Source organism: Streptomyces sp. NPDC020996, assembly GCF_040641355.1.
Classification (GTDB): domain Bacteria; phylum Actinomycetota; class Actinomycetes; order Streptomycetales; family Streptomycetaceae; genus Streptomyces.
Map to the genome: position 1 here is coordinate 1 of NZ_JBFADM010000053.1, position 57,202 is coordinate 57,202.

A 57,202-nucleotide genomic window follows, 5' to 3' on the forward strand; every position below is an offset into this window, starting at 1 on the left:
GGGCCGAACAGCCGCTGCACCACGCCGCCACGCCGGAGGCGGAGGACCTCGGCGAGTTCCTGCTGGGCGAATGGGACGAAACGGCCGGGTGCGTTCGCGTGCGCCCGCGCGGTCCGTCGGGTCAGACGAGGTTCACCGACCGGGCGAACGTCGCCCCGATCTCCTCGGCGACCTCGGCCAGCACGGTCCCGGCCACCGTGTCGTCGACGGTCAGCACGGCCAGCGCCTCGCCGCCGACCGCCGCGCGGGCGACCTGCATGCCGGCGATGTTGATGCCCGCCTCGCCGAAGATCCGGCCCACCGTGCCGACGACGCCCGGACGGTCCTCGTAGCGCAGGACGACCATGTGGTCGGCGAGCGCGAGGTCGACGTCGTAGTCGCCGACGGCGACGATCTTCTGGAGGTGCTTCGGACCGGCCAGCGTGCCGGAGACCGACACCTCCTCGCCGCTGCCGAGCGTGCCGCGCACGGTCACCACGTTGCGGTGGTCGGCCGACTCGGAGCTGGTCGTCAGGCGCACCTCGACACCGCGCTCCTGCGCGAACAGCGGGGCGTTGACGTAGGAGACGGTCTCGTCGACGACGTCCTCGAAGACGCCCTTGAGGGCGCTGAGCTCCAGCACCTTCACGTCGTGCTGGGTGATCTCGCCGTACACCTCGACGTCGAGACGGACCGCGACCTCGCCCGCGAGCGCGGTAAAGATCCGGCCGAGGCGCTCGGCGAGCGGCAGGCCCGGCTTGACGTCCTCGGCGATGACGCCGCCCTGGACGTTCACCGCGTCGGGGACCAGCTCACCGGCGAGGGCGAGCCGCACCGACCTGGCGACGGCGATGCCGGCCTTCTCCTGCGCCTCGTCCGTCGACGCGCCGAGGTGCGGGGTGCACACCACCTGGTCGAACTCGAACAGCGGGGAGTCGGTGCACGGCTCCTTGGCGTACACGTCGAGGCCGGCGCCCGCGACGCGGCCCTCCTTCAGCGCCGAGTACAGCGCCTCCTCGTCGACGATCCCGCCGCGCGCGGCGTTGACGATGCGCACGCTCGGCTTGACCTTGCGCAGCGCCTCGTCGCCGATCAGGCCGAGGGTCTCGGGGGTCTTGGGCAGGTGGACGGTGATGAAGTCGGAGACCTCCAGCAGCTCGTCCAGCGACAGCACCTTGACGCCCATCTGCGCGGCCCGCGCGGGCTGGATGTAGGGGTCGTAGGCGACGACCTTCATCCCGAAGGCGGACATGCGCTGGGCGACCAGCGCGCCGATGCGGCCCAGGCCCACGACGCCGAGGGTCTTCTCGGCCAGCTCCACGCCCGTGTACTTGCTGCGCTTCCACTCGCCGTTCTTCAGCGCGGCGTTGGCCTGCGGAATGTGGCGGGCGGTGGCGACGAGCAGGCCGCAGGCGAGTTCGGCGGCCGTGACGATGTTGGAGGTGGGAGCGTTGACGACCATCACGCCGGCCTTGGTGGCGGCGGAGACGTCGACGTTGTCGAGGCCGACGCCGGCTCGTGCGACGACCTTCAGCTTGTTCGCGGCGGCGATCGCCTCGGCGTCCACCTTGGTGGCGGAGCGGATCAGGATCGCGTCGACGTCGGCGATGGCGGGGAGCAGCTCCGCTCGGTCCGCTCCGTTGCAGTGCCGGATCTCGAAGTCGGGTCCGAGTGCGTCCACGGTCGCGGGCGACAGCTCTTCAGCGATGAGTACGACGGGTTTCGAGCTCACGTGGTCCTCACATGTGCGATGCGGACGGCCGTCCCGACGGCCGCAGGCGGTGGAGGGGTGCTGGGGCCGGTCTGGCCATTCCCGTCGTCCGCCCGAGGAGACGCCGCGAGGCAGGCAGGAATGTCAGACAGGCCCTTGGGCCGCGTGGAAGACGCACGACGCTGTGGGCCTGACGCGTTTGTTGTGCAGCAGTCTAGTGGCGTCGCGAGCGTCGTCTCACGCCACCGCGGAAGGATCACCCGTCCGAGGCTGGACGGGTTGGACAACGGGGCCGGAGCGATCCGCTCCGGCCCCGTGGCCAGGAGGCTTACGCCTCCTCGTTCACCCAGCTCATCAGCTTGCGCAGCTGCTTGCCGGTGGTCTCCAGCAGGTGCTCGGAGTCCTGCTTCTTGTACTCGTTGTACTTCTTCAGGCCGCCGTGGTACTCGTCCATCCAGTTCTGGGCGAAGGAGCCGTCCTGGATCTCGGCGAGGACCTTCTTCATCTCGGCCTTGGTGGCGTCGGTGATGATCCGCGGGCCGGTGACGTAGTCGCCCCACTCGGCGGTCTCGGAGATCGACCAGCGCATCTTCTCCAGGCCGCCCTCGTACATGAGGTCCACGATCAGCTTCAGCTCGTGCAGGCACTCGAAGTAGGCGATCTCCGGCTGGTAGCCGGCCTCGGTCAGCGTCTCGAAGCCCGCCTTGACCAGCGCCGCGGTGCCACCGCAGAGGACGGCCTGCTCACCGAACAGGTCGGTCTCGGTCTCCTCGGTGAAGGTGGTCTTGATGACGCCGGCGCGGGTGCCGCCGATGCCCTTGGCGTACGACAGCGCCAGCGCGAAGGCGTTGCCCGAGGCGTCCTGCTCGACGGCGACGATGCAGGGAACGCCGCGGCCCTCCTCGTACTGGCGGCGCACCAGGTGGCCCGGGCCCTTCGGGGCGACCATGCAGACGTCGACGCCGGCCGGGGGCTTGATGAAGCCGAAGCGGATGTTGAAGCCGTGGCCGAAGAACAGGGCGTCGCCGTCGTTGAGGTTCGGGGCGATGGACTCCTCGTAGACCTGGGCCTGGATCGGGTCCGGGACCAGGATCATGATCACGTCGGCCTCGGCGGCGGCCTCCGCCGGGGTCACCACGCGCAGGCCCTGCTCCTCGGCCTTGGCCTTGGACTTGGAGCCCTCGTGCAGACCGACGCGGACGTCGACACCCGAGTCGCGCAGCGACAGCGCGTGGGCGTGGCCCTGGCTGCCGTAACCGATGACCGCGACCTTGCGGCCCTGGATGATGGACAGGTCGGCGTCGGCGTCGTAGAACAGCTCGGCCACTTTGGGTTCTCTCCTTGAGTGCTGGTGTTGCGTCCCACCGTATGACGGCGGGGGGAAGGGAAGTCTCGGGGTCTCGGTATGCGGGCGGCCGGTGTCACCCGGTCGCCCGCATCCGTGGTCATGCCGACCGGTCGAGAGCGCGCAGCGAGCGGTCCGTGATCGAACGTGCGCCGCGTCCGATCGCGATCGTGCCGGACTGCACCAGCTCCTTGATGCCGAACGGCTCGAGCATCTTGAGCATGGCGGACAGCTTCTCGGTGGAGCCGGTGGCCTCGACGGTGACGGCCTCCGGGGAGACGTCGACGGTCTTGGCGCGGAACAGCTGGACGATCTCGACGATCTGGGAGCGCGTCTCGTTGTCGGCGCGCACCTTCACCAGGACGAGTTCGCGCTGAACGGCCTGCGACGGCTCCAGCTCGACGATCTTCAGGACGTTGACGAGCTTGTTGAGCTGCTTGGTGACCTGCTCCAGCGGCAGCTCCTCCACCCCCACGACGATGGTGATGCGGGAGATGTCGGGGTGCTCGGTGACGCCGACCGCGAGGGAGTCGATGTTGAAGCCGCGGCGCGAGAAGAGGGCGGCGATCCGGGCCAGGATGCCCGGCTTGTTCTCCACCAGGACGGAGAGCGTGTGCTTGGACATGTCTTCGTTGGTCTCTCTCGCTCAGTCGTCTTCGTTGTCGCCGAAGTCGGGGCGGACGTCCCGGGCGGCCATGATCTCGTCGTTGGAGGTGCCGGCGGCGACCATCGGCCAGACCATCGCGTCCCCGTGGACGATGAAGTCCACGACGACCGGACGGTCGTTGATCGCGTTCGCCTCCTCGATGACCTTGTCGAGGTCGTCCGGGGACTCGCAGCGCAGCCCCACGCAGCCCATCGCCTCGGACAGCTTCACGAAGTCCGGCACGCGCGTGCCCTTGGCGTCCGGGTTGATGTCGTCGGGGCCGGAGTGCAGCACGGTGTTGGAGTAGCGCTGGTTGTAGAACAGCGTCTGCCACTGGCGGACCATCCCGAGGGCGCCGTTGTTGATGATGGCGACCTTGATCGGGATGTTGTTCAGCGCGCAGGTGGTGAGTTCCTGGTTGGTCATCTGGAAACAGCCGTCGCCGTCGATCGCCCAGACGGTCCGGTCCGGCATGCCGGCCTTGGCGCCCATCGCGGCCGGGACCGAGTAGCCCATCGTCCCCGCGCCGCCGGAGTTCAGCCAGGTGGCGGGCTGCTCGTACTGGATGAAGTGCGCGGCCCACATCTGGTGCTGGCCGACGCCCGCCGTGAAGATCGTGCCCTCGGGGGCGAGCCGGCCGATGCGCTCGATGACCTGCTGCGGGGAGAGCGAGCCGTTCTCGGGCAGGTCGTAGCCGAGCGGGTAGGTGTCGCGCCAGTGGGACAGGTCCTTCCACCAGGCGGTGTAGTCGCCCTTGTGGCCCTCGCTGTGCTCCTTCTGCACGGCTTGGACCAGGTCGGCGATGACCTCGCGGGCGTCCCCGACGATCGGCACGTCGACGGCGCGGTTCTTGCCGATCTCGGCGGGGTCGATGTCGGCGTGGACGATCTTGGCGTGCGGGGCGAAGCTGTCCAGCTTGCCGGTGACGCGGTCGTCGAAGCGGGCTCCGAGGGCGACGATCAGGTCGGCCTTCTGCAGCGCGGTGACGGCGGTGACCGCACCGTGCATGCCCGGCATTCCCACGTGCAGCGGGTGGCTGTCGGGGAATGCGCCGAGCGCCATCAGGGTGGTGGTGACGGGCGCTCCGGTGAGTTCTGCCAGGACCTTCAGCTCGGCGGTGGCGTGCGCCTTGAGCACACCGCCGCCGACGTAGAGGACGGGCCGCCGGGCAGAGGTGATCAGCTTGGCCGCCTCGCGGATCTGCTTGGCGTGCGGCTTGGTCACCGGGCGGTAGCCGGGCAGGTCCATGACGGGCGGCCAGGAGAAGGTGGTCCTCGCCTGGAGGGCGTCCTTGGCGATGTCGACCAGGACCGGGCCGGGGCGGCCGGTGGAGGCGATGTGGAACGCCTGCGCGATGATCCGCGGGATGTCCTCGGCCTTGGTGACCAGGAAGTTGTGCTTGGTGACCGGCATGGTGATGCCGACGATGTCCGCCTCCTGGAAGGAGTCGGTGCCGATCGCCGAGGAGGCGACCTGGCCGGTGATCGCCACCAGCGGCACCGAGTCCATGTGCGCGTCCATGATCGGCGTCACCAGGTTGGTGGCGCCCGGTCCGGAGGTGGCCATGCAGACGCCGACCTTGCCGGTGGCCTGCGCGTAGCCGGTGGCCGCGTGGCCGGCGCCCTGCTCGTGACGGACCAGGACGTGGCGCACCCGGGTCGAGTCCATCAGCGGGTCGTAGGCGGGAAGGATGGCACCTCCGGGAATGCCGAATACCGTGTCGGCGCCGACCTCCTCGAGAGAGCGGATGAGGGACTGCGCACCCGTGACGTGCTCGGGGGCGGAGTGCTGTCCTCCGGAACGGGGCCGCGGCTGCGGATGGTGGGCCCCGGTGGCCTGCTCGGTCATCGGCATTCTCTTCTCGATGCTGAGGGTTTTTGCGAGGTTTGGGCGGTATTGGGCTGCTGCACGACAGGCGCCTGTGCAACAAAAAACCCCTCGTGCCATAAGGCAAGCGAGGGGAGCGCGCCGGGTGTGTTCGCTGGGAGTTCCGGGTCCGTCCGGACGTCACCAGCGTCAGCCGACGCGCTTTCCAAGTACGAGAATTCGGGTGCGCATGGAACCGACCCTCCCCCCACCGCGTACCGCATGTCAAGCCGGTGGGACAGGAGTCTCATCATGTGAGCGGAGGGCGCTGGAGCCCCGCAGGACGGCCGTCACCCCACTGGAGTACACCCGCCCCGTCGTCTCCCTCACGCCGCCCGCGAACACCGGCTCGGCGGGTCCGTGCGGCACCGCGCAGTGGCCGGAACCGAGCGCCCTGCGCAGCCGGTACTCCTCCAGCGGACCGGAGAACGCCATGCCCTGTCCGTGCGTGCAGCCCATCGCGCGCAGGGCGACGGCCTGCTCGGGCTGGTCCACCCCGACGGCCACGGACTGCAGCCCGAGATCGACAGCGATCCGCAGCAGCCCACTGGTGATCTTGTGCAGCCGCGCGGACTCGACGACGCCCTCGACCAGGCAACGGTCGAGTTTCAGTACGTCGACGGGGAGTCTGCGCAGGGCCGTGATCGCTCCGTGGCCGCCGCCGAAGCCGTCCAGCGCGATCCGGACGCCGAGCCGCCGCAGGGACGACAGGCGCCGCTCCAGCTCGTCCGGCGAGACCCGGCAGTCGGCGTCGGCCAGCTCGATCACCAGCGCCCCGGACGGCAGTCCGTGCCGGGTCAGCAGCGCTTCTATCGAGCCGAGCGGCAGCGCGCGGTCCAGCAGCCGCCGGGCGCTGATCCGGACCGCCACCGGCACCGGCAGGCCGGCCGCGGCGCGCTCGGCGGCCTGGGCGACGGCCTCCTCGAGGATCCAGCGGTCCAGTTCCTGCGTCTTGTCGCTCTCCTCGGCCACGCGCAGGAACTCGGCCGGGGTGAACAGCACTCCCTGGGACGAGCGCCAGCGCGCCTGCGCCTCGACAGCCGTGATCCGGCCGTCCGACAGGCGCACCACCGGCTGGTGCAGCAGCGTGAACTCGCCGTCGTGCAGGGCCGCGCGCAGTCGCGTGGCAAGCTCCGCCTTCCGCACCACGTCCTGCTGCATCTGCGGCGCGTACAGCTCGACGCGGCCCTTGCCGCCCGCCTTGGCGCGGTACATGGCAAGGTCGGCGTTCCGCAGCAGTTCGCCCGCGCCGAGTCCCGGTTCGGCGAAGGCGACGCCGATGGAGGCGTTGACCCGGACATCGTTGCCGTCGATGAGGTACGGCTGGGAGAGCGTGACCCTGAGGCGCTCGGCGAGCTCCAGTATGTGGCGTTCGCGGGCGGAGCGGTCACGGCCGCCGTCCCCGACGATCAGGGCCGCGAACTCGTCGCCGCCGAGCCTGGAGGCCGTGTCTCCGTGCCGGACGGCGTCCTGGAGTCTGCGGGCGGCCTGGACCAGCAGCTCGTCCCCGGCCTGGTGCCCGATCGTGTCGTTGACGGCCTTGAAGCCGTCGAGGTCGATGAAGAGCACGGCCGTGCCGCGCAGCGCGGCCCCGCGGTCGGAGGAGCGACGGCCGGACAGGGCCTGCTGGACGCGCCTGGTGAACAGGGCGCGGTTGGGCAGGTCGGTGAGCGGGTCGTGTTCGGCGTTGTGCTGCAACTGCGCCTGCAGGCGCACTCTCTCGGTCACGTCCCGGCTGTTGAAGATGAGGCCCCCGTGGTGGCGGTTGACGGTGGACTCGACGTTGAGCCAGCCCCCGTCGCCGGAGCGGAACCGGCACTCGATGCGGGTGGTGGGCTCCTGGAGCGGGCTGGCGGCGAGGAAGCGGCGCGCCTCGTGCACCACGCGGCCCAGGTCCTCCGGGTGGATCAGGTTGGCCAGTTCGGTGCCCACCAGGTCCTCCGCGGGGCGTCCGTAGACCCCGGCGGCGGCCGGGGAGACGTAACGGAGGATGCCGTTGGGCGCGGCGATCATGATGACGTCGCTGGAGCCCTGCACCAGGGAGCGGAAGTGGTTCTCCTTCTGCGCCAGTTCCTGGGTGAGGGTGATGTTGTCCAGCAGCATGATGCCCTGGCGTACGACGAGGGCGAGCACGACCGTGCCGCCGGTCAGCAGCACCACGCGGTCCACGCTGCGGCCGCTGAGCACGTTGTAGAGGATGCCCAGCGTGCAGACGGCGGCGGCGAGATAGGGCGTGAGGGCGGCCAGTGAGCCGGCGATCGGCCGGGCGCCGGCGTACCGGCCGTGCTCGTCCGGCTGCGGGGGCGCGGGGTGCGGGTGCGGGGCGCCCCGACCGCCCCGTCCGCCCGGCGGGTGTTCGCGCACCACACGCGTGTGTCCGTCGCCCTGTCCCCCGCCCAGGAAGGACGCCCCGCCGCGCGAATGCCCACCGTGCTCGCCGTGCCGGTCGTGCCCGCCGTGCCGGTCGTGCCCGCCGTGCCAGTCGTGCCCGCCGTGCCAGTCGTGCCCGCCGTGCCAGTCGTGCCCGCCGTGCCAGCCGGTCTCCGGGCCTGCGGTCTCCACGCCACCGGACTCCTGGTCGCCGGACTCCTGGTCGCCGGACTCCTGCCGCGCGCGCCGGGACGCGACCCAGGGGGCGTAGGCGAGGAGCAGGGAGCCGGCGAACCAGCCCGCGTCGAGCAACTGGCCGGAGTGGTAGCTGTCGTGCAGCAGCGGCGAGGTGAACAGCGCGTCGCACATCACGGTCAGGGCGAGCGCGCCGATGGCGGTGTTGACCGCCGTGCGGTTGACCGCGGAGCGCCTGAAGTGCAGCGCCAGCACCATGCTGACCAGGGCGATGTCCAGCAGCGGGTAGGCCAGCGACAGGGCGGTGCAGGCGACGCTGGGGCCGTCGAACCGGGCGGCCTGGGCGAGCGCGAGGCTCCAGGAGAGCGTGAGCAGCGAGCCGCCGATCAGCCACGCGTCCAGCGCCAGGCACACCCAGCCCGCCTTCGTGACGGGCCGCTTGGCGAGCACCAGCAGCCCCACGATGGCGGGCGGCGCGAAGCACAGGAAGAACAGGTCGGCGTAACTGGGGCTGGGCACGGGCCGTTTCAGGACGACCTCGTACCACCCCCAGACCCCGTTGCCCAGGGCCGCCATGGCGGAGGACAGGGCGAACAGCGTCCAGGCGGGCCGGAAGCGGACGCGGCGGTCGCGGGCGTACAGCCCGCAGGACACGGCGGCGGTGGCCGCGGCGGCGCTGAGCCCGAAGTCGCCCATGATCAGCGCGACTTCGTCGGATCCCCAGCCGACGGCGGACCCGACGGCGTACGCCGCGCAGACCAGGGCCACCACGAGTTGGCGGACCAGGCCCGGTCCGCCGGCGGCCGGCCGGCGGGGCGGCGGCGCGCCCGGGGAGCACCGCGGCCGCGGCGCTCCGTGGACGGTGGTCGCGGGAGGCGGCGGCGAGGTCACCGGACCCTCCAGGTCCGCTCGGCTCCCGCGTCCCGGAGCTCCCGGGGTGCCGGATGCGCCTGCCGCCGACGGCTGTTGTGCCGGTGGTGGTGATGGCTGTGCGGGCAGCCGTGACCGGTGTGGTGACCGCGTCGGCGCGCGGCCGCACGCCAGGGTCGCCGTCGGCGGCTCCGCCGCGTCGGATCGTTCGTCCATAGGCCGTGCATCGCCCGTCGCCCCCCTCACAGTCTCAAGTCCGTCCCCGGCGCCGAACGGTGCGCGGCGCAGCCCCTGTCGGGACGATACACCAGGATCGTCACTCAGGGACATAGTTCCTCTACGCTCCGTGACGACCTGCGGCGATGCGGGCACGCACCGCTTCCGGGAGATTGCGGAGGGTACCGGAAGCGGATTACGCGCCTGTTGCGCCGGTGGCGCGCGGCGCCCGGGCCGCCCGCGTCACGCCTCGTTCGCGCCTGTCGTAAGGATCACGTTGCGCAGCGGCTCCTGGTTCACGAACCGGTTCAGCTGGTCCACCAGCAGGCGCTTGGCGCGGGGCAGGAAGGCGGAGGTGGGTCCGCCGACGTGCGGGCTGATCAGCACGCCCGGAGCGCGCCACAGGGGGTGGTCGCGGGGCAGCGGCTCGGGGTCGGTGACGTCGAGGGCCGCGGTGATGCGGCCGCTCTCCAGCTCCGTGAGCAGCGCCTTGGTGTCGACGACGGGGCCGCGGGCGACGTTGACGAGGAGCGCGCCGTCCTTCATCCGGGCCAGGAAACCGGCGTCGACCAGGTGGCGGGTGGTCTCGGTGAGCGGCGTGGACAGGACGACGACGTCCGCCTCGGGCAGCAGGGCGGGCAGGTCGGTGAGCGGATGCACCGGACCGCGCTCCGTGGTGCGTGCGGAGCGCGCGACGCGCACCACCCGCGCGACCTCGAAGGGAACGAGCCGGTCTTCGATCGCGGACCCGATCGAGCCGTACCCGACGATGAGGACGCTCCGGTCGGCCAGCGCGGGCCGGAACCCGCCGAGCCACTCCCCGCGGTCCTGCGCGCGCACGAAGTCGGGGATGCCGCGCAGCGACGCGAGGATGAGCGCGAGGGTGAGCTCGCCGGTGCTCGCCTCGTGCACGCCCTGCGCATTGCACAGCCGCACGCCTGGACGCAGGTGCCCAAGGCCGGGCACCACATGGTCGATGCCGGCCGACAGCGTCTGTACGACCCGCACACCGCTCATCGCGGGCAGCGGACGAACGCTGACCGGGCTGGGCTTCATATAAGGGACGACGTAGAAGACGCAGTCGGCGGGGTCCGCGGGGAACTCCTCGCCGCCGTCCCAGAAGCGGTATTCGGGCCCCTCGGGGAGCCCTTCGATGTCGTCCGGCGGGATGGGAAGCCACACGTCAGCAGTCATGCCAGGAGGCTATGTCAGGTTCCTGGCGGCGCAGAGGTTAGGTTGGGGGCCGGGAAAGGGAGGGTCACGAGCAGGTGGAGCGCAGGACGATCGGCGCGGGGCCACTCGCGGTGGGGGCCGTCGGCCTCGGGTGCATGCCGATGAGCTGGGCGTACAGCGGGTCGCGGCAGCGGGGCGACGAGTCGCTCAGGGCGGTGCACCGGGCGCTGGACCTGGGCTCGACGCTCCTGGACACCGCCGACATGTACGGCCCCTTCACCAACGAGCTGCTGCTGGGACGGGTGTTGAAGGAGCGCCGCCGGGACGCCTTCGTCTCGACGAAGGTGGGCCTGCTGGTCGGCGAGCAGCACATCGTGGCCAACGGCCGCCCCGGCTATGTGAAGCGGGCCTGCGACGCCTCCCTCAGACGCCTCCAGACGGACGTCATCGACCTCTACCAGCTGCACCGCGCGGACCCCGAGGTCCCGGTCGAGGAGACGTGGGGCGCGATGGCGGATCTCGTCCGGGCCGGGAAGGTGCGGGCGCTGGGGCTGTGCGCGGTGGGCGCGCGCGGCGGCCGGCGGTCCGGCGGCGGGCTGCACGACGCCACGCTCCGGCAGTTGCACCGGGTGCAGCAGGTCTTCCCGGTGAGCGCGGTCGAGGCCGAGCTGTCGGTCTGGTCGCCGGAGGCGCTGGAGTCGCTGCTGCCTTGGTGCGAGGCGCGCGGTGTGGGCTTCCTGGCGGCGATGCCGCTCGGCAACGGCTTCCTGACCGGAACGCTCACCCCGGGCGAGGGCTTCGAACCGGACGACATCCGCGCCCGCCACCCCCGCTTCACCGCGGAGATGATGGCGGCGAACCAGCCGATCGTGGTCGGCCTGCGCCGGATCGCGGCACGGCACGGCGACGACGTGACGCCGGCGCAGGTGGCGCTGGCGTGGGTGCTGGCGCAGGGCCGGCACGTGGTCCCGGTGCCGGGGACGAAGCAGGAGCGGTGGGCGGCCGAGAACGCGGCGGCGGCCGCGCTCCGGCTCACGGCCGAGGACCTCGCGGACCTGGCCCGGCTGCCGCCGGCGCAGGGGTCCTGGGACTGAACGCGGCACGGGCCCGGCGGGCGGCCGGGGCGGCGGCGGTACGGGTTCGGCCGACCGGGAACCTGTGCGGCGCGAACGGTGTATGACAAGGAGAACGGACTGCCGCTGCGCGCCGCCTCGAAGGGACCAAGAACGTGCGACGACGAGCTGTGCCGGCCATATGGGCCGCGACCGCGCTCCTGCTCACGGCCGGCTGCTCCGCCGGGTCGGGCGGGCTGCCGCCGGGCGCCGGCGGCACGGCCTCGGCCACGGCGACCGCGCCGTCCTCGCCCTCCTCGTCCTCGCGGCAGACGGCCGGCCAGGTCCCGCCCGCCAAGGGCTCGGTCAAGGTGCTGCGCACGGTCGCCGAGGGCCTGGACACGCCGTGGGGCCTGGCGCCCCTGCCCGAGGGCGGCGGCCTCCTCGTCTCCTCGCGCGACCAGGGGACGATCACCCGGGTCGACACCCGGACGGGCAGGAAGACCGAGCTGGGCAGGGTGTCCGGGGTCTCCCCGGCCGGAGAGGGCGGCCTCCTGGGCATCGCCCTGTCCCCCGACTACGCCTCCGACCACATGATCTACGCCTACTTCACCTCGGCCTCGGACAACCGCATCGTGCGCATGCTGTACGACGAGAAGAAGCCGTCCGGCGAGCAACTGGGCGCCCCCGACACGGTGTTCAGGGGCATCCCCAAGGGCATGATCCACAACGGCGGCCGGATCGCCTTCGGCCCGGACGGGATGCTGTACGCGGGCACGGGCGAGACCGGCGACCGGGGACTGGCCCAGGACACCAAGTCGCTGGGCGGCAAGATCCTGCGCCTGACGCCGGAGGGGGAGCCGGCGCCGGGCGACCCGTTCCCGGGCTCGCCGGTGTACTCCTACGGCCACCGCAACGTGCAGGGTCTCGCGTGGGACGCGAAACAGCGCCTGTTCGCCTCGGAGTTCGGCCAGGACACCTGGGACGAGCTGAACGCGATCAAGCCGGGCGGCGACTACGGCTGGCCGAAGGCCGAGGGCCGGTCGTCCGACCCGAAGTACCGCAACCCGATCGCGCAGTGGCACACCGACGACGCCTCCCCCAGCGGCATCGCCTGGGTCGACGGCGTGATCTGGATGGCGTCCCTGCGGGGCGAACGCCTGTGGCGCGTCCCCCTGAACGGCACCGCGGCGTCGGCGAAGCCGCAGTCGTTCCTCAAGGGCGAGTACGGCCGGCTGCGTACGGTGGCCCCGGCGGGCGACGGCAGGCTGTGGCTGGTGACGAGCGAGACGGACGGGCGCGGCACCCCCAGGAGCGGCGACGACCGGATCCTGGAACTGAAGGTGACGTAGGCCCTCAGGGTCCTTCCGACAGGCCTTCCGACGGACCTTCCGGCGGACCCTCCGACAGGCCTTCCGACGGGCCTTCCGGGGGATCCTGGTCCTCGCCCCGGTCCTCCCGGGCGGTCCGCCGCGCCGCGGGCCGCCGGACGACGACCTTCCCGGACGAGAGGTCTATCGGGCCGCGGCCGGGATCCTGGTCACCCACGTCCTCCCGGGTCAGCTCCAGCCGTTTCTGCTCGTCCCGGGTGTGTTTGCGGCCGGGCGCGAACAGTTCCTCGAACATGTTGAACACGGGGCCTCCCCCTGCCGGTCCTGACAGCGTACGCCCGGCCGGTCACCGCGGGGCGCCGAGCGGGTCGGCGGGGAACAGTCCCAGCCGGTGGGCCACGGCCGCCGCCTCCCCCCTTCCCGAGACGCCGAGCTTGGCCAGGATGTTCGACACGTGGACGCTGGCGGTCTTCGGGGAGATGAAGAGTTCCTCCGCTATCTGGCGGTTGGTGCGGCCGGCGGAGACCAGGCGCAGCACGTCCCGTTCCCGGCTGGTGAGGCCGAGCGCCTCGACCGGGTCGGCGGGCGCGGGACGCGGGTCCGGAACGTGGGTGAGGGGGAGCCGGGCGCGCTGGGCGAGCAGGGTGACGGCGTCGGCGAGCGGGCGGGCGCCGACGTGGCAGGCGACGGCGTGCGCGAGCCGGAGCAGTTCCGCGGCGCGCTCGCGCTCGTCGTCGCCGCCCGTCGCGAGCAGGGCCGCGGCCAGGCGGTGGCGGACGAGGGCCAGCTCGTAGGGGCGCTCCAGGCGTTCGAAGGCGGTGACGACGTCCGACCAGGCGTCGGCGGTGTCGCGGCCCGCGGCCCGGTGGAGTTCGGCGCGGACCCACTGCTCGTGGGCGAGCCGGACGGGGGCGTCGGCGGGGGTCTGCCTGGCGGCGTCGGCGATGCGCCCGAGGGCCTCGTCACGGCCCTGCCGCGCGGCGGGCAGCGTGCGGGCGTCGGCTTCGGCGGTGGCCGCTACGCGCAGCAGGGACCAGACGTAGCGCTGGGTGCCGGGCGGGATGCCGGCGGCGAGGGCGCGGTGCAGTGCGGCGCGGACGTCGAGGAGGCGGCCCTCGGCCGCGGCGACGCCGACGGTGAGCGCGGTGAGCGGCAGGGACTGCTGCGGCATGGGGTCGTGGGTGCCGAAGTATCCGTCGGCGGCGGCGAGCCGGCGGGCCGCCTCGGCCGTGTCGCCGCGGGCCAGGGCGACCTGGGCCAGGCTGAGGGCGCCCGCGCCCTGGGGCTTGGAGTTCTGTCCGCGCCGCAGCGCGTTGTGCGCGGCCTCGACGGTCTCGTCCCAGCGGCCCAGCGAGTACAGCGAGTCGGAGAGGTTGGCCCACACCCATGCCTCGGAGTTCAGCAGCCCGAACCGGCGGGTGTGGGCGACGCCCTCCTCCAGCAGGGCCACGGCCTCCGCGGAGCGTCCCACCGACTCCAGTTCCGAGGGCAGGTTGACGTACGCGCGGCCCGCGACCCGGGAGACGCCGTCCTCGACGGCCCGTTCCTTGACCTCGTACATCACGGCGAGGCCCGCCTCGGTGTCGCCCGCGTCGACCATCAGGCCGCCCAGCGTCAGGCGTGCGTTGATCTCGGTCTCCCGCGCGCCCACCATGCGCGCGTACTGCACCGCGCGTTCGGCCGCGGCGAAGGCCTGCGGGCCGGGTGCGCGCAGCATCGACCAGCCCGCCACCTGGGCCAGCACCTCGGCGTGCACCTCGGAGGGCGGCAGGCCGCGCACCAGTTCCTGGGCGGTGGCCAGTTCCTTCCAGCCGTCGCCGCGCCCCTGGCTCTGCACCAGGATCGCGCGCTGCGTCCAGAACCAGGCGGCGCGCAGCGGGTCGTGCTCCTCCTCCAGCAGGTGCAGCGCCCGCTTGGTGATCTTCAGGGCGCGTTCGCGTTCCCCGCACAGCCGTCCGGCGGCGGCGGCCTCGGCCATGAGGTCGAGGTAGCGCAGCGGTGTGGTGGCCGGGTCGCAGCCGCAGGGTGCGTAGACCTCGGTGTAGTCGCTCAGCAGCAGTGCCTCCCGGACGTCCTCGGGGGCGGTGTCCCACAGCTCCATGGCCCGCTCCAGCAGGCCCAGTTGCTCGCTGTAGGCGTGGCGGCAGCGGGCAACGACGGAGGCGTCCAGGACGGCGGGGAGGGCCTTGGCGGGGTCGTGGGCGTGGTACCAGTAGCTGGCCAGGCGGGTGGCGCGTTCGTCGGCGGGCACCAGCGTCGGGTCGGCCTGGAGGGCTTCGGCGTAGCGGCGGTTGAGGCGGGAGCGCTCGCCGGGCAGCAGGTCGTCGCCGACGGCCTCACGGACCAGGGAGTGGCGGAAGCGGTAGCCGTCGCCGGCCGGCGCGGCGATGAGGATGCTGGCGTTCACGGCCGCCCGCAGCGCCTCGATGAGGTCGTCCTCGGCGAGCCGGGCGACCGCGGCCAGCAGCCGGTACTCGACGGTGGAGCCGCCCTCGGCGACGATCCGGACGACGCGCTGGGCGGTCTCGGGCAGGCTCTCGACGCGGACCAGGAGCAGGTCGCGGAGGGTGTCGGTGAGGCCGGTGCAGCAGCCTTCGTGGGCGGCGACGGCGAGTTCCTCGACGAAGAAGGCGTTGCCGTCGGAGCGTTCGAAGATGGCGTCGACCCGCGCGGGATCGGGTTCCTGGGCCAGGATGCCGGCGATCTGGCGGCCGACCTCGGCGCGGTTGAAGCGGCGGAGTTCGATGCGGCGGACGGTGCGCAGCCGGTCGAGTTCGGCGAGCAGAGGGCGCAGGGGGTGGCGGCGGTGGATGTCGTCGGCGCGGTAGGTGGCGAGGACGACGAGGCGGCCGCTGCGCAGGGTGCGGAAGAGGTAGGTCAGCAGGTGGCGGGTGGAGGCGTCGGCCCAGTGGAGGTCCTCCAGGGCGACGACGACGGTGTGGCCGGCCGCGACGCGTTCCAGCAGCCGGGCGGTGAGCTCGAAGAGACGCGCCATGCCCTCCTCGTCGTGGCGCCCCGGGCTCGCCTCGCAGACCTCGGGCAGGAGCCTGGCGAGTTCCTCCTCCTGGCCGGCGGCCGCGGCGGCGACCTCGTCGGGCAGTTCCCGGCGCAGGGCGCGCAGGGCGCTGGAGAAGGGGGCGAAGGGCAGGCCGTCGGCGCCGATCTCGACGCAGCCGCCGAGCGCGACGACGGCTCCCTGCCGGCCGGCGGCGGTGGCGAACTCCTCGACGAGCCGGGTCTTGCCGACCCCGGCCTCGCCGCCGATCAGCAGCGCCTGCGGCTCGCCCGCGGACGCCCGGGCGAGCGCGTCGTTCAGCGCGTCCAGCTCTTCGGCGCGGCCGACGAACACCGGACTGACGGACCTGTTCTCCACGAGCCCGAGCATCGCACGGGGGTCCGACGGCGCGTCACCGGTTTTCCGGGCGCCGGCGCCCGCTGCGGAGGCCCCGGCCGCACGCCCGCCGGGGCCGTCCCCCGCGACGCCGGTCCTCCGCCCGGCCACACGGTCGACAGCCCCGGCACTCACCCCGGCCGCACGCTCCCCCGGGCCCCCCGTGCCACGGTCACCGGCGCCGTCCCCCGCGACGCCGGGTCCCCGCGCGGCCGCGGCGCCGGTCGCCCGGTCGGCCGGTGCCGTCCACTTCGTCCATCCGACGTCGGCCGTCGGCCGGGGCGCCCCGGATGCGGTCGGGCGGCCTCCCCCGGTACGGCCGCCCGGCCGGGCCCGCGTGCTCATGTGGCGGCGCGGGCGGAGCGGAGCCGGCGGGGGCCGGGACTATGCGCCGCGCCCCCGGCGGCTTCGCGCCGGGCGGCGCGGCGGCGGCGGACGGCCTCCCGGGCCAGCCGCTCGTTCTGGGCCTGCCGGATCAGCTCGGCGGTACGGATCTGCTGCAGTTCGTACTCGTACATGGTGTGTCCCTCGGAGATGTCGGTTCTCGGCTTCGCTCGGTGCGATGACTCAACCTTCGTCTCCCAGGGGGGTGCGCCACATCGGGAGAGTTCCGCATCTTCGGGTCCGTCCGGGGCCCCGGGCACGAGTAAGGGGTCTTAGGGCATCCGTAAGGCGCTCACGGATGTCCTAAGACCCCTCAGGATCTGCGGGTCAAAACGCCTAGCTCGCGGACGGCAGTCCGAGCAGGACGTCGGTGTACTTCAGGACGGCCAGCAGCAGGCCGATCACGCCGAGCGAGACGCCCGCCCAGGCGACCGACTTGATCCACGGCGCCTGCGGCTTCCCGGGGGCCCCGAAGGCCGGCCGGGCGAGGACGAAGACGCCGACGAGCAGCGCGGCCAGGGCGAAGAGGCCGCCCCACAGCGCGGTGGTCTGCCAGGCGTCGCCGTAGACCTCCTTGATCTGCTTGGCGACGCTCGCGTTCGACGCGGTGCCCAGCTGGCCGATGAGCGTCTCGCGCGCGGAGGCGACGGTTCCCACCCAGCTGCCGGTGAGCGAGACGACGCCCAGCGCGGCGGAGACGACGGCGCCCGCGCCCTGGCCGACGCCCGTGGGGCCCGCCTCCTGGCCGACGGAGCCGGCGGCGTCGCCCGCGCCGGACGTGCCGGCCGCGTCCTCACCGCCGGTCGTGTCGTCGGCGTCGGGGGCCCCGGTGAGGTCCTCCGTCTCGCCGCCGGGCTTCACTTCGTTGGCCTCGGGGCCGGTCTCGTCCACTGTCTTCGTTCCCATGCCTCGCACCGTACGGACGCTCTCTGAGAGGTACCTTAATGATCGTTGCCGGCGGCACGCGCGCGTGCCGCGCGCCATTCGGGGGCCAAAATCGACCACACCTCGAGATCGTGCCGCATTCCACGATAGGGGTGTGCCTCCCGGCGCACTCCGTCGCGGGTCATCCCCAGGCGCCGGGCGACGTTCAGGCTGGCCTGGTTGCCGGAGGCGGCGACCCACTCGACGCGGTGGATGCCGCGCCGTTCGACGGCGTGGTCGATGAGCACGCGCATCGCGCGCGTGACGAGGCCGCGGCCGGTGCCCGCGGGCTCCAGCCAGCAGCCGACCTCGCAGTTGCCGTTGGCGGCGTCGAAGTTGAGGAAGAGCACCCCGCCGACGAGCTTGTCCTCCAGCCACAGGCCGTGCAGGGAGGCGCTGTCGGCGGCGCGCAGGTCGGCGTACCGCTGGAGCATGGCCCGCGCGGAGGCCAGGTCCGTCTCCTTCGAGCCGAAGGAGATGAACTGCCCGATGAAGTCCCGGCCCCGGTCCAGGTGCGCCAGGAACTCCTCGGCGTGCCACGGCTCCAGGGGCCGCAGTTCGGCTCCGTCGTCACCCAGGGACATCGTGTACATCCAGCTCCCGCTCCTTCGCCAGTACCTCGGCCGCCTCGGCGTCCGTGCCCGTGCCCGTGCCCGCCGCGGCCAGCCTCTCATGGGCGGCGCGGCACCCGGGCGGCTCGATGCTGATGCGGGGCAGCCGGGCGTCGAGCCGGCGCGGCAGCCACCAGTTGGCGCTGCCGAGCAGGTGCATCAGGGCGGGGACGAGGAGGGTGCGCAGCACGAAGGCGTCGAGGGCGACGGCGGAGGCGAGCGCGATGCCGAACATGGCGATCACCCGGTCGCCGCTGAGCACGAAGGCGAGGAAGACGGAGATCATGATGACCGCGGCAGAGTTGATCACGCGGCCGGTCTCGGCGAGGCCGACGCGGACGGCACGCCGGTTGTCCTCGGTCTCCAGCCACTCCTCGTACATCCGGCTGACCAGGAAGACCTGGTAGTCCATGGACAGTCCGAACAGGACGGACACCATGATCACGGGGAGGAACGGCTCGACGGGTCCGGCGCGGCCCAGGCCCAGCAGGTCGCTCCCCCAGCCCCACTGGAAGATCGCCACGACGACGCCGAAGGCGGCGGCGACCGCGGCGACGTTCATCGCGGCGGCCTTGACCGGTATGGCGACGGACCGGAAGGCGAGGAGCAGGAGCAGGCAGCCCAGGCCGATGACCACGCCGACGAAGAGCGGCAGCTTGCCGACGATGACGCCGGCGAAGTCGTCGTAGCTCGCCGTGACGCCGCCTACCTGGAGGTCGAGCGAGGTGCCGGTCTCGGCGCGCGGCAGGACCTCGGTGCGCAGCCGGTGGACGAGGTCGCTGGTCCGCCGGGACTGCGGCGCCGACTCCGGGACGACGGTGACGTAGGCGGCGGTGCCGGCGGCGTCGTACGTCACCGGGGTCACCGACGCGATGCCCTCGGTGGCGCGCAGGGTGGCGTCGAGGCTGTCGAGGGCGAGCTTGTCCTCGGCGCCGCCGACCCGGGTGACGAGCGTCAGCGGGCCGTTGACGCCGGGGCCGAAGCCGGCGGCGAGGAGGTCGTAGGCCTGGCGGGTGGTGGACGACTTCGGGTCGTTGCCCTGGTCGGAGGTGCCCAGGCGGAGGGAGAGCGTCGGCAGCGCGAGGACGGTGATCACGGCCAGCGCGAGGGCGCCGAGCAGCTTGGGCCGGCGTTCGACCAACGCCGACCAGCGGGCGGCGAACCCGGTGGGCAGCTCGGGTTCGGGTCCGTACCGGGTGAGCCGCCGCCGTTCGCGCCGGCCGAGGGCGCGCATGCCGATGAGGGACAGCAGGGCGGGCAGCAGGGTGACGGAGGCGGCGACGGTGAGGACGACGGTCAGCGAGGCGGCGATCGCGACGCCGTTGAGGAAGTTCAGCCGGAGGATCAGCATGCCCAGCAGGGCGATGCAAACCGTGGCGCCCGCGAAGACCACGGCCCGTCCGGTGGTGGCCACGGCGTCCGTGACCGCCTCGGTGACGGTCAGTCCGCGTTTGAGTCCGCGCCGGTGCCGGGTGACGATGAACAGCGCGTAGTCGATGCCGACGCCGAGGCCGATCAGCACGCCGAGCATGGGCGCGAAGTCGGCCACCGTCATGACGTGCCCGAGCAGCACGATTCCCGCGTACGCGGTGCCGACGCCGACCAGCGCGGTGGCGACGGGCAGCACGGAGGCGGCGAGCGAGCCGAAGGCGAGGAACAGCACGACCGCGGCGACGAGCACCCCGACGGCCTCGGCGAGATGCCCGCCCGAGGGCTCGGTGAGCGCGACGGCGCTGCCGCCGAGCTCGACCTGGAGCCCCTCGGTCCGGGCGGCCTCGGCCGCGGCGACGACGGCCCGCGCCTGGCCGGCGTCGATGTCCTCGGCCCGGTCCGCGAAGGTGATCGTGGCGTACGCCGTGTGCCCGTCGGCGCTGATGCGACCCGCTCCCTGCGCGCCGTAGGGGCTGGTCACGGACGCGACGCCGGGCAGGCCGCCGATCCGGTCGAGGGTCCTGGTCATCGTCTGGACGACGTCGGCGGCGCGGACGGTGCCGGACGTGGTGTGCCAGACGACGGTGTCGCTGTCGCCGCCCAGGCCATGGAAGTTCTCCTGGAGCAGCCGGTTGGCGCGGCCCGACTCGGTGCCGGAGACCTCGTAGTCGTTGGAGTACGCGGAGCCGGCGACGGCGGCGGCCGCGACCGTGCCGCCGAGGGCGAGGAGCCAGATCAGCACCGCGACCAGGCGGTGCCGGACACACCAGCGTGCAAGGGCTGCCACGACGTGCTCCCAGGGTGACTGTCTGTGAGATCTTTGGCCGGGAACAGACGTTCATGACATGAACAGCCCGCAAAGAACGCATGTGCAATGTGTTAACCACTCTTGCAGGCGAAATTGATCGTTTGCGCCGCTCGTGGGACGAATCACAGGAGTGGGAGGAAGATCACAGGACAGTAACGGTCCCTCTGGTCGCCTCAGTCGAACTGGTCCCCCAGCGCCATCGCCGTCGTCCCGGCGATCAGCAGCCACAGCGCCCTCCGGGTACGCCCCCGGGAGCCGAGGACCGCTGCGGTGGCACAGACGGCGGCGCCGAGGGCGTAGGCGGCCGGGACCAGGGCCGGTACGGCGCCGGTGAGCCGGAGCAGCGACGCGGCCAGCCCGGCGAGGGCCAGCAGCGCCCCGGTCCCGGCCGCCGTCCAGCGGGCCCGCCGCGCCACCTCCGCGGGGTCCACGACGTCCTGGGTCTCGGAATCACCGCGTCCGCTCATGGCGGGCGAGCGTACCTCTTACGGGTGAGAAAGCAGGATGCGGGGCGAGATTTTGAGGAATCGGTCTGGCTCCGACGTATCCCTGTGCGCTGCGATGGACCACCCGGACCACCCGGACGCAAGGAGCCCGTTCACCGATGCCGGACACCGCACTCGAGACCTCGGCCGACGACCTCGCCGGCCGGCTGGCCCACCCCCGATTCCCGCGCAGCAGTCACTACGACGTCCGCTGGACCATCGACAACCAGATGGGGCCGCACGCCCTGTGGCTGCTCGAATGGCTGGCTCCCGCGCTCGGCCTGGACGCCCTGCGCCCGGGCGCGCGGGTGCTGGACCTGGGCTGCGGCCGGGCCATGACCTCGGTCTTCCTCGCCCGGGAGTACGGCGTCCAGGTCACCGCGGCCGATCTGTGGGTGGGCCCCGACGACAACGCGCGCCGGGTCGCCGAGGCGGGCTTCGCCGACCGGGTGCTGCCGGTGCGCGCCGAGGCGCACGAACTGCCGTTCAGCGAGGGCACCTTCGACGCGATCGTGAGCATCGACGCCTACCAGTACTTCGGCACCGACGACCTCTACCTGCCCACCCTGACCCGGCTGCTGAGGCCGGGCGGGCGGATCGGCGTCGTCGTGCCGGGGCTGCGGGAGGAGATCGAGGGGGCCGAGCCGCCCGGGCATCTCGCGCCGCACTGGGATCCGGGCTTCTGGGCGTTCCATTCGCCCGCCTGGTGGCGCCGGAACTGGACCCGCACGGGCGCGGTGACCGTCGAGACGGCCGACTGGCTGGCGGACGGCTGGCGCGACTGGCTGCTGTGGAGCGAGGTGTGCGCCGAGGAGAGCACCGACGAGGTCATGGCGCGGATGGCCCGCGACTCGGTGGACCTCCTGAAGGCCGACGCGGGACGCCTGCTCGGCTTCGCCCGCGTCGTGGGACGCCGCGACTGAGCGAACGGCCCCGCGAGACATCCCCGGTGCGCCGGTGCGCCGGCGGACCAATGCGCCGGCACGCCGGCGCGGATGAGTGAACGGCCCCTGCGGCAGCCCGGCTGAGCGGATGGTTGCGGGGACTCCCCGCATGAGCGGACGGCCCATGGGATGCCCAGGCGGGCGAACGCCCCGGACCGCCGTCGTGACGCCACGGCTGAGCGGACGGCTCATGAGGCACCGCGCTGAGCGGACGAGTCACGGGACTCCGCGCTGAGCGGACGAGTCGCGGGGCTCCGTGGGAAAGCCGCCCGGGACAACACAGGCGAGCGAAGGCCGGCGGGCGCCGTGGGAGACAGCACGGCCCCGGAGGACACCAGTGGTCCTCCGGGGCCCTGTGCGGCCGGCTCCCCGGTGCGGGTCCGCTCAGCCCTCGGCGACGCCCAGCTTCTCCAGGATCAGCTCCTTGACGCGGGCTGCGTCGGCCTGACCGCGCGTGGCCTTCATCACGGCGCCGACCAGGGCGCCGGCCGCGGCCACCTTGCCGCCGCGGATCTTGTCCGCGACGCCCGGGTTGCCGGCGATGGCCTCGTCGACGGCGGCGGTGAGCGCGCCCTCGTCGGAGACGACCTTCAGGCCGCGCTTGTCGACGACCTCGTCCGGGGTGCCCTCGCCCGCGAGGACGCCCTCGATGACCTGGCGGGCCAGCTTGTCGTTCAGGTCGCCGGAGGCCACCAGCTCGCTGACGCGGGCCACCTGCTCGGGCGTGATGGCCAGTTCGTCCAGCGTCTTGCCGGACTCGTTGGCGCTGCGCGCGAGTTCGCCCATCCACCACTTGCGCGCGGAGGCCGCGTCGGCGCCCGCGTCGATCGTGGCGACGATCGGCTCCAGGGCGCCGGCGTTGAGGATGGCCTGCATGTCGGTGGCGCTGACGCCCCACTCCCCGCGCAGCCGGTTGCGGCGCACCAGCGGCAGCTCCGGCAGCGCGGCGCGGATCTCCTCGACCCACTCGCGCGACGGCGCCACCGGCACCAGGTCCGGCTCGGGGAAGTACCGGTAGTCCTCGGCCTCCTCCTTCACCCGGCCGGAGGTGGTCGACCCGGTGTCCTCGTGGAAGTGCCGGGTCTCCTGGACGATGGTGCCGCCGGAGGACAGCACGGCCGCGTGCCGCTGGATCTCGTAACGCGCCGCCCGCTCCACGGAGCGCAGCGAGTTGACGTTCTTCGTCTCCGAGCGGGTGCCGAACTTCTCGGCGCCCTTCGGCATCAGCGACAGGTTCACGTCGCAGCGCATCTGGCCCATCTCCATACGGGCCTCGGAGACGCCCAGCGCCTTGATCAGCTCGCGCAGCTCACGGACGTAGGCCTTGGCCACCTCGGGAGCCCGGTCGCCGGCGCCGACGATCGGCTTGGTGACGATCTCGATGAGCGGGATGCCGGCGCGGTTGTAGTCGAGGAGCGAGTGCGAGGCGCCGTGGATGCGGCCGGTGGCGCCGCCGACGTGCGTCGACTTGCCGGTGTCCTCCTCCATGTGGGCGCGCTCGATCTCCACGCGGAAGGTCTCGCCGTCCTCCAGCTGCACGTCGAGGTAGCCGTCGAAGGCGATCGGCTCGTCGTACTGGGAGGTCTGGAAGTTCTTCGGCATGTCCGGATAGAAGTAGTTCTTCCGGGCGAAGCGGCACCACTCGGCGATCTGGCAGTTCAGCGCGAGGCCGATCTTGATCGCGGACTCGACGCCGGTCGCGTTGACGACCGGGAGCGAGCCGGGCAGGCCGAGGCAGGTCGGGCAGGTCTGCGAGTTGGGCTCGGCGCCCAGTTCGGTGGAACACCCGCAGAACATCTTGGTCTTGGTGCCGAGTTCGACATGGACCTCGAGGCCCATGACGGGGTCGTACGACGCCAGCGCGTCCTCGTACGACACCAGGTCGGTCGTGGTGGTCACGGTGAAACTTCCCTCTCAGCCCAGCAGGACGTCGTCGTCGCCCAGCCGCTTCAGCTCGCGGTAGAGGATCGCCAGGCCGGTCACGATCGCCACGGCGGAGACCGTGGCGTCGATCAGCCGAAGCGTGTCGTGCTCGGCGCGGGCCTTCTTGATCTGCTTGGCGACACCGAACGCGCCGAACGCGGTGGTGGCCATCGACAGGTAGGTACCGGATTTGGACTTCTTGAAGTCCTTGGCCTTGGACAGCTTGCTCACAGCGACGGAGCCTCCTCGAGCAGCGGGTGGCCCCACCTTTCCACGAACGCGGCCTCGACGGCGGCGCCGACCTTGTACAGCCGGTCGTCCTTCATGGCCGGAGCGATGATCTGCAGGCCGACCGGGAGGTTGTCCTCCGGGGCGAGGCCGCAGGGCAGGGACATGGCCGCGTTGCCCGCCAGGTTGGTCGGGATGGTGCACAGGTCGGCCAGGTACATCGCCATCGGGTCGTCGGCGCGCTCGCCGATGGGGAAGGCGGTGGTGGGCGTGGTCGGCGAGACGATCACGTCGACCTGCTCGAAGGCCTTCTCGAAGTCGCGCGTGATGAGCGTGCGCACCTTCTGGGCGCTGCCGTAGTAGGCGTCGTAGTACCCGCTGGAGAGGGCGTACGTGCCGAGCATGATGCGGCGCTTGACCTCGGGGCCGAAGCCCGCCTCACGGGTGAGGGAGGTGACCTCCTCGGCGGAGTGCCCGCCGTCGTCGCCGACCCGCAGGCCGTAGCGCAGGCCGTCGAAGCGGGCGAGGTTGGAGGAGCACTCGGACGGCGCGATCAGGTAGTACGCCGACAGCGCGAGGTCGAAGGACGGGCAGTCCAGCTCGACGATCTCGGCGCCCAGCTCCTTCAGCAGCGCGACCGACTCGTCGAAGCGCTGGATGACGCCGGCCTGGTAGCCCTCGCCGCGGAACTGCTTGACGACGCCGACGCGCATGCCCGCCACGCTGCCGCCCAGGGCGGCCTCGACGACCGGCGGGACCGGGGCGTCGATGGAGGTCGAGTCGAGCGGGTCGTGTCCGGCGATGACCTCGTGCAGCAGCGCCGCGTCGAGGACGGTGCGCGCGCAGGGGCCGCCCTGGTCGAGGGAGGACGAGAAGGCGACCATGCCGAAGCGGGACACCGCGCCGTACGTCGGCTTCACGCCGACCGTGCCGGTGACGGCGGCGGGCTGGCGGATGGAGCCGCCGGTGTCGGTGCCGATGGCGAGCGGCGCCTGGAAGGAGGCGAGCGCTGCGGAGGAGCCGCCGCCGGAGCCGCCGGGGATCCTGGTGAGGTCCCAGGGGTTGCCGGTGGGCCCGAAGGCGCTGTTCTCCGTCGAGGACCCCATGGCGAACTCGTCCATGTTGGTCTTGCCGAGGATGACGATGTCGGCGGCCTTCAGCTTCTTGGTGAGGGTCGCGTCGTACGGCGGGATCCAGCCCTCGAGGATCTTCGAGCCGACGGTCGTGGGCACGCCCTCGGTGGTGAAGATGTCCTTGAGCGCGAGGGGGACGCCGGCCAGCGGGCCGAGCTTCTCCCCGTTGGCCCGCTTCTCGTCGACGGCGCGGGCCTGGGCCAGCGCGCCCTCGCGGTCGACGTACAGGAAGGCGTGCACCTTCTCGTCGACGGCCTCGATGCGGGCCAGGTGCGCCTCGGTGACCTCGACGGCCGTGAGTTCGCCGGAGGCGATCTTCGCGGCGGTCTCGGCGGCCGTGAGCTTGGTGATGTCCGTCATGGGATCAGTCCTCCCCCAGGATCTGCGGCACCTTGAAACGCTGCTGCTCCTGGGCCGGGGCGCCGGAGAGCGCCTGCTCGGGGGTGAGCGAGGGACGGACCTCGTCCGGGCGCATGACGTTCGTCAGCGGGAGCGGGTGCGAGGTCGGCGGTACGTCTTGGTCGGCGACCTCGCTGACGCGGGCGACCGCGCCGATGATGTCGTCGAGCTGTCCCGCGAAGTGTTCGAGTTCTTCGGGCTTCAGCTCCAGACGCGCCAGCCGGGCGAGGTGGGCGACCTCCTCGCGCGTGATGCCAGGCATGCAGCGTTCCTCTGGGGTGAGTGTGTGTGGTTTGGCTCAATCCTATGGGTCGGGGGCGGGTGACCGTGAAACGGTTTGCCTCCGCCGCCCTGCCTCAGCCCCGGCGGCCGTGCCGGGCCCCGCTCTTCAGGCATCGCTCTTCAGGCCTCGCCCTTCAGGCGGGCGGGCGGGTGCCCCGCTCCTCGGCGGCCGAGCGGGCGGGGGTTCACTCGGCGGCCGGCAGGGCCGCCTTCGGGCGCTGCCAGCCCCGGGATCCGCGCGCCCGCAGCCAGGCCGTGGTCTCCTCGGGCGGCATGGCGGCGGCCACCAGCCAGCCCTGTACGGCGTCACAGCCGAGGTCGCGCAGGCGCTCCCAGGTCTCGTCGTCCTCGACGCCCTCGGCGACGACGAGCAGGCCGAGGGAGTGCGCGAGGTCGACCGTGCAGCGGACGATCTCCGCGTCCTCCGTGTCCACCGCGAGGCGCGCCACGAAGGAACGGTCGATCTTCAGCTCGCTGACCGGCAGCCGCCGCAGGTGCACCAGCGAGGAGTAGCCGGTGCCGAAGTCGTCCAGGGACATCTTCACCCCGTGCCCGGTCAGCGCGGCGAGCGTGTCGGCGGCGCGCTGCGGGTCCTCCAGCAGCACATGCTCGGTGATCTCCAGCTGCAGGGCGCCCGCCGGGACGCCGTGCCGGGCCAGTCGCGCCGCCACCGACCCCGCGAACCCGGGGATGTGGACGTCGCGCGGGGACACGTTCACCGCGACCGGCACGAACAGCCCCTGCGACCGCCACCGGGCGACCTGCCCGAGCGCCGTCTCCAGCACGTACTCCGTGAGGTGCGGCATCAGTCCGGAGGACTCGGCGATCGCTATGAACTCGTCCGGCGGCACCTTGCCCCGCTCGGGGTGGACCCACCGCACCAGCGCCTCGAGCCCGGCGACCTGGCCGTCGAAGCGGACCTTGGGCTGGTAGTGCAGCTGGACCTCGTGCGCGTCCAGGGCGCGGCGCAGGTCTCCCAGCAGTCCGAGCCGGTCCGGCGTGTTCGAGTCCCGCTTGGACTCGTACGCCTCGACGCCCGAGCGGTCCCGCTTCGCCTGGTACATCGCCACGTCCGCGCGCCGCAGCATCCCCTCGGCGTCCAGGGCGTGGTCGGGGAAGACGGCGACGCCCGCGCTGGCCTCCAGCACGAGGGTGAGCCCGTCGAGGTCGAGCGGGGAGCTGAGCGCGGCGACCAGGCCGCGGGCCACCCGGGTCGCGGACGTCGTGGAGTCGGCGACGGGCAGTAACACGGCGAACTCGTCGCCGCCGAGCCGCGCGGCCTCGGCCCCGCGCGGCAGCGCCACCCGCAGCCGGTCGGCGATCTGCAGCAGCAGCCGGTCGCCGGCGAGATGGCCGAGCGTGTCGTTGACCGACCGGAAGCGGTCGAGGTCGATGAGCATCAGGGCGGAGCGGGCGCCGATGCGTTCGGCGTCGTCCAGCGCGGTCCAGATGCGCTCCAGCAGCCACTGCCGGTTGGGCAGCCCGGTCAGCGGGTCGCGCAGTTGCTCCTCCGCCCGGGCGCGGGCGATCCACAGGGTGGAGTCGAGGGCGATGAGCGGGATGGCGAACAGCGGCAGCAGCACGGGCTGGGCGGTGGCCACCACGCAGACCAGCGGGGCGATGCCGAGCAGCGCGACCGCGACCAGGCCCTGCCGGACCAGGGCGGTGCGGGCGACGGTGGGCACGCCGCCGCGGGGGGTGTGCAGGTACCACAGCAGGGTGCGGGTGACGGCGAGGTAGGCGACGGCGACCAGCACCACCGCGGGGGCGGTGTACAGGGTCCAGGTGTCCGGGTGCCAGGGCGTCTCCACCGACGGCACCCGTCCGAAGGCGCCCAGCACCAGGGCTCCGGCACCGATGCCGAGGATGTCCACGGCGCCGTGCAGCACGCCCTGCCGCCAGCGGCCCCGCCGGGCGATGCCGACCAGGACGACGACGCTGAGGCTGACCATGCCGGCGGGCACCCAGCCGTACAGCATCAGTACGGCGAGGGTGAGCGCGGCGCCGGAGCCGGTGCCGCCCCACCAGCGGGACCGCCCGAGCATGACCAGATGGCCGACGATGACGCCGGTCAGCACCGCCAGGGACCAGCCGACGGGGCCGTCCGGGAAGAGCGCGTGGGTGCCGGTGAACGCCCGGTAGAAGCCGGCGCCGAGGACGAACCCGGCGACCGCGACGATCGCGGCGGGCAGCGCCGGCCAGGACAGGTGCCGTTCGGTGTCGGCGTCCGGCAGCCCGGACGCGGGCACCGCGGTGAACTGCCGGACGCCCCGGCCGTCCGCCACGGTGTACTGTCCGGTGGCGCTCCCCCGCCCGCCCGGACGCTCCGAAGGCCGCACGCCCCGCCCGCCCGGACGCTCCGAAGGCCGCACGCCCCGCCGGCCCGCCCACCGGACGCCGGTCACCCGGCCCCGGCGCAGCCATGATTCCGGGGCGGCGCTCTCGGTCGGTTCCATTCCCGTCCCTCTCACAGCCGGCGGTGCCCACGCTCCGCGGCCCGATGCCCGACGACCACCAACGGCACCGCGTCGGAAAACCCTTGCCGCGTCCTCACGAACCCGTCGAGGACAGCGGGGATGCCCCGACCGCGGCTGGGCACGGCAGGCGCACCTCTCAACAGTAGGCCGCAGAAGGCTTCCACGGGCAGCGGTCGCCTACGGTCGCCCGAATGCGCCCCCGCCACCCGTATGCATCTGATATGCGCCGATCGAGTGGCCTTCAACCGCTATTCCTCAGCCGAAAGCGCGACTTCGGCCGCAGCGTCCGGCCCTTGTTCGAGCAGGACGCGGAACCCTTCCTCGTTCAGGACGGGAACCTTCAGCTGCATCGCCTTGTCGTACTTCGATCCGGGGTTGTCACCCACGACGACGAAAGACGTCTTTTTTGAGACAGAACCGGTGACCTTCGCCCCGCGGCTCTGCAGCGCCTCCTTGGCGCCGTCGCGGGTGAAGTCCTCCAGGGTGCCGGTCACGACGACGGTCAGGCCCTCCAGCGGGCGGGGGCCCTGGTCCTCGCCGGCCTCCTCCTCCAGCCGCACCCCGGCGGCCTTCCACTTGCGGATGATCTCCCGGTGCCAGTCCTCGGCGAACCACTCCTTGACGGCCTTGGCGACGATGTCGCCCACGCCGTCCACGGCGACCAGTTCCTCCTCGCTGGCCTGCTCGATGCGGTCGATCGAGCGGAACTCGCGGGCCAGCGCCTCGGCCGCGACCGGGCCGACGTGACGGATCGACAGACCGGTGAGGACGCGGGCGAGCGGGCGCTGCTTGGCGGCCTCGATGTTCTCCAGCATGGCGAGCGCGTTCTTGCGGGGGGCGCCCTCCTTGTTGGCGAAGACGGTGGCGGTCTTCTCCTCGCCGGTCTCCGGGTCGCGCTTGGGCAGGCCGCTGTCCTGGTCGAGGACGTAGGCCGTGATGGGCAGCAGTTGTTCGACGGTGAGGCCGAACAGGTCGCCCTCGTCCTTCAGCGGCGGGTCCTTCGGCTCCAGCGGCTGGGTGAGGGCGGCCGCGGCGACGTACCCGAAGTGCTCGATGTCCAGGGCCTTGCGGCCCGCCAGGTAGAACAGGCGTTCGCGCAGCTGGGCGCGGCAGCCGCGGGCGTTGGGGCAGCGCAGGTCGACGTCGCCCTCCTTCATCGGCCTCAGCGGCGTGCCGCACTCCGGGCACTCGGCCGGCATCACGAACTCCCGTTCGCTGCCGTCCCGCTTGCTGACGACCGGCCCGAGGATCTCCGGGATGACGTCACCGGCCTTGCGCAGCACCACGGTGTCGCCGATGAGGACGCCCTTGGCCTTGACGACGTCCTGGTTGTGCAGGGTCGCGAACTCCACCTCGGAACCGGCCACCGTGACCGGTTCGACCTGGGCGTACGGCGTGACCCGGCCCGTGCGGCCCACGCCCACGCGGATGTTGACGAGCTTGGTGTTGACCTCTTCCGGCGCGTACTTGTAGGCGATGGCCCAGCGCGGCGCGCGCGAGGTGGAGCCGAGCCGTCCCTGCAGCGGGATCTCGTCGAGCTTGACGACCACTCCGTCGATCTCGTGCGCCACGGAGTGCCGGTGCTCGCCGTAGTGGGCGATGAACTCCCGTACGCCGTCGAGGTCGTCGACCACCCTGTTGTGCGGGGAGGTGGGCAGGCCCCACGTCTTGAGCAGGTCGTACACCCCGGACAGGCGGGAGGGGCCGTCGAAGCCCTCCAGGACGCCGATGCCGTGGACGACCATGTGCAGCGGGAGCGTCGCGGTGACCTTCGGGTCCTTCTGGCGCAGCGAACCGGAGGCGGAGTTGCGGGGGTTGGCGTAGGGCTTCTCGCCGGCCGCCACCCGGCGGGCGTTGAGGTCCTGGAAGGCCTCCATGGGGAAGTAGACCTCGCCGCGGATCTCGACGAACCGCGGGACCCGCTCGCCCTTCAGCCGGTGCGGGATCTCCGCGATCGTCATCACGTTGGGCGTGATGTCCTCGCCGATCCGCCCGGTGCCGCGGGTGGCGGCGCGCACCAGACGGCCGTCCTCGTAGGTCAGGTTCACCGCGAGGCCGTCGACCTTGAGCTCGCACAGGAAGTGGTGGTCGGGGGTGCCGACGTCGCGCTGGACGCGCTCGGCCCAGGCGGCGAGCCCGGCGTCGTCGAAGACGTTGTCGAGGGAGAGCATGCGCGAGCGGTGTTCGACCTTGGCGAGGTCGGTCTCGAACTCCACCGCGACCTTCTGCGTCGGCGAGTCCGGTGTACGCAGCTCCGGGTACTGCTCCTCCATGGCCTCCAGGGAGCGCATGAGTTCGTCGAACTCCGCGTCGCTGATGACCGGGTCGTCCTTCCCGTAGTACCGGAGGCGGTGCTCCTCGATCTGCTCAGCGAGCTGGGCGTGCTTCTCCCGCGCTTCGGCGGGCACCGTCGTCTCCGCTTGCTTGTCGCCGGCCACCGTGTTGTCCTCCCGTTACTCTGGGTTGTCCGCGAGGGATCTCGCCGCCCGGACGCAGTGGGCGAGCGCCGCCCGCGCGTACCCGGGGGAGGCGCCCGCGAGTCCGCACGCCGGGGTGAGCGTGACCGTCTCCGCGAGGAGTCCCGGTCGCAGCCCCAGCCTGCGCCACAGCGTCCTGACCCCCATGACGCTACCGGCCGGGTCTGACAATGCGGTGTCCGTGCCGGGCACGATCCCGGCGAACAGCCGGGTGCCCCCTTCCACCGCCTCTCCGATCGCGTCGTCGTCACGCTCGGTGAGGAGTGAGAAGTCGAAGGAGACGGCCGCCGCGCCCGCCCGGCGCAGCAGGGCGAACGGGACGTCCGGTGCGCAGGAGTGGACCACGACGGGGCCGCCGCCGTGCACCCCGACGAGGTCGCGGAGCGTGGCCTCGACGATCTGCCGGTCGACGGCCCGGTGGGTGCGGTACCCGCTGGCGGTCCTGACCTGCCCGCGCAGCACGGCGGTCAGGGACGGCTCGTCGAGCTGGAGCACGAGGTACGCGCCGGGCACCCGGCGCCGTACCTCCTGGAGGTGCAGCCGCAGGCCCTCGGCCAGGGAGGCGGCCAGGTCGCGGCAGGCGCCCGGGTCGGAGAGCGCGGCCTCGCCGTTCCTCAGCTCCAGCGCGGCGGCCAGCGTCCAGGGGCCGACGGCCTGCACCTTCAGCGGACCCTGGTAGCCCTGGGTGAACTCCTCCAGCGCGTCGAGGTCCTCGCCGAGCCAGGACCGGGCCCGTTTGGTGTCCCGGCCGGGCCGGTCGCCGATGCGCCACCCGCTGGGCTCCACGCGCGCGTACAACTCGACGAGCATTCCGGCGGTCCGGCCGATCATGTCGGCGCCGGGCCCCCGGGCGGGCAGCTCGGGCAGGAACGGGAAGTCCTCGAACGTCCCGGTCGCGGTCTTGGCGGCCTCGCGGGCGTCCCCGCCCGGCATGGAGCCGACGCCGGTGGCCGCGCCGAAGGTGACCTGGCTGTTTTCACTCACCCGGGAAGCCTACGGAACATTCCCGCCGGTTCACCGCCCCGGGCGCACCGTCAGGTCGTTGACCTCGGCGTCCCGGGGCAGGTCGAGGGCCATCAGGATCGTCGTGGCGACCGACTCCGGGTCGATCCACTTCGAGGGGTCGTACTCCTTGCCCTCCTGCTGGTGGACCTTGGCCTGCATGGGGCTGGCGGTGCGGCCGGGGTAGACGGAGGTGACGCGGACGCCGTTCGCGTGCTCCTCCTGGCGCAGCGCGTCGGCGAGCGCCTTCAGGCCGTGCTTGGAGGCGGCGTACGCGGACCAGTCGGCGTGCGCGGTCAGGCCGGCGCCGGAGTTGACGAAGACGACGTGGCCGCGGGCGGCGCGGAGCTGGGGCAGCAGCAGGCGGGTCAGCTCGGCGGGGGCGATCAGGTTGACGTCGAGCTGGTGGCGCCACGCCTTGGGGATCAGCTCGCCGACCGGGCCGAGGTCGACGACGCCCGCGATGTGCAGCAGGCCGTCCACGCGGTCCGGGAGCGACTGGTGGGAGAAGGCCCAGGACAGCCGGTGCGGGTCGGCCAGGTCGCCGACGAGGGTCCGCGCGCCGGGGAAGAGCGCCGCCAGTTCCTTCGCGCGGCCCGCGTCGCGCGCGTGCAGCACGAGGTCGTCCCCGCGCGCGTGCAGGCGGCGGGCGACGGCCGCGCCGATGCCGGAGCCCGCCCCGGTGATCACATGTGTAGCCATGCCCGCATCATCGCAGCCCGCCGCTCTCCTCCAGGTAGGCCAGTGCCCCGAGCGGCTCCTCGGCGAAGAACACCAGGTCGGCCAGCGGGCGCGGCAGGAATCCCTCGTCCTCCATGCGCCGGAACTGCTCCTTCAGACCGTCGTAGAAGCCGGCCGTGTTGAGCAGGACGACCGGCTTGTCGGTGTGGCCGTGCTTCTTCAGCTCCAGGATCTCGGTGGCCTCGTCGAGGGTTCCGGTGCCGCCGACCATGATCACCACGGCGTCCGACTTCTCCAGCAGCAGTCTCTTGCGCTCGGAGAGGTCCGCGGCGATGACCATCTCGTCGGCGCCGGTGCGCGCCTTCGCCGCCAGGAAGCCCACGGAGACGCCGCAGAGCCTGCCGCCCGCCTCCTGCACGCCGTCGGCGACCACCTTCATCAGGCCGACGTCCGAACCGCCCCACACCAGCGTGTGCCCGCCCTTGCCCAGCAGGACGGCGAACTCGCGGGCGGGGCGGGTGTAGCGGTCGTGGAGGTCGGCGGCGGAGAGAAAGACGCAGATTCGCATGGGGGTCACCGTACGCGGGAAGAACCGGGCGTCCGCGAGCGCTTTTCCGGTATGACCGAAGGACACAAGATCACCATCGAGCAAGCCGACCAGCGCGTGCGCGCGGTGCACGGCGACCAGGTCCTCGCGGAGACCTCACGGGCCCTGGTCCTGAGCGAGACGGGCTGTCCGCCGCGGTACTACATCCCCGCCGAGGACGTCCGCCTCGACCTGCTGACCCCGTCCGGCACCCACACCCACTGCCCGTTCAAGGGCACGGCCTCCTACTGGTCGCTGCCCGGCGCGGCGGACCTCGTGTGGGCCTATCCGGACCCCAAGCCGGAGGTGAGCGAGATCAAGGACCACCTCTGCTTCTACGAAGTGGAAGTGTCGTAGGCGGTTGACCGCGAGGAATCGCCCGCGGTGCGGCAGTCTCGTCAGACATGGACAAGAAGACCATTTCAGGCGACGGCACCCCCATCGCGTACCGGCGGACCGGACGGGGACCCGCGGTGATCCTGGTGAGCGGCGCGATGTCGACGGGCGCCACCGTGGCGCCCCTCGCCCCGTTCCTGGAGGACCGCTTCAGCGTGGTCGTCTACGACCGCCGGGGCCGCGGCGAGAGCGGTGACACGCGGCCCTACGCGGTGGCCCGTGAGGTGGAGGACCTGGCCGCGCTGATCGAGGCGGTCGGCGGGCAGGCCGCGCTGTACGGCATGTCGTCGGGCGGCGCCCTGGTGCTGCGGGCGGCGGCGAGCGGGCTGCCGGTGCGCGCGGCGGCGGTGTACGAGGTGCCGTTCGCCGTGTACGAGGGCGGGGCCGAGGAGCGCGCCGAGTACACCGAACGCCTCACCGAGGCGCTGGCCCAGGGCCGCCGCGGGGACGCGGTCGAGCTGTTCCTCAGGGCCACCGGCCTGGCCGAGGCCATGATCCAGGGCGCCCGCCGGTCCCCCATGTGGCCGGGCATGGAGACGCTCGCCCCCAGCCTGGCCTACGACGACGCGGTGATGGGCGACGGGCTGGTCCCCGAGGAACTGCTGGCCTCGGTCCCGGTCCCGGTGCTGTCGATCGCGGGCGACGCGAGTCCGGACTGGCTGCGCCGGGCCGCCCGTGCGGTCACGGACAACGTGCCGCAGGGCGTGTACCGCGAACTGGCAGGACAGACCCACATGGTGGACCCGCACGAACTGGGCCCGGTACTGGCGGAGTTCTTCTCCACGGCCGCACCCGCCGACGGGGATTAGCGCGAGGCTCCGGCCCGTACGCGCACTGGCCGGTACGCGCGCGTCCACCCCCGGGGGACACCCGGCTCCGGCAGGGTGTCCCGTGCCGGCGCCGTCAGGCCGGCAGCGGCGGACGACCGATCGAGCTGGCCGCGGTCAGGCCTATGGCGCGGGGCCGTCCGCACGGCTCCGAGCACCGGCGCTCAGGCCGCGAGCACCGGCAGCTCGGGTTCGCCGTGCCCCAGTCCGACCGGCCACTCCGCAGAAAATCGTTCGTCGGGCTGCGGCCGATTCCCGACCTCACCCGGCCGGGGAGAGGGCTACCTGGACGCCCTGCTCGGCGGCCTTGCGCATCGCATCGGGGATGTCCTGGTCCCGGTTGTCCTGCGCGTCACGGTCGAAGAGCGCCCACTTCTCGTCCGCCGGATCGGAGGCGACCTGGATCACCAGGTTCACGACCTCGGTGGGGCGCAGTCCGTTCTTGGCCACCTGGCGTCGCCCGGACGGGTAGGCGTGCAGCCACTCGGCTTCCACCCGCTGGTCCGACAGCTCGAAAACCATAGGTGCAGCGGACGGGCCGCCTTCCGAGGAGCAGATCGACCTCGAAGAGGCTGGTCTCCTCCCGCGCTCCCGAAGCAAGTTCGAACGGCTCGCGCGGCACCCCGGATCTCTTGCCCCGGTCCGCGTCCCCGGACGGCGCGGCTAGCCGACGGAGGCCGTCGCGCGGGTGGTGGAGGCGATGGTGGCCGAGCCGACGACTCGGGTGCCGTCGTACAGGACGATCGCCTGACCGGGGGCCACGCCGCGGACCGGCTCGGTGAAGGTGACCTCCAGCCGGCCGTCGACCGGCTCCGCCCGCACCTCGGTCTCGCCGCCGTGGGCGCGCAGCTGGGCGGTGTAGGTGCCGGGGCCGGTGGGGGCCGCTCCGCACCAGCGGGGCCGGATCGCGGTGAGCGCGGAGACGTCCAGGGCCTCGGCCGGGCCGACGGTGACGGTGTTGTTCACGGGCGAGATGTCCAGCACGTAGCGCGGCTTGCCGTCGGGCGCCGGGGTGCCGATGCGCAGGCCCTTGCGCTGGCCGATGGTGAAGCCGTACGCCCCGTCGTGCGTGCCGAGCTTCGCGCCGGACTCGTCGACGATGTCGCCCTCGGCCCTGCCCAGCCGCCTGGCCAGGAAGCCCTGGGTGTCGCCGTCGGCGATGAAGCAGATGTCGTGCGAGTCGGGCTTCTTGGCGACGGCGAGGCCGCGGCGCTCGGCCTCGGCGCGGATCTCGTCCTTGGTGGTGACGGTGTCGCCGAGCGGGAACATGGCGTGGGCGAGCTGCCGGTCGTCGAGCACGCCGAGCACGTACGACTGGTCCTTGGCCAGGTCGGAGGCGCGGTGCAGCTCGCGCGTGCCGTCCGCGTTGAGGATCACCTTGGCGTAGTGGCCGGTGCACACCGCGTCGAAGCCCAGCGCCAGCGCCTTGTCGAGCAGGGCGGCGAACTTGATCTTCTCGTTGCAGCGCAGGCACGGGTTGGGGGTGCGGCCGGCCTCGTACTCGGCGACGAAGTCCTCGACCACGTCCTCGCGGAAGCGGTCGGCGAGGTCCCAGACGTAGAACGGGATGCCGATGACGTCGGCGGCGCGGCGGGCGTCGCGCGAGTCCTCGATGGTGCAGCAGCCCCGCGCGCCGGTGCGGAACGACTGCGGGTTCGCGGAGAGCGCGAGGTGGACGCCGGTCACGTCGTGGCCGGCCTCCGCGGCGCGGGCGGCGGCGACGGCGGAGTCCACTCCGCCGGACATGGCGGCGAGGACGCGGAGGGGGCGCTGCGGGGTGTCAGTCATAGCCCCTCAAGGGTAAGGGCCCGCGGGAACCGGAGCTCGCGAGTATCCGTTGTGGATCACATGGGGGTCGAGGCGGGGACGAGGAAGAGCGACGGGGACCGGCGGATCGGCCGGCGGGCGCTGCTCGTGGGCGGGGCGGCGGCCGCCGTGGGGACGGTCGCGCTGGCTCGTGAGGAGCTGGCGCACCTGTGGTGGCGGCTGCCGGGGGTGCGCAGGCCGCGAGTGGAGGGCGCGGTGGACTTCCGGGGCGCGCGCTGGGTGGCCGCCTCCCCGGCGAACTTCCGGTGGGCGGACCGGCCGGACGACTACCGGATCGACCGCGTGGTCATCCATGTCACCCAGGGCAGCTACGGCAGCGCGGTGAAGGTGTTCCAGGATCCCGGCCACCAGGCCGCGGCCCACTACATCGTGCGCCGGGACGGCCGGATCACGCAGATGATCCGCGAGCTGGACGTGGCGTTCCACGCGGGCAACCGGGCGTACAACGAACGCAGCGTCGGCATCGAGCACGAGGGCTTCGTGGCGGACGCGTCCTCCTTCACGGACGCGATGTACGCCGCCTCGGCCCGCCTGACGGCCGGGATATGCGGGCGGTACGGCATACCGGCGGACCGGGAGCACGTCATCGGGCACGTGGAGGTGCCCGGCACGGACCACACCGACCCGGGCCCGCACTGGGACTGGGACCGGTACATGCGGCTCGTACGGCGCGCGCGGGCCTGATCCGGGGCCGGATCAGCACCGCCGCGAGCACTGCGATCACGCGATCACCGGCAGGCGCGCCGCGGCACTGTGCGGGCCGGGCGGAGTCCGCTGCGGGGCGACCGCCCCTGAAGGGGCGCGGGGAACTGCGCGACCGGCTACGACGGTGCCGCGGACGGCCGACGGCACGGCCCGGCGCTTCCGGTGGAGCGTCAGGTCAGGCCCGCCGCGCGGGCCCGTTCCACCGCCGGGCCGATCGCCTTCGCGACCGCCTCGACGTCGGCCTCCGTGGAGGTGTGGCCGAGGGAGAAGCGCAGGGTGCCGCGGGCCAGGGCCGGTTCGGCTCCGGTGGCCAGCAGGACGTGACTGGGCTGGGCGACGCCCGCGGTGCAGGCGGAGCCCGTGGAGCACTCGATGCCCTGGGCGTCCAGGAGCAGCAGCAGGGAGTCGCCCTCGCAGCCGGGGAAGGTGAAGTGGGCGTTCGCCGGGAGCCGGTCGACCGGGTCGCCGCCGAGGATGGCGTCCGGGACGGCGCCGCGGACGGCTTCGATCAGGCTGTCGCGCAGGGCGCCGATCTCGCGTTCGAACCACTCGCGCCGCTCGGCGGCCAGCCGTCCGGCGACCGCGAAGGAGGCGATCGCGGGGACGTCCAGGGTGCCGGAGCGCACGTGCCGCTCCTGGCCGCCGCCGTGCAGGACGGGCACGGGGCTGTGCTCGCGGCCGAGGAGCAGCGCGCCGATGCCGTACGGCCCGCCGATCTTGTGGCCGGAGACCGTCATCGCGGCGAGCCCCGAGGCGGCGAAGTCGACCGGCACCTGGCCGACGGCCTGGACCGCGTCGGCGTGCAGCGGGATGTCGAACTCGCGGGCGACCTCGGCGAGTTCACGGACCGGCAGAACCGTGCCGATCTCGTTGTTCGCCCACATCACGGTGGCCAGGGCCACGTCGGCCGGATCGCGGGCGATCGCCTCGCGCAGGGCCTCGGGGTGGACCCGGCCGTAGGAGTCGACCGGCAGGTACTCGACCGTGGCGCCCTCGTGCTCGCCGAGCCAGTGGACGGCGTCCAGGACGGCGTGGTGCTCGACGGGGCTGCTCAGGATGCGGGTGCGGGCCGGGTCGGCGGCGCGGCGCGACCAGTACAGGCCCTTGACGGCGAGATTGTCGGCCTCGGTGCCGCCGGAGGTGAAGACGACCTCGCTGGGTCGGGCGCCGAGCGCTTCCGCGAGGGTCTCGCGGGCCTCCTCGACCGTGCGGCGGGCCCTGCGGCCGGAGGCGTGCAGGGAGGAGGCGTTGCCCGTGACGCTCAGGTGCGCGGCGAGTGCCTCGACTGCCTCGGGCAGCATCGGGGTGGTCGCGGCGTGGTCGAGGTAAGCCATGATGCCCCCGATTCTACGGGGCCCCCTTCACGGGCCGTCGGCCGCGGCAGGCGTGCCAGGAGGCGTGGCAGGGCGGTGCCTTCGGCCGTGCCCCGTCGTCCTCGGGGTGTCGGCCGTGGGCCGTGCCGGGATCCCCCGGGGTCACAGGCTCCAGGAGACGGTGTTGGACATCTCCATGGCGATCAGCAGGACGGCAAGATCGGCCACGCCGAGGGTCAGGCCCAGGTACGCGCGGCCGCGGCGGGTGGTGCCGCGCCAGAGGGCGACGGCCGCGAGCACGATGGCGACGGGGCCGAGGAAGACGTTCAGCACGAGCAGGCCGAGCAGGCCGAGGATGAAGGACGCGACGGCCATGCCGTCGGCGTCGCGGACGGGCGAGCGGGGCTCGGTGCGGCGTGCGGTGGCCGGGGCGGTGAGGTGCATGGTGCTCAGCTCCTGTGGGTCGGTGCGGACGGTCGTCGGTGCGGACGTCAGTGGGCCGAGGTCCGGCGCCGGTTGCGGCGCTCGCGGACGGCGAAGACGCCGAGCCAGACGGCGATGCCGACGGCCGCGGCGGCGCTGACGGTCAGCGGCGCGTGGGCGACGGTGCCCAGCACCACGCCGAGCAGCATGAACGCGGCGACGAGGAACAGCATGAGATTCGATCCCCCTCCGGGGCGTCCCGGGGACGCCACTCGATGACATCTCGGTGAACGGTTGTAGTAACACTTGTTCACTGACTACCGAGTCTAGCGTGTTCCATGCCTTTCAAATTCCGGAGAACAGTTGTTAACTGCATGGCATGAGTCACACCCTCGGCATCCGCCAGGTCCAGAAGCAGAAGACCCGGCAGGCACTCCTGGACGCGGCGCTCGCCCTGCTGGAGGAGCAGAGCCTGAGCAGCCTGGGCCTGCGTGAGGTCACGCGCGCCGTCGGCGTCGCCCCGACGGCCTTCTACCGCCACTTCCGCTCGACGGCGGATCTGGGCGTGGCCCTGGTCGAGGAGGCGCTGGGCAGCCTGCAACCGATGATCCGGGCGACGGTGTCCGCGGCCGACGACATCGATCAACGCATCGCGCGCGCCGTCGAGTTGATCGCCCGCCATGTCGACGCGTACCCCGCGCACGTCCGTTTCATCGCCCGCGAGCGGCACGGCGGGGTGCAGCCGGTGCGGGAGGCGATCCGTGAGCAACTGGAGCGGTTCGCCGAGGAGGTGAAGGCCGAACTGGCCAAGGACCCCCAGTCCGCGGGCTGGAGCGACGACGACCTGCTCATGCTGGCCCATCTGTACGTCGACCAGATGCTGATCACGGCCTCGCTGTTCCTCCAGGCGCTGGAGGCCCCGTCGCAGGAGCGCGAGCGCGTGACCCGGCGCGCCACCCGGCAGTTGCGGCTGATCACCGTCGGCCGGGACCACTGGCTGGACTGAGCCCGGACAGCGGGTGGGGCGGCACCCGAGGTACGGGTGCCGCCCCTGCCGTACGACGCCGGGTCAGCTCCCGGTCGCGCTCTGGCTGGGGACGCCGCTGGGCATCGCGCCGCCGCCGGGACCGCCGCAGCCGCCCTGACCCCCGCCGGGGCCGCCCTGGCCGCCACCGGGGCCGCCGCTGGGCGCAACGCTCGGCATCCCCGACGGCGCGCCGGAGGGCCGGGCGGTCGCCTTGCCGGTCGGGGCGCCCGACGGAACACCGCTCGGCATCCCCGAGGGGCGGCCGCCCGGCGCGCCCGACGGCGGCTGACATGACTGCTGGGCGGAGGTGCCGCTGCCGGAGGAGGACGACGAGCCGTCCGAGCCGCAGGCCACCAGGGCCAGCGGCGAGAGCGCCAGCAGGGCGACCGCGGGGACGAGACGCACACGCTTCATGAGGGACAGCTCCAGGGGAGAATGAGGAAGTCCTGAGGCGGGCACTCAATCAACCCCGGTTAGGCGCTTGTTGGGGCCGGCCTGTCCCCGGGCTGTCAATCGGGTAAAGCGGACCTCAACGCGCGCCGCCCACCAGCCGCTTCACGGCCCGCCCCCGGCCGCCGGCCGGTACAGCCTCGTGACGGAGGCGGCCGCGGCCGCCGGCTCCTCGCGCACCCCGGGCGGCGAGCGGACCTCCACCTGGTCGGCGTACGGCGGCAGTTGGCGCGCCTCGCGGACGACGCCGCAGGACCGGCGCACGGTGACCCACTCGCCGGTGCCGTCGGCGTCGGGGAGTTCGGCCAGGTGCCCGGCGTTCAGGCGCAGAACGTGTCCAGCCGCTCGCGCCTGCCCCGGACGGTGACGTCGAGCCCGCCCGTCCGCTCCTCGGTCTGGCGGCGCAACACCTCCCAGGCGTCGGCGAGTTCGACGCCGGGCCGGCGCCTGACGGGATCGCCCAGAACGGTCGCCGACCGCACCCGGTCGGCACGGAACAGGGCCGGACGCCGTTCAGCCGAGTCTGACCCGGGCGAGCTGGCGGGACTGGGCGACCAGCCGGTCCGCGCTGTCCCAGACCTCGGCGTCCTCCTCCAGGAAGCCGCCGGCCAGGTTGCGGGTGGTGATCGCCACGCGCACCGGCCCGGGGGCGGGGCGGCAGCGGACGTGTACCGTCAGCTCGACCGTGGGCACCCAGCCGGACAGGCCGAGCTCGAACGCGGTGGGCGGCAGCGCGTCCACCGCGAGGAGCAGCGAGAGGGGGTCGGCGTCGCGGCCGTCGGCGAGGCCGAACCAGGCCCGCATCTCGCCCTTGCCGGAGGGGGCGCCGAGCGCCCAGCCCAGGGTGGACGGGTCCAGCTTGAGCATCAGGCGGTCGGCGATGGCCGAGCTGCCGGAGACGGGCGCCGGGCCGTCCTCCGGGCCGAAGCACTGGTCCATCGGCGGCATCGCGGGCGGCCGGGCGGTCGTGCGGACGTCGTCGGGGAGGGTGCCCAGGTCGCCGTAGGAGGCCAGGACGCGGATGCGCTCGACCTCGGCGCCCCGCTCGTCGTACTGGAACAGCGACGCCTGGCCGGTCGACAGCGTCCGGCCGGTGCGCACGATCTCCGTGCGCACCACCGCCGGGCCCGGCTGGGAGGCGGTCAGGTAGTGCGCGGAGATGGTGAACGGGTCGGAGTGCGGCAGGGCGTCCGCGAGCGCGCGGCCCAGGACGGCCAGCAGATAGCCGCCGTTGACGGCGTTGATGATCGTCCAGCCGGCGGAGAGGTCGATGTCGTAGACGCCGGGGGCGCGACGGGTCAGCGCGGTGTCCCGGTCGAACTCGCTGTCCCCGATGGTGGCCCGCGCGGCAGGTGCGGAGGCTGCTTCTGGCATGGGTGAACATTACAACAAGCGGATACTAAGCGGTAGCTTTTGCTCGGGCGGGGTCACTGCGCGGCCGGCTCCTCCTCCCGCACCGTCGAGCGCCGGTTCCAGGCGCGCGGGGCCCGCCAGTGGAACCGCATCGCGAGCAGCCGCAGCACGAAGGCGGTCACCACCGCGAGCCCGGTGGTGACCGGGGTGACGGCGTCGTAGCGGATGCACAGGGCGACCATGGCCGCTCCGACGATCGCTGGGACCGCGTACAGGTCGCGGTCCCAGCGCAGCAGCGAGGGCACCTCGTTGGCGAGCACGTCCCGCAGCACGCCGCCGCCGACGGCGGTGGCCAGGCCGAGGGCGGCCGAGAAGGTGAGGCCGAGACCGTAGTCGTACGCCTTCGTCGTCCCGGCGACGCAGAACAGGCCGAGGCCGGCCGCGTCGAAGACGTTGACCGCGGACTGGATGCGCTCCACCTGCGGGTGCAGGAAGAAGACCAGGAGGGCCGCGAACAGCGGGGTGACGAAGTACCCGAGGTCGGTGAAGGCGGCCGGCGGCACGGCCCCGATGACCAGGTCCCGGAACAGCCCGCCGCCCAGCGCGGTGACCTCGGCGAGGACGGCGATGCCGAAGACGTCGAAGTTCTTGCGCACGGCCAGCAGCGCGCCGGAGATGGCGAACACGAAGATGCCGACGACGTCGAGCGTGTGCTGGACGGAAGGGCTGAACAGTTGCTGAAGCACCCTTCCATTCTCACCCAGAAACAAACCCCCGCCTTGCAATGCAAGGCGGGGGCTCGCTGAGGGTTTGGCTGCTTCGAACGCTGCCTCGGAGGTTACTTCTTGAGCGGGTCCTGCCCGTCGGTGCCCTCCGCGGCGGCGCCGGAGCCCGCCTCGGCCTCGGCGTCCTGCGGCTCGTCGCCGGAGGCCGCCGCGGGAGCCTTGTGGAGACCCTTGTGGACACCGGGCTCCTCGGCGCCGGCCTCGGCCTCCGCGACCTCCGCGGCCACCGCGGCCGACGTCGCCGCCGACTCCGCCAGCACCTCGTCGGACACCAGCTCCGCCGCCTCCTTCGCGGCGGTCAGCAGCACGGTGTCCTGCGGGGCCTGGTCCTCGAAGTTCTCCGGGTGGTGGCAGGCCACCTGCTGACCGGGCTTCAGCTCCAGCAGCGGCGGCTCGGTCGTCCGGCAGATCTCCGTCGCCTTCCAGCACCGGGTGTGGAAGCGGCAGCCGCTTGGCGGGGAGATCGGCGACGGCACGTCGCCGCGGAGCAGGATGCGCTCGCTCTTGGCGTTCTTGCGCCTGGGGTCCGGGATCGGCACCGCCGACATCAGCGCCTTGGTGTACGGGTGCATCGGCGCCCGGTACAGCGCGTCCCGGTCGGCCAGCTCGACGATCTTGCCGAGGTACATCACCGCGATCCGGTCCGAGACGTGCCGGACGACCGACAGGTCGTGCGCGATGATCACGTACGTCAGGCCCAGTTCCTCCTGGAGGTCGTCGAGCAGGTTGACGACCTGGGCCTGGATCGACACGTCCAGCGCGGAGACCGGCTCGTCGGCCACGACCAGCTTCGGCTTCAGCGCGAGCGCGCGGGCGATGCCGATGCGCTGGCGCTGGCCGCCGGAGAACTCGTGCGGGTAGCGGTTGTAGTGCTCGGGGTTGAGACCGACCACCGACAGCAGCCGCTGGACCTCCTTCTTGATGCCGCCCTCGGGCGTGACGCCCTGGAGCTTGAAGGGGGCGCCGATGATGGTGCCGATGGTGTGGCGCGGGTTCAGCGACGAGTACGGGTCCTGGAAGATCATCTGCACGTCGCGGCGCAGCGGACGCATGCCGCTCACCCCGAGGTGCGTGATGTCCCGGCCCTCGAACTCGATCCGGCCGCCGGTCGGCTCCAGCAGCCGGGTGATCAGCCGGCCCATGGTCGACTTGCCGCAGCCGGACTCGCCCACGACGCCGAGCGTCTCGCCGGACTTGACCTCGAAGTCGAGGCCGTCGACCGCGTGCACGGCGCCGACCTGCCGCTGGAGCAGGCCCTTCTTGATCGGGAAGTGCTTCTGCAGCCCGGTCACCTTCAGCAAGGTCTCGCCGGGGGCGGCGTTCTCCGCGGTGGCCACGGCGCCTTCGCTCTGCGCAGGGATGCTCACTGCTTTGTCCTCGCTCACAGCTTCGGCGCAATCTCTTCGATCCAGATACGCTCCCGCTGCTCCTTGGTCATGTGGCAGGCGGCCCAGTGCTGGCTGCCGACCTCGGTCAGCTCGGGGCGGACCGTGCGGGTGGTGTTGTCCTTCGGTACGTCCGCGTACGGGCAGCGCGGATGGAAGGCACAGCCGGACGGCAGGTTGATCAGGGAGGGCGGCGCCCCCTTGACCGGGACCAGCCGGTCCTGCTGCTCACGGTCCAGACGCGGCATCGAGCCGAGCAGGCCCCAGGTGTAGGGGTGGCGGGGCTCGTAGAAGACCTTGTCCGCCGGGCCCCGCTCGACGCAGCGGCCGCCGTACATCACCAGGATGTCGTCGGCCAGTTCGGCGACGACGCCCAGGTCGTGGGTGATGACGATGACCGCGGAGCCGAACTCCTTCTGCAGGTCGCGGATCAGGTCGAGGATCTGCGCCTGGACGGTCACGTCCAGGGCGGTCGTCGGCTCGTCCGCGATCAGCAGCTCGGGGTTGTTGACCAGCGCCATCGCGATCATCGCGCGCTGGCGCATGCCGCCGGAGAACTCGTGCGGGTAGCTGTCCACCCGCTTGTCCGGCTGCGGGATGCCGACCCGGTCGAGCATCTCGATCGCACGGCGCCGGGCGGTCTTCTTGTCGACGTCGTGGTGGATGCGGTACGCCTCCACGATCTGCTGCCCGATCGTGTAGTACGGGTGCAGCGCCGACAGCGGGTCCTGGAAGATCATCGCCATCTCGCGGCCGCGCAGCTTGCGCACGTACTCGGGATCGGCGGACAGCAGCTCGGTGCCGTCCAGCCAGATCTCGCCGGAGATCTGCGCCTTGCGCTTGCCGTACTGGCCGGCGGTGTGCAGGCCCATGATGCCGAGCGAGGTCACCGACTTGCCGGAGCCGGACTCGCCCACGATGCCGAGGGTCTTGCCCTTCTCCAGGTGGAAGCTGAGCCCGTCGACGGACTTGACCAGGCCGTCGTCCGTCGGGAAGTGCACCTTGAGGTCGCGCACCTCCAGGAAGGACGTCGGGGCCGGCGAGGCGGAGGTGGGCTCGCCCACGGCTGCTCCGGTCTTGCTGAGTTCGGTCATGCGAGCCTCACTCGGGGGTCGATCACGGCGTACAGGATGTCCACCACGAGGTTCGCGATCAGCACCGCGAGGGAAGTGATCAGGGTGACGCCCAGGATGATGGGCAGGTCCTGGTTCTTGATGGCGGTGAGCACTTCGCGGCCGAGACCGGGCAGGTTGAACGTCGACTCGGTCAGGATGGCGCCGCCGATGAGGGCGCCGAGGTCCATGCCGAGCATCGTAAGGATCGGCGTCATCGTCGAGCGCATGGCGTGCTTGCGGATGACGACCTGCTCCTTGAGTCCCTTCGCGCGGGCGGTGCGGATGTAGTCCTCGCCGAGGATCTCCAGCATGGTGGCGCGGGTGATCCGGGCGTACATCGCCGCGTACAGGAACGCGAGGGTGATCCAGGGAAGGATCATGCCGCCGAACCAGCCGCCGAAGCTCTGGTCGAGCGGCACGTACTGGGCGTCGATCCAGTTCAGCCCGTAGGCGAAGATCGCCAGCGAGAGCATGCCGGTGAAGTAGATGGGCAGGGAGACACCCGACAGCGCGATGACCATCGCGCCGCGGTCCCAGATGGTGCCCCGCTTCAGGGCGGAGAGCACACCCGCCGCGACACCGAAGACCAGCCACAGCACGGCGGCACCGAGCGCGAGACCCAGGGTCACCGGGAAGCGGTCGGTGAGCACCGGCCAGACCGACTGCTCACTGCGGAAGGAGTAGCCGAAGCACGGCGCGGCGCACTGGGTGACGTCGCCGCCGCCCGAGTAGGTGCGGCCGACGAAGACACCCTTGAAGAACTCCCAGACCTGGGAGTAGATCGGGTCGCTCAGTCCGAGCTTCTGCCGCACCGCTTCGACGGAGGCCGGGTCGGCCTGCTTGCCCACGAAGCTCGCGGCGATGTCGACGCCCGCCCACTTGGGGACGAGGAAGAAGATGCCGAAGACCACCATGATGATGACCACGAGCATCACTGCGGCGGCGAACAGCCGCCTGATGAGGTAAGCGAGCACAGCTAACGGCCCGCCGCGGACCGCGGGCCACCTGCGGTCTCCCCCAGTGCCTCATGAGCGTGGGAGGTGTCCCCAGGTGACCCGCGGTCACGCCGCGCCGGCCTTCACCTGCCTTTCGTGCCGTACGGCGGGTGTGCCGGGTTTACTTCGCGGACTTCAGACCGAGGTTGACGAAGTCGTACATGCCGCTGTAGTTGTCCGACGTGTAGACGTTCGCCAGGTTGTCCGAGCGCCAGTTGATGAACTTCTCGAAGACGAAGGGCAGGTAGTAACCGCCCTCCATGACCTTGTGGTTGATCTCCGTGGAGATCTTGGTCTTGCCGGCGTCGTCCAGCGTCGTGACGTACTGGTCGAACAGGCCGTCGATCGCCTTGTCCTTGATCAGGGCGTAGTTGTTGTTACCGCTCTGCAGGATGTACTTGCTGTCCCACAGCGGCAGACCGAAGCCCTGGACGGTCGGGAAGTCCGGACCCCAACCCATGATGATGATGCCGTAGTTCTTCTTCTTGACGTTCGACGGGCTGCCGATGATGCCGGCGGTCTGCGAGCCGTCGTACTGGTCGATCTGGGCGTTGATGCCGACCTTCTTCAGCGACGCCTGCAGCGACTGGGCCGTGGCCACCTCGACCGGCTTGTTGTTGCGGACCGCGATGGTGGTGGAGAAGCCGCTCGGCTTGCCGCAGGCCTTCAGCTCTTCCTTGGCCTTGGCGGCGTTGCCGCTCTTGTTGGCGCCGGCGAGCTCGTACGGGTCGTACTTCTGGCCCTCGGCACCCGGGACGGACGGCGGCAGCATGTTGGTGCCGATGTCGCCACCGGCGACCGGGCCACCACGGGCGGTCTGCAGCGACACGTGGTCGGCGCCGTAGATCACGGCCTTGCGGCAGTGGATGTTGTCGAACGGCTTCACGCTCTGCGGGAAGACCGCGTAACGGATGTAGCCGGAGACCGGGTTGTCCAGGTTGGCCTTGTGCTGCTTCAGAGCGGTGGTGCGGCCCTGCGGCGACATGCCGGTCTGGTTGATGTCCAGGTCCAGGTCACCGTTGAGCAGACGCTGGTCGAGCTGGTTGGCGTCCGAGTAGAACGTGACCGTGATCTTGTCCGGGTACGCCTTGCGGACCGGGTCCGAGGCCTGCTTCCACTCGGGGTTGCGGACCAGGGTCAGGCTCTTGCCCGGGCTGTACGACTGGAACTTGTACGGGCCCGAGGAGAACGGGTGCAGGCCGTACTTGGACTTGGTGTCCTTGTCCTGGCGGACCGGGGACGCCGACACCAGGCCGAGCACCTCCTCGAAGTCCGAGTTGGCCTTCGGCAGGTGGAAGACGATCGTCTTGTCGTCGGGCGTCTCGATCGACTTCAGACCCAGCTTGTCCTTGGACGAGTCCTTGTACGGGCCCTTGTACGTGCCCTTCGGGTCCAGGAAGTCCTTCAGGTAGGTCGGACCGCCGGACAGCACGTCCTGCGCCCACACGCGCTCTATGCCGTACTTGACGTCCTTGGACGTGATCGGCTTGCCGTCCTCCCACGTGACGCCGTCACGCAGGTGGTACGTGTAGGTCTTGCCGTCGTCGGTGACCTTGGCGAGGCCGTCCGCGAGGTCCGGGGTCAGCTCGGCGCCGGCCTTGCCCGGCTCCGTCTTGCCCGTGACCAGCTGACGGCTGTAGTAGCGGGCGAAGTTCCACATGAAGCCGTAGTAACCGCGCGTGGTGTCCCACGAGTCGGCGTCCTGGGCGCCACCGAACTTCAGCGTGCCACCCTTCTTGGCGAGCGATGCCTGGGCGACCTTGTTGTTGGCGGCGTCGAAGCCGGCCGCACCGGTCTTCGACCCACCACCGTTGTTGTCGTCGTCGCCGCCGCCGCCGCACGCTGCCGTGGTCAGCAGCGCGGCGACCGCGGCAGCAGCGGCCAAAGCCTGCTTACGCCGCCCTGAGGTGCGTTGGGTAGTCACGATCTCGGATCCTCCGGATTTGATGAGAGACCCCGTGCAGGTGCCACGGGACGCTTTGCGGTACGGCGGTTCAGCGGGAGCCCTTCGGGTCCAGCGCGTCGCGCACGCCGTCGCCGAAGAGGTTGAAGGCGAGGACGGTGATGAAGATCGCCACGCCCGGGACCACCATGTACATGGGGTCCGACTCGTAGTAGTCGATCGCGCTGGAGAGCATCTGCCCCCACGAGGACGTGGGCGGCTTGACGCCGACACCCAGGAAGCTGAGGGCCGCCTCGGTGAGGATGTTCGTGGGGATCATCATCGTCGTGTACACGATGATCGGGGCGACCAGGTTGGGCAGCAGCTCCTTGAACAGGATGTAGAACTGCCCCGCGCCCAGCGACCGGGCAGCCTCGACGTACTCGCGCTCGCGCATCGAGAGCGTCTGGCCGCGCACCACGCGTCCGATGTAGGGCCAGCCGAAGAAGCCGATGACCAGGATCATCACGAAGACGCGCACGCTGGAGCCGGTCAGGCCCAGCATGTTGGACGGCATGACGGAGACCAGGGCGATGGTGAACAGCAGCTGCGGGAAGGCCAGCAGGCCGTCCATCACGCGGCTGATCAGGGAGTCGACCCAGCCGCCGAAGAAGCCGGCGAGGATGCCCAGCACGGTGCCGAGGACGACGGCGACCACGGCGGACAGGAAGCCCACCAGGAGGGAGACCCGGGCGCCGTAGAGGATGCGGGCGAGGATGTCGCGGCCGTTGACCGGCTCGACGCCCAGCAGGTGCTCGCCGCTGACGCCGCCCAGCGAGCCCTTGGGGGTGCCGAACAGCGGGTCGATCAGGCTCTCGTGGTAGGCGTCCGGGTCCTGGCCGAGCAGGCTGGTGATCACCGGCGCGAGCAGGGCGAGCGCGATGAGGACGAGCACGACGACGCCGCCCGTGAGGGCGAGCTTGTCCCGCTTCAGGCGCTCCCAGGCGATCCGGCCCAGGGAGCGCCCCTGTACGGCCTTCGCTCCGGCGCTGGCAACCGCCGCTTCCTCGGCCGCGCTCGGGGCCGCTTCCGCGGTCGGCTCGTGCAATGGTGCCGTCATCTGGCAGGGACCCCTCTCAACCGGCGGTAGCCGGCCCGCACTTGCCGCTGTAGCGGCGTCTTCAGTCCGTCGTACACAGGGGCGAAGGCCCCTGGAGCGGGAGTCTTCAACGCTTTGGCGATCTGTTGCCAGACTTGACGGGGAAAGGATGCGTAAACGTGATGCGGGCTGGAGGGTTCCGTTATCCGGACAGTGGGTAGCGAGGGTCGGACAGGGACGGGTGTGACTATATGGGACACGGGAGGATCTTACGCCGCCATCTACGCGCGAAGAACAGCACCCCCTACGGGCGGGCTGTGAGGTCTCTCAGTATGCGCCGTGGGCCGGCGGATAGCCGTATCCGGCCGCCGGGGCCTGCGCGGGGGCCGCGTGCGCCTCACGGTCGTAGAAGGGGCGGGCGTTCGCCCGCAGCCACATCGCGACCGGGTCGTGGCCGTCGGACATCGCCACGGTCGACACCGGCAGTCCGTCCGGCACCGCCCCGATGGACTGCTGCATCATCGCCCGCACCGAGTCCACCGCGGGCGGCGAGGTGTCGTACACGTCCAGACCGATGGCGAGGTACGGCGCCCCGAGCGCGGGCTGCACCCAGGCGCGGCGCAGTGAGCGGACGGCCGGGGTACGGTGGGCGTTCTGCGCGAGCAGCGCGTAGAACTGCGGGATCTCGATCCCGGGCTCCGACAGGCGCAGCGGGCCCGCCGGCTGGCGGTCGAGGCCGGTGGCGATGCGGCGCAGGTCGAGCCAGGGGATGCCGACGCCGCCGCCGGGGGCGTGCGGGTTGAGCCAGAGGCCGTAGTGGTCGGGGTACAGGGTGCGGGCCACGTCGAGCCCGTCGACGACCTCGTACGATCGGTTCCAGCCACTGGCCGACAGCTCCTGCGCGGAGGTCACGCAGGGGGCGTAGCTGAAGCCGTCGACCTCCATGTTCCCGTACTGGGCGTCGGGGGATCCGGCCTGGCCGTGCCAGAGCAGCATCCAGACCTGGCCGGAGGACGGGGTCGCGAGCGCCCTGAGCAGCGCCTCGTAGGCGTCGTAGCGCCCGGGCGTCACCTGGCGCAGCATGTGCTCGACCTGGCCGGTCGTGGTGCCGCTGGCGCTCACCTGTACCGCCCCTCCTGAAGGTTGCTGCGGATATGGAACCAGCTTAAGCGCCCGGGGGGCCGGGGCCCCGCGACCGGCGGCGAGTACGTGTTCGCCTGGGCCGGTCGCGCGGCCTTCCCCGTCCCCGCGGGCAGGCCGCCCGTGCGGCAGCGGTTACCGGTGGTCCCGCGTGTAGAACGGCCGGACCTGGTCGCGCATCCAGACCGCCACCGGGTCGTCGGTCACGTCCAGCAGGACCAGGTTCACCGGCCACCGGGTGGGGACCTTGGCCAGCGCCCGGCCGAGGGCCTCCAGGGGCAGCGCCCTGAAGTCCCCCTCCCACTGGGACAGCTCCACGCCCACGAACATCGCCGGGTCCGCCGTCTCGATCGCGGCCAGGCAGCGGCGGGCCGTGGTGACGACGCCGGTGCCGGCGAACTCCTCGGCGGCCGCGGTGAGGAAGTCGACCGGGTCGTCCTGCCAGTCCGGTTCGAAGAGGCGGACGCGGCCGCCGGCTCCGGGGCCGTCCAGCGGGGTGCGGCCGGCCCGGCACAGCTCGGCCACCGCGGCCGGCGGGAGCGGGATGCCGACCACGCCGTCCGGGTTCACGGCGATGCCGACCTGCGGCGGCAGACCGCGGGCGAACTCGACGGCCGGCGCGATGGTGTACGACATGTGGTTGCCGACGACCTGGCGGAACTGCTCCTCCGAGCTGAAGACCGGCACGTACGCCTGTCCGTCGATCTCGAGGGTGGGCAGGTCGAGGGGGCCGCTGTCCGGGCCGCCGCCGTTGGGCAGCGGCACCCACACGAAGCTGCGCCCCAGCACCTCGACGATCCGCCCGCCGGCGGTGGGCACGCCGAGGGAGGCGGAGAGCACCTCCTCCAGCTCGTTGCCGGGCCATCCGCCGTGCGGATGGGGGTGCGCCTGTGCCGGTATGTCCGCGGGGAAGCCCGCCGCCGGGAAGTCCATCTGCCTACCGCCTGCTTGGAACCTGCTGTGGCTGAGAAGGCTAACGGGTCACGCCCGCCGAGCGGTCGGCCCATGAGCCCACGTCGGCCGCGGGCTGTACGACCGGGGCGCCGACGCGGACCTGCGGCGGCCACCGGTTGGGGGCCGACGGGTGGTGCGATGCCGGTGCCGGCGGGTTGCCGGTGCCGACTGCCCGGCGGCCCACGCGTGCAGCCCCGGTCGGCCGGGGAGGCCCGGCAGCACCGCCGCAGACCGGCCGGCGAACCGACGGAACCGATCGCCTGCCGGCCCCGACGACCCGGCAACCCACCCGAGCACCTGCCCCCGGACTGACGAGCACCGCCCGGCAATAACCGCCGCAGACCGGCCGCGAAACCGACAGGACCGATCGCCTGCCGGTGCCGTCGCCTTGCCTGCCGGCGCCGTCGGCCCGGCAATCCGCCCATGCTCGCGGCCCCGTTGGGCCGGGGACGGCCCGGCGCCGGCCGGAGGCCGGTCGCCATGCCGGCGGAGGCCGGTCCGGCCGACCGGTCGCAGCACCCCGGGAAGGCCGTCGGCCACACCGCCCGAGTCCGCCCGCAGGACTGCGGGGAACCTGTGTCGGGCCGGTGGAGGCCAGTTGGGTGCCGCCGCCGACTGCCCGGCAGTCGGCCCGTACTTGCCTTCCGGGCCGGCCGGAGGCGGTCCGGCAGCACGACCGGAGGCCGGTCGCCGTACCGCCGGGGTCGGCCGCGAGACCGGCCGAACCCGTCCGTGAGCCCCAGGAGCCGGCCGAGTCACCGAGCGCCCCGGCTCGGCGACACCGCCGAGTGGGCCGGGCGCGTGATGCCTGGTGGGCGCACGGCATGGTGCGAGGGGCGGTGGTGCGCGGTGCGGTGGTGCGCGGTGCGGTGGTGCGCGGTGCGGTGGGCGTGCGCACCGCACCGCGGCGGGTGGCGTCCGGCGGCGGACGCACGCGCCGCGACGGTTGGCCGGGCGCGGCGGTTGGCCGGAGGCAGTTGGTGGCCGGAGGCAGTTGGTGGCCGGAGGCAGTTGGTGGCCCGAGGCAGTTGGTCAGCCGGTGAAGGCGATTCTGCGGAGGGCGCCGGAGGCGGGGCGGTCCAGGAGGATCGCCGAGCCGCAGCCGTCGGGCAGATCGCCGCGTTCGACCGCGCGGAGCAGGCGGGACACGGCCGCGCGGTGCCGGGCGAAGGCGTAGCGGGAGACGCCGCGGCCCCGCTCCCGCTGGCCCTCCAGCGCGGCCTCGGGCGCGACGTCGAGCAGGAGCAGGTGGAGGGTGCCGCCGCGGCGGCGGGCCTCCCGGGAGAGCCAGCCGCGCACCCACGCCTGCGTGCCGCAGTCGTGCACGACGACGCCCTCGCCGGAGCGCAGGGCGCGGCGCAGTCCCGCGTAGTGGGCGAAGCGGACCAGGGGGCGGTAGACGGCGTAGGGCAGGAAGCGTGGCACGCGGCGCTCCCAGCGGTCGCGGGCGTCCTGGGAGTCGATGCGGACGCCCACCACCGCCCGCTTCATCAGAGTGGACTTGCCGCTGCCGGGCAGTCCGGTGACCACGACGACGTCGCGGGAACCGAACAGCAGGGCGTGCGGGCTGCGGCCGGGTCGCTCGCGCAGGTCGCGGACGACCGGCGCCGGCCGGGCCGCGCACCGCTCGCGGGCCGGAGCCGCGGGCTGGTCGGGCAGCGCGAGAGCCGAGGTCGTCGCATACGCCGTGGGCCTTGTCACCGTGATCGTCCTCCCTGCGGGGTTCAGAGAGCTTCTCCCCACCGAATGTAAAAAGAAGGTAATCCACACTGTCTCCCGGTTCGGTACGTTTACGGCCACAGGCCTGTCACAAGTAGCCGCCTGCCCACCATCCGGCGAGGCGTGCGATGATGTGCCCGCCAACTGCATACCGGCCGTTTGAATCCGCGCGGGAGAGTTCCCGGCAGCACGTAAGCGTCGCCGCGTTTCGCGTCGCCACGTGCGCCTCACCGGGACGCCGAAGGAGCAAGTCCCTCCCTTGAATCTCTCAGGCACCGTTACCGCGCGGGCGAGGCACATCTGAAAAGCGGGCCGCTGTCGACCAGCGGCTCCACCCAAGGTGCAAGCCGTGATCCCGTCCCTGGTCATGGCGAACCTCTCAGGTTCCGATGACAGATGGGGAGGAACGACCTCGCTTCCCCATGCTCGGCTTCGCTCGCATGGGGGGACCCCCATCGCCCTGGGAGACGACCGACCGATGAGCAGTACCGAACTCCGTCGCACCGCCCTCGACGCCGTGCACCGCTCGCTCGGCGCGACGATGACCGACTTCGCCGGCTGGGACATGCCGCTGCGCTACGGCTCCGAGCGCGACGAGCACAACGCCGTACGCACCCGGGCGGGCCTGTTCGACCTCTCCCACATGGGCGAGATCGCCGTCACCGGCCCGCAGGCCGCCGCCCTGCTCGACCACGCCCTGGTGGGCGACATCGGCGGCGTGCGGACGGGCCGCGCCCGCTACACCATGATCTGCCGCGAGGACGGCGGCATCCTCGACGACCTGATCGTCTACCGGCTGGCCGAGACCGACTACCTGGTCGTGGCCAACGCCTCCAACGCCCAGGTCGTCCTGGACGCCCTCGTCGAGCGCTCCGCCGGCTTCGACGCCGAGGTGCGCGACGACCGGGACGCCTACGCGCTGATCGCCGTCCAGGGCCCCGAGTCCCCCGGCATCCTGAAGTCCCTCACGGACGCCGACCTCGACGGCCTGAAGTACTACGCGGGCCTGCCCGGCACGGTCGCGGGCGTGCCGGCCCTGATCGCGCGCACCGGCTACACCGGTGAGGACGGCTTCGAACTGTTCGTCGCCCCGTCCGACGCGGAGAAGGTGTGGCAGGCGCTGACCGAGGCGGGCGCGCCCGCCGGACTGGTCCCCTGCGGTCTGTCCTGCCGCGACACGCTGCGCCTGGAGGCGGGCATGCCGCTGTACGGGCACGAGCTGAGCACGTCGGTGACGCCCTTCGACGCCGGGCTCGGCCGGGTCGTGAAGTTCGGCAAGGAGGGCGACTTCGTGGGAAGGGCGGCCCTTCAGGAGGCCGCCGACCGGGCCGCCGCCGAGCCTCCGCGGGTCCTCGTCGGCCTGGTCGCCGAGGGCCGCCGCGTCCCGCGCGCCGGGTACCCGGTGGTCGCCGGCGGCGAGGTGATCGGCGAGGTCACCTCCGGCGCCCCCTCCCCCACGCTGGGCAAGCCGATCGCCATGGCGTACGTGGACGCCGCGCACGCGGCGCCGGGCACCCCCGGGGTCGGTGTGGACATCCGGGGCACCCACGAACCGTACGAGGTCGTGGCGCTGCCCTTCTACAAGCGGCAGAAGTGACACCGTCGTAGCCGCGCGAGTGCCACCGTCGTAGCCGCGCGCGCGTGACACGGCGCACATCGCGCCTGCTCACGCACGTTCTTCGCAGTCCCCCACCCACCAGCAGTTCCCCGCGTACAGGAGAATTCAGGCCATGAGCAACCCGCAGCAGCTGCGTTACAGCAAGGAGCACGAGTGGCTGTCGGCCGCCGAGGACGGCGTCGCGACGGTCGGCATCACCGAGTTCGCGGCCAACGCGCTCGGCGACGTCGTCTACGCCCAGCTCCCCGAGGTCGGCTCCACGGTGACCGCGGGCGAGTCCTGCGGCGAGCTGGAGTCGACCAAGTCCGTTTCCGACCTGTACTCCCCCGTCACCGGTGAGATCACCGAGATCAACGAGGACGTCGTCAACGACCCGTCGCTGGTGAACTCGGCCCCCTTCGAGGGCGGCTGGCTGTTCAAGGTCCGCGTCGCCGAGGAGCCGTCCGACCTGCTCTCCGCCGACGAGTACGCCGCCCACACCGCCGGCTGAGGAGTCGTTCCCTTCATGTCCGTACTGAACACGCCCCTGCACGAGCTCGACCCGGAGGTCGCCGCCGCGGTCGACGCCGAGCTGCACCGCCAGCAGTCCACGCTCGAGATGATCGCCTCGGAGAACTTCGCTCCGCTCGCGGTCATGGAGGCCCAGGGCTCGGTCCTCACCAACAAGTACGCCGAGGGCTACCCCGGCCGCCGCTACTACGGCGGCTGCGAGCACGTCGACGTCGCCGAGCAGATCGCCATCGACCGGGTCAAGGACCTGTTCGGCGCCGAGTACGCCAACGTCCAGCCGCACTCGGGCGCCTCCGCCAACCAGGCCGCCCTGTTCGCGCTGGCCCAGCCCGGGGACACCATCCTCGGCCTGGACCTCGCGCACGGCGGCCACCTGACCCACGGGATGCGGCTGAACTTCTCCGGCAAGCAGTTCGACGTGGTGGCCTACCACGTGGACTCCGCGACCGGCCTGGTCGACATGGCCGAGGTCGAGCGGCTGGCCAAGGAACACCGGCCCAAGGTGATCATCGCGGGCTGGTCGGCGTACCCGCGGCAGCTGGACTTCGCCGAGTTCCGCCGGATCGCGGACGAGGCCGGGGCGTACCTGTGGGTCGACATGGCCCACTTCGCCGGTCTGGTCGCCGCCGGTCTGCACCCCAACCCGGTCGAGCACGCCGACGTCGTCACCTCCACCACGCACAAGACGCTGGGCGGCCCGCGCGGCGGCATCATCCTCGCGAAGAAGGACTTCGCGAAGAAGCTCAACTCCTCCGTCTTCCCGGGCTTCCAGGGCGGCCCCCTGGAGCATGTGATCGCGGCCAAGGCGGTGTCCTTCAAGGTCGCGGCGAGCGAGGAGTTCAAGGAGCGCCAGCGCCGTACCGTGGAGGGCGCGCGGATCCTCGCCGAGCGCCTGACGGCGGCGGACGCCCGCGAGGCCGGGGTGAACGTGCTGTCCGGCGGTACGGACGTGCACCTGATCCTGGTCGACCTGCGCGAGTCCGAGCTGGACGGGCAGCAGGCCGAGGACCGGCTCCACGAGGTCGGCATCACGGTCAACCGCAACGCCGTCCCGAACGACCCGCGCCCGCCGATGGTCACCTCGGGCCTGCGCATCGGCACGCCCGCCCTGGCCACCCGCGGTTTCGGGGCCGAGGACTTCGCCGAGGTGGCGGACGTCATCGCGCAGGCGCTGAAGCCGTCCTACGACGCGGCGGCGCTGAAGGCCCGGGTGAAGGCGCTGGCGGACAAGCACCCGCTGTACCCCGGTCTGAACAAGTAGGCCCTTCCGGGCACCTTTCCGGGCACCCGTCCGGAAGGGTGTCCGAACCCGTGGTTCCTTTCCGCGCGGTGCCCCGCACACTCGTAGGCGAGTGGGGCGCCGCGCGAACACCCTCCCGCACCTCCCACATCCCCGTTCCCGAGGAGTCACCGTGGCCGTCTCGGTCTTCGACCTGTTCTCGATCGGCATCGGCCCGTCCAGCTCCCACACGGTCGGCCCGATGCGCGCGGCCCGCATGTTCGCCCGCCGGCTGCGCAACGAGGGCCTGCTGGAGGCCGTCGCGTCCGTGCGCGGCGAGCTGTACGGCTCCCTGGGCGCGACCGGCCACGGCCACGGCACCCCGAAGGCGGTGCTGCTGGGCCTGGAGGGCGAATCCCCGCGCACGGTGGACGTGGAGACGGCGGACCAGCGGGTGGCGGACATCAGGGAGTCGGGCCGGCTGCGGCTGCTCGGCGAGCACGGGATCCCGTTCTCCTTCGACGACGACCTGGTGCTGCACCGCCGCAAGGCGCTGCCGTACCACGCCAACGGCATGATCCTGCGGGCCCGCGACGCCTCGGGCGCCGAACTGCTGTCGAAGACGTACTACTCGGTGGGCGGCGGCTTCGTCGTCGACGAGGACGCGGTGGGCGCGGACCGCATCAAGCTGGACGACACGGTCCTGAAGTACCCGTTCCGCACGGGCGACGAACTGCTGCGCCTGACCAAGGAGACGGGCCTGTCGATCTCCGCCCTGATGCTGGAGAACGAGCGGGCCTGGCGCACCGAGGAGGAGATCCGGACCGGGCTGCTGGAGATCTGGCGGGTGATGCGGGAGTGCGTGTCGCGGGGCATGTCCCGCGAGGGCATCCTGCCGGGCGGCCTGAAGGTGCGCCGCCGCGCCGCCGTCTCGGCCCGCCAGCTGCGCGCCGAGGGCGAGCCCCTGGCGCACGCGATGGAGTGGATCACGCTCTACGCGATGGCGGTGAACGAGGAGAACGCGGCCGGCGGGCGGGTCGTCACCGCACCCACGAACGGCGCGGCGGGCATCATCCCCGCGGTCCTGCACTACTACGTGAACTTCGTGCCCGGCGCCGACGAGGACGGCGTGGTCCGCTTCCTGCTCGCGGCCGGCGCCATCGGCATGCTCTTCAAGGAGAACGCCTCCATCTCCGGCGCCGAGGTCGGCTGCCAGGGCGAGGTCGGCTCCGCCTGCTCGATGGCGGCGGGCGCGCTGGCGGAGGTGCTCGGCGGATCGCCCGAACAGGTCGAGAACGCCGCGGAGATCGGCATGGAGCACAACCTCGGCCTCACCTGCGACCCGGTCGGCGGCCTGGTCCAGATCCCCTGCATCGAACGCAACGGCATGGCCGCGGTCAAGGCGGTCACGGCCGCCCGGATGGCGATGCGCGGCGACGGCTCGCACAAGGTGTCCCTGGACAAGGTGATCAAGACGATGAAGGACACCGGCGCCGACATGTCGGTGAAGTACAAGGAGACGGCGCGGGGCGGGCTCGCG

The 57,202-nt window shown here is 72.2% G+C and carries 49 protein-coding genes, 1 pseudogene and 1 riboswitch (1 of these 51 cut by a window edge); of the genes and pseudogenes, 11 read left to right on the plus strand and 39 right to left on the minus strand.

Features of this window, described 5'->3' with window-relative positions:
- Window positions 1–121: 121 nt before the first annotated feature.
- The 6 genes from serA to AB0G63_RS29175 all read right to left on the minus strand — a co-directional run bounded on the left by serA (window position 122) and on the right by AB0G63_RS29175 (window position 10,392).
- Window positions 122–1,711, minus strand: a complete 1,590-nt coding sequence (serA, locus tag AB0G63_RS29150) for a phosphoglycerate dehydrogenase (protein WP_360756115.1) — start codon at window positions 1,709–1,711, stop codon at window positions 122–124.
- A 307-nt stretch (window positions 1,712–2,018) separates the two neighbouring features.
- Window positions 2,019–3,017 (minus strand): ketol-acid reductoisomerase, encoded by a 999-nt coding sequence (gene ilvC, locus AB0G63_RS29155; protein ID WP_360756117.1) that lies wholly within the window; start codon window positions 3,015–3,017, stop codon window positions 2,019–2,021.
- Between the two features lie 118 nt (window positions 3,018–3,135).
- Window positions 3,136–3,660, minus strand: a complete 525-nt coding sequence (gene ilvN / locus AB0G63_RS29160) for an acetolactate synthase small subunit (RefSeq protein ID WP_351898881.1) — start codon at window positions 3,658–3,660, stop codon at window positions 3,136–3,138.
- A 21-nt stretch (window positions 3,661–3,681) separates the two neighbouring features.
- Entirely contained in the window at window positions 3,682–5,529 is a 1,848-nt protein-coding gene (locus AB0G63_RS29165) for an acetolactate synthase large subunit (RefSeq protein ID WP_360756121.1), read from the minus strand.
- 243 nt (window positions 5,530–5,772) lie between these two features.
- A complete protein-coding gene (locus tag AB0G63_RS29170; RefSeq protein WP_360756123.1) occupies window positions 5,773–9,003 on the minus strand; it encodes an EAL domain-containing protein in 3,231 nt (1,076 codons plus the stop codon).
- Window positions 9,004–9,441: 438 nt separating this feature from the next.
- On the minus strand, window positions 9,442–10,392 hold the full coding sequence (locus tag AB0G63_RS29175) for a 2-hydroxyacid dehydrogenase (protein WP_360756125.1): 951 nt from the start codon (window positions 10,390–10,392) through the stop codon (window positions 9,442–9,444).
- Window positions 10,393–10,466: 74 nt separating this feature from the next.
- On the opposite strand from AB0G63_RS29175, the gene AB0G63_RS29180 reads away from it, so the two are divergent.
- Both AB0G63_RS29180 and AB0G63_RS29185 read left to right on the plus strand, forming a co-directional pair.
- On the plus strand, window positions 10,467–11,465 hold the full coding sequence (locus tag AB0G63_RS29180; RefSeq protein WP_360756127.1) for an aldo/keto reductase: 999 nt from the start codon (window positions 10,467–10,469) through the stop codon (window positions 11,463–11,465).
- A 149-nt stretch (window positions 11,466–11,614) separates the two neighbouring features.
- A complete protein-coding gene (locus tag AB0G63_RS29185; RefSeq protein ID WP_360756244.1) occupies window positions 11,615–12,775 on the plus strand; it encodes a PQQ-dependent sugar dehydrogenase in 1,161 nt (386 codons plus the stop codon).
- Window positions 12,776–12,779: 4 nt separating this feature from the next.
- Here the strand turns inward: AB0G63_RS29185 and AB0G63_RS29190 are convergent, their stop codons facing one another.
- The 7 genes from AB0G63_RS29190 to AB0G63_RS29220 form a co-directional block, all read right to left on the minus strand.
- Complete coding sequence (locus AB0G63_RS29190; protein ID WP_360756129.1) at window positions 12,780–13,058, minus strand: DUF6191 domain-containing protein; 279 nt, start codon at window positions 13,056–13,058, stop codon at window positions 12,780–12,782.
- Between the two features lie 42 nt (window positions 13,059–13,100).
- Window positions 13,101–16,139, minus strand: a complete 3,039-nt coding sequence (locus AB0G63_RS29195) for an AAA family ATPase (RefSeq protein WP_360756131.1) — start codon at window positions 16,137–16,139, stop codon at window positions 13,101–13,103.
- A gap of 347 nt (window positions 16,140–16,486) precedes the next feature.
- A complete protein-coding gene (locus tag AB0G63_RS29200) occupies window positions 16,487–16,663 on the minus strand; it encodes a hypothetical protein (RefSeq protein ID WP_360756134.1) in 177 nt (58 codons plus the stop codon).
- A gap of 202 nt (window positions 16,664–16,865) precedes the next feature.
- Window positions 16,866–17,435 (minus strand): hypothetical protein, encoded by a 570-nt coding sequence (locus AB0G63_RS29205; RefSeq protein WP_360756136.1) that lies wholly within the window; start codon window positions 17,433–17,435, stop codon window positions 16,866–16,868.
- Window positions 17,436–17,470: 35 nt separating this feature from the next.
- A complete protein-coding gene (locus AB0G63_RS29210) occupies window positions 17,471–18,046 on the minus strand; it encodes a GNAT family protein (RefSeq protein ID WP_360756139.1) in 576 nt (191 codons plus the stop codon).
- Entirely contained in the window at window positions 18,024–20,282 is a 2,259-nt protein-coding gene (locus AB0G63_RS29215; RefSeq protein WP_360756142.1) for an MMPL family transporter, read from the minus strand. Before AB0G63_RS29215 ends, AB0G63_RS29210 begins: the two co-directional genes overlap by 23 nt.
- A gap of 194 nt (window positions 20,283–20,476) precedes the next feature.
- Complete coding sequence (locus AB0G63_RS29220; RefSeq protein WP_360756145.1) at window positions 20,477–20,770, minus strand: hypothetical protein; 294 nt, start codon at window positions 20,768–20,770, stop codon at window positions 20,477–20,479.
- Between the two features lie 137 nt (window positions 20,771–20,907).
- Between AB0G63_RS29220 and AB0G63_RS29225 the strand changes: the two genes are divergently transcribed.
- On the plus strand, window positions 20,908–21,711 hold the full coding sequence (locus AB0G63_RS29225; RefSeq protein WP_360756148.1) for a methyltransferase domain-containing protein: 804 nt from the start codon (window positions 20,908–20,910) through the stop codon (window positions 21,709–21,711).
- 405 nt (window positions 21,712–22,116) lie between these two features.
- Here AB0G63_RS29225 and gatB read toward each other — a convergent pair whose 3' ends face one another.
- The 9 genes from gatB to AB0G63_RS29270 form a co-directional block, all read right to left on the minus strand.
- Window positions 22,117–23,631, minus strand: a complete 1,515-nt coding sequence (gene gatB / locus AB0G63_RS29230) for an Asp-tRNA(Asn)/Glu-tRNA(Gln) amidotransferase subunit GatB (protein WP_360756151.1) — start codon at window positions 23,629–23,631, stop codon at window positions 22,117–22,119.
- Window positions 23,632–23,646: 15 nt separating this feature from the next.
- On the minus strand, window positions 23,647–23,886 hold the full coding sequence (locus AB0G63_RS29235; protein ID WP_351240077.1) for a hypothetical protein: 240 nt from the start codon (window positions 23,884–23,886) through the stop codon (window positions 23,647–23,649).
- Window positions 23,883–25,376 carry an Asp-tRNA(Asn)/Glu-tRNA(Gln) amidotransferase subunit GatA gene (gene gatA, locus AB0G63_RS29240; protein WP_360756154.1) on the minus strand — a complete coding sequence of 498 codons (1,494 nt, stop codon included), beginning with the start codon at window positions 25,374–25,376 and terminating at the stop codon, window positions 23,883–23,885. The genes AB0G63_RS29235 and gatA overlap by 4 nt, the downstream gene beginning before the upstream one ends.
- 4 nt (window positions 25,377–25,380) lie before the next feature.
- Entirely contained in the window at window positions 25,381–25,677 is a 297-nt protein-coding gene (gatC, locus tag AB0G63_RS29245; protein ID WP_030231941.1) for an Asp-tRNA(Asn)/Glu-tRNA(Gln) amidotransferase subunit GatC, read from the minus strand.
- 205 nt (window positions 25,678–25,882) lie between these two features.
- Window positions 25,883–28,153, minus strand: coding sequence for a bifunctional diguanylate cyclase/phosphodiesterase (locus tag AB0G63_RS29250; RefSeq protein WP_360756158.1), 2,271 nt, complete (start codon window positions 28,151–28,153; stop codon window positions 25,883–25,885).
- Window positions 28,154–28,422: 269 nt separating this feature from the next.
- The gene (gene ligA / locus AB0G63_RS29255; RefSeq protein ID WP_360756161.1) at window positions 28,423–30,612 is read right to left on the minus strand and encodes an NAD-dependent DNA ligase LigA; all 2,190 of its coding nucleotides are present in this window, start codon (window positions 30,610–30,612) and stop codon (window positions 28,423–28,425) included.
- 15 nt (window positions 30,613–30,627) lie between these two features.
- A complete protein-coding gene (locus AB0G63_RS29260) occupies window positions 30,628–31,635 on the minus strand; it encodes a methionine synthase (RefSeq protein WP_360756163.1) in 1,008 nt (335 codons plus the stop codon).
- 30 nt (window positions 31,636–31,665) lie between these two features.
- Window positions 31,666–32,355, minus strand: coding sequence for an SDR family oxidoreductase (locus AB0G63_RS29265; RefSeq protein ID WP_360756166.1), 690 nt, complete (start codon window positions 32,353–32,355; stop codon window positions 31,666–31,668).
- Window positions 32,356–32,362: 7 nt separating this feature from the next.
- Window positions 32,363–32,902, minus strand: a complete 540-nt coding sequence (locus tag AB0G63_RS29270) for a TIGR00730 family Rossman fold protein (protein ID WP_360756169.1) — start codon at window positions 32,900–32,902, stop codon at window positions 32,363–32,365.
- Between the two features lie 51 nt (window positions 32,903–32,953).
- On the opposite strand from AB0G63_RS29270, the gene AB0G63_RS29275 reads away from it, so the two are divergent.
- A complete protein-coding gene (locus AB0G63_RS29275; RefSeq protein WP_360756171.1) occupies window positions 32,954–33,277 on the plus strand; it encodes a DUF427 domain-containing protein in 324 nt (107 codons plus the stop codon).
- Between the two features lie 47 nt (window positions 33,278–33,324).
- Window positions 33,325–34,125, plus strand: a complete 801-nt coding sequence (locus AB0G63_RS29280) for an alpha/beta hydrolase (RefSeq protein WP_360756174.1) — start codon at window positions 33,325–33,327, stop codon at window positions 34,123–34,125.
- Between the two features lie 279 nt (window positions 34,126–34,404).
- On the opposite strand, the gene AB0G63_RS29285 is transcribed toward AB0G63_RS29280, so the two are convergent.
- Complete coding sequence (locus AB0G63_RS29285) at window positions 34,405–34,665, minus strand: hypothetical protein (RefSeq protein ID WP_360756176.1); 261 nt, start codon at window positions 34,663–34,665, stop codon at window positions 34,405–34,407.
- 141 nt (window positions 34,666–34,806) lie between these two features.
- Window positions 34,807–35,931 (minus strand): tRNA 2-thiouridine(34) synthase MnmA, encoded by a 1,125-nt coding sequence (mnmA, locus tag AB0G63_RS29290; RefSeq protein ID WP_360756180.1) that lies wholly within the window; start codon window positions 35,929–35,931, stop codon window positions 34,807–34,809.
- Between the two features lie 60 nt (window positions 35,932–35,991).
- Here mnmA and AB0G63_RS29295 point away from each other — a divergent pair, with 60 nt between their 5' ends.
- Window positions 35,992–36,654, plus strand: coding sequence for an N-acetylmuramoyl-L-alanine amidase (locus AB0G63_RS29295; protein WP_360756183.1), 663 nt, complete (start codon window positions 35,992–35,994; stop codon window positions 36,652–36,654).
- 191 nt (window positions 36,655–36,845) lie between these two features.
- Here AB0G63_RS29295 and AB0G63_RS29300 read toward each other — a convergent pair whose 3' ends face one another.
- The 3 genes from AB0G63_RS29300 to AB0G63_RS29310 all read right to left on the minus strand — a co-directional run bounded on the left by AB0G63_RS29300 (window position 36,846) and on the right by AB0G63_RS29310 (window position 38,644).
- Complete coding sequence (locus tag AB0G63_RS29300) at window positions 36,846–38,009, minus strand: cysteine desulfurase family protein (RefSeq protein ID WP_360756186.1); 1,164 nt, start codon at window positions 38,007–38,009, stop codon at window positions 36,846–36,848.
- Between the two features lie 141 nt (window positions 38,010–38,150).
- Window positions 38,151–38,432, minus strand: coding sequence for a DUF4190 domain-containing protein (locus AB0G63_RS29305; protein WP_360756189.1), 282 nt, complete (start codon window positions 38,430–38,432; stop codon window positions 38,151–38,153).
- A 47-nt stretch (window positions 38,433–38,479) separates the two neighbouring features.
- On the minus strand, window positions 38,480–38,644 hold the full coding sequence (locus AB0G63_RS29310; RefSeq protein WP_360756191.1) for a hypothetical protein: 165 nt from the start codon (window positions 38,642–38,644) through the stop codon (window positions 38,480–38,482).
- A 146-nt stretch (window positions 38,645–38,790) separates the two neighbouring features.
- Here AB0G63_RS29310 and AB0G63_RS29315 point away from each other — a divergent pair, with 146 nt between their 5' ends.
- Window positions 38,791–39,417, plus strand: a complete 627-nt coding sequence (locus tag AB0G63_RS29315) for a TetR family transcriptional regulator (RefSeq protein WP_360756194.1) — start codon at window positions 38,791–38,793, stop codon at window positions 39,415–39,417.
- Window positions 39,418–39,480: 63 nt separating this feature from the next.
- On the opposite strand, the gene AB0G63_RS29320 is transcribed toward AB0G63_RS29315, so the two are convergent.
- The 12 genes and pseudogenes from AB0G63_RS29320 to AB0G63_RS29375 form a co-directional block, all read right to left on the minus strand.
- Complete coding sequence (locus AB0G63_RS29320; protein WP_360756197.1) at window positions 39,481–39,852, minus strand: hypothetical protein; 372 nt, start codon at window positions 39,850–39,852, stop codon at window positions 39,481–39,483.
- 141 nt (window positions 39,853–39,993) lie between these two features.
- Window positions 39,994–40,400, minus strand: a pseudogene (locus tag AB0G63_RS29325) (WYL domain-containing protein); the annotation flags it as partial.
- A 1-nt stretch (window position 40,401) separates the two neighbouring features.
- Window positions 40,402–41,262 carry a thioesterase family protein gene (locus AB0G63_RS29330; protein ID WP_360756200.1) on the minus strand — a complete coding sequence of 287 codons (861 nt, stop codon included), beginning with the start codon at window positions 41,260–41,262 and terminating at the stop codon, window positions 40,402–40,404.
- A 53-nt stretch (window positions 41,263–41,315) separates the two neighbouring features.
- Complete coding sequence (locus AB0G63_RS29335; RefSeq protein WP_360756203.1) at window positions 41,316–41,987, minus strand: trimeric intracellular cation channel family protein; 672 nt, start codon at window positions 41,985–41,987, stop codon at window positions 41,316–41,318.
- A gap of 92 nt (window positions 41,988–42,079) precedes the next feature.
- Complete coding sequence (locus AB0G63_RS29340) at window positions 42,080–43,393, minus strand: dipeptide ABC transporter ATP-binding protein (protein WP_360756206.1); 1,314 nt, start codon at window positions 43,391–43,393, stop codon at window positions 42,080–42,082.
- 14 nt (window positions 43,394–43,407) lie between these two features.
- Window positions 43,408–44,505: an ABC transporter ATP-binding protein gene (locus AB0G63_RS29345; protein WP_360756209.1), complete on the minus strand. Its 1,098-nt coding sequence runs from the start codon at window positions 44,503–44,505 to the stop codon at window positions 43,408–43,410.
- A complete protein-coding gene (locus AB0G63_RS29350; RefSeq protein ID WP_360756211.1) occupies window positions 44,502–45,500 on the minus strand; it encodes an ABC transporter permease in 999 nt (332 codons plus the stop codon). The genes AB0G63_RS29345 and AB0G63_RS29350 overlap by 4 nt, the downstream gene beginning before the upstream one ends.
- A 142-nt stretch (window positions 45,501–45,642) precedes the next feature.
- Window positions 45,643–47,445 (minus strand): ABC transporter substrate-binding protein, encoded by a 1,803-nt coding sequence (locus tag AB0G63_RS29355; RefSeq protein WP_360756214.1) that lies wholly within the window; start codon window positions 47,443–47,445, stop codon window positions 45,643–45,645.
- 70 nt (window positions 47,446–47,515) lie between these two features.
- A complete protein-coding gene (locus tag AB0G63_RS29360; RefSeq protein ID WP_360756216.1) occupies window positions 47,516–48,523 on the minus strand; it encodes an ABC transporter permease in 1,008 nt (335 codons plus the stop codon).
- A 306-nt stretch (window positions 48,524–48,829) separates the two neighbouring features.
- The gene (locus tag AB0G63_RS29365) at window positions 48,830–49,624 is read right to left on the minus strand and encodes an enhanced serine sensitivity protein SseB C-terminal domain-containing protein (RefSeq protein WP_360756219.1); all 795 of its coding nucleotides are present in this window, start codon (window positions 49,622–49,624) and stop codon (window positions 48,830–48,832) included.
- 153 nt (window positions 49,625–49,777) lie between these two features.
- On the minus strand, window positions 49,778–50,575 hold the full coding sequence (locus AB0G63_RS29370; protein WP_360756222.1) for an enhanced serine sensitivity protein SseB: 798 nt from the start codon (window positions 50,573–50,575) through the stop codon (window positions 49,778–49,780).
- A 1,053-nt stretch (window positions 50,576–51,628) separates the two neighbouring features.
- On the minus strand, window positions 51,629–52,297 hold the full coding sequence (locus AB0G63_RS29375) for an AAA family ATPase (protein ID WP_360756225.1): 669 nt from the start codon (window positions 52,295–52,297) through the stop codon (window positions 51,629–51,631).
- Between the two features lie 178 nt (window positions 52,298–52,475).
- A riboswitch (glycine riboswitch) is annotated at window positions 52,476–52,609 on the plus strand.
- Window positions 52,610–52,793: 184 nt separating this feature from the next.
- On the opposite strand from AB0G63_RS29375, the gene gcvT reads away from it, so the two are divergent.
- From gcvT to AB0G63_RS29395, 4 genes are all read left to right on the plus strand, one after another.
- Window positions 52,794–53,912 carry a glycine cleavage system aminomethyltransferase GcvT gene (gene gcvT / locus AB0G63_RS29380; RefSeq protein ID WP_360756228.1) on the plus strand — a complete coding sequence of 373 codons (1,119 nt, stop codon included), beginning with the start codon at window positions 52,794–52,796 and terminating at the stop codon, window positions 53,910–53,912.
- A gap of 133 nt (window positions 53,913–54,045) precedes the next feature.
- A complete protein-coding gene (gcvH, locus tag AB0G63_RS29385; RefSeq protein ID WP_360756231.1) occupies window positions 54,046–54,423 on the plus strand; it encodes a glycine cleavage system protein GcvH in 378 nt (125 codons plus the stop codon).
- Between the two features lie 15 nt (window positions 54,424–54,438).
- Window positions 54,439–55,704 carry a serine hydroxymethyltransferase gene (gene glyA, locus AB0G63_RS29390; protein WP_360756234.1) on the plus strand — a complete coding sequence of 422 codons (1,266 nt, stop codon included), beginning with the start codon at window positions 54,439–54,441 and terminating at the stop codon, window positions 55,702–55,704.
- Window positions 55,705–55,855: 151 nt separating this feature from the next.
- On the plus strand, window positions 55,856–57,202 hold the 5' portion of the coding sequence (locus AB0G63_RS29395; protein ID WP_360756237.1) for an L-serine ammonia-lyase. The gene runs 21 nt beyond the window's last position; 1,347 of the gene's 1,368 nt are visible here — the first part of the coding sequence; it begins with the start codon at window positions 55,856–55,858; its stop codon lies off the right edge, out of view.

Excerpts from the sequence above, each read along its gene's own strand:
- AB0G63_RS29280 (WP_360756174.1), top strand. The coding sequence starts at position 33,325 with ATGGACAAGAAGACCATTTCAGGCGACGGCACCCCCATCGCGTACCGG.
- AB0G63_RS29200 (WP_360756134.1), bottom strand. The coding sequence starts at position 16,663 with ATGTACGAGTACGAACTGCAGCAGATCCGTACCGCCGAGCTGATCCGG.
- AB0G63_RS29320 (WP_360756197.1), bottom strand. The coding sequence starts at position 39,852 with ATGAAGCGTGTGCGTCTCGTCCCCGCGGTCGCCCTGCTGGCGCTCTCG.
- glyA (WP_360756234.1), top strand. The coding sequence starts at position 54,439 with ATGTCCGTACTGAACACGCCCCTGCACGAGCTCGACCCGGAGGTCGCC.
- AB0G63_RS29205 (WP_360756136.1), bottom strand. The coding sequence starts at position 17,435 with ATGGGAACGAAGACAGTGGACGAGACCGGCCCCGAGGCCAACGAAGTG.
- AB0G63_RS29315 (WP_360756194.1), top strand. The coding sequence starts at position 38,791 with ATGAGTCACACCCTCGGCATCCGCCAGGTCCAGAAGCAGAAGACCCGG.
- AB0G63_RS29175 (WP_360756125.1), bottom strand. The coding sequence starts at position 10,392 with ATGACTGCTGACGTGTGGCTTCCCATCCCGCCGGACGACATCGAAGGG.
- AB0G63_RS29295 (WP_360756183.1), top strand. The coding sequence starts at position 35,992 with ATGGGGGTCGAGGCGGGGACGAGGAAGAGCGACGGGGACCGGCGGATC.
- AB0G63_RS29250 (WP_360756158.1), bottom strand. The coding sequence starts at position 28,153 with ATGGAACCGACCGAGAGCGCCGCCCCGGAATCATGGCTGCGCCGGGGC.
- AB0G63_RS29285 (WP_360756176.1), bottom strand. The coding sequence starts at position 34,665 with ATGGTTTTCGAGCTGTCGGACCAGCGGGTGGAAGCCGAGTGGCTGCAC.
- AB0G63_RS29305 (WP_360756189.1), bottom strand. The coding sequence starts at position 38,432 with ATGCACCTCACCGCCCCGGCCACCGCACGCCGCACCGAGCCCCGCTCG.
- ilvN (WP_351898881.1), bottom strand. The coding sequence starts at position 3,660 with ATGTCCAAGCACACGCTCTCCGTCCTGGTGGAGAACAAGCCGGGCATC.
- AB0G63_RS29345 (WP_360756209.1), bottom strand. The coding sequence starts at position 44,505 with ATGACCGAACTCAGCAAGACCGGAGCAGCCGTGGGCGAGCCCACCTCC.
- mnmA (WP_360756180.1), bottom strand. The coding sequence starts at position 35,931 with ATGACTGACACCCCGCAGCGCCCCCTCCGCGTCCTCGCCGCCATGTCC.
- AB0G63_RS29330 (WP_360756200.1), bottom strand. The coding sequence starts at position 41,262 with ATGCCAGAAGCAGCCTCCGCACCTGCCGCGCGGGCCACCATCGGGGAC.
- gatC (WP_030231941.1), bottom strand. The coding sequence starts at position 25,677 with ATGCCTGGCATCACGCGCGAGGAGGTCGCCCACCTCGCCCGGCTGGCG.
- AB0G63_RS29370 (WP_360756222.1), bottom strand. The coding sequence starts at position 50,575 with ATGGACTTCCCGGCGGCGGGCTTCCCCGCGGACATACCGGCACAGGCG.
- AB0G63_RS29225 (WP_360756148.1), top strand. The coding sequence starts at position 20,908 with ATGCCGGACACCGCACTCGAGACCTCGGCCGACGACCTCGCCGGCCGG.
- AB0G63_RS29300 (WP_360756186.1), bottom strand. The coding sequence starts at position 38,009 with ATGGCTTACCTCGACCACGCCGCGACCACCCCGATGCTGCCCGAGGCA.
- AB0G63_RS29265 (WP_360756166.1), bottom strand. The coding sequence starts at position 32,355 with ATGGCTACACATGTGATCACCGGGGCGGGCTCCGGCATCGGCGCGGCC.
- AB0G63_RS29310 (WP_360756191.1), bottom strand. The coding sequence starts at position 38,644 with ATGCTGTTCCTCGTCGCCGCGTTCATGCTGCTCGGCGTGGTGCTGGGC.
- gcvH (WP_360756231.1), top strand. The coding sequence starts at position 54,046 with ATGAGCAACCCGCAGCAGCTGCGTTACAGCAAGGAGCACGAGTGGCTG.
- AB0G63_RS29220 (WP_360756145.1), bottom strand. The coding sequence starts at position 20,770 with ATGAGCGGACGCGGTGATTCCGAGACCCAGGACGTCGTGGACCCCGCG.
- AB0G63_RS29270 (WP_360756169.1), bottom strand. The coding sequence starts at position 32,902 with ATGCGAATCTGCGTCTTTCTCTCCGCCGCCGACCTCCACGACCGCTAC.
- AB0G63_RS29165 (WP_360756121.1), bottom strand. The coding sequence starts at position 5,529 with ATGACCGAGCAGGCCACCGGGGCCCACCATCCGCAGCCGCGGCCCCGT.
- AB0G63_RS29195 (WP_360756131.1), bottom strand. The coding sequence starts at position 16,139 with ATGCTCGGGCTCGTGGAGAACAGGTCCGTCAGTCCGGTGTTCGTCGGC.
- gatA (WP_360756154.1), bottom strand. The coding sequence starts at position 25,376 with ATGACGGACATCACCAAGCTCACGGCCGCCGAGACCGCCGCGAAGATC.
- AB0G63_RS29210 (WP_360756139.1), bottom strand. The coding sequence starts at position 18,046 with ATGTACACGATGTCCCTGGGTGACGACGGAGCCGAACTGCGGCCCCTG.
- AB0G63_RS29360 (WP_360756216.1), bottom strand. The coding sequence starts at position 48,523 with ATGACGGCACCATTGCACGAGCCGACCGCGGAAGCGGCCCCGAGCGCG.
- gcvT (WP_360756228.1), top strand. The coding sequence starts at position 52,794 with ATGAGCAGTACCGAACTCCGTCGCACCGCCCTCGACGCCGTGCACCGC.
- AB0G63_RS29275 (WP_360756171.1), top strand. The coding sequence starts at position 32,954 with ATGACCGAAGGACACAAGATCACCATCGAGCAAGCCGACCAGCGCGTG.